Raw genomic sequence first — 56,797 nt, 5'->3', positions numbered from 1 at the left:
AGATTGGATTCAGAGATATTGCTCTCTTCGCAGCCTTTTACGCCGGTGAGGCACCAGCGCAGGTAGTCGTGCGCCATCATCACGCAGCCAATCTGCTGATAGCGCTGTGGCTCATTCTCTTTGACCCAGCGCAGAAGAGAGGCCGGATGCCCGGTCCAGAGCGTCTGTCGCGTGCGCGGATAGAGCTTTTCGGGAATACCGTCCTGCTGCCAGCGCTGCACGATGTCCAGTGCCCGACGGTCTGAGGAGAGCATTGCATTGCCCAGGGGACGATCCTGTTTATCGAGAAGAAACAGCCCCTTGCCCTGGGCGGAGATGCCCACACCTTTGATCTGCTCGCCGCTAACCCGGGCGTTGTTGAGCAGAAGAGCGACGGTGGTGTGACACTGCTGCCACAGCTGGTTCATGTCCCGCTCCGCATAGCCTGCTCGCGGGCTGAGCGTGGCAACCGTGCGGCGTTCAATACAGACCTCTTTGCCCTCGCGGGTGTATAAACCGGCTTTCAGATAAGTACCGCCACAATCGATACCCAGCCAGAAGGGTTCTTTTTCACTCATCTTTGACTCTCTCGTCTTTCTCCCTCTCCCCGTGGGAGAGGGCTGGGGTTCTCGTCTTGCTCCCTCTCCCTGTGGAAGAGGGCTGGGGTGAGGGCATCAGGCCGCACGCTTATGCGGGTTCACCGTAGGATTAGGCTCCGCACCGGCATCGCACTTCGCCGGTAGCAGCAGGGCCAGCAGCGAGGCCAGCGCCAGCGACACCGCCAGGCAGTAAACCCCCGCATCTTTGCTGTATAAGGTGATCAGCACGCCGACCGCATAAGGGCCACAGAACCCGCCGAGGTTACCCAGGGCGTTAATTACACCCCGCGCACCGCCTGCCATCTCCGCGCTGAACAGGCGTGCCGGAATGGTCCAGAACACGCCCGCCGCCGACTGCAGGAAGAACCCACACCCCACCAGCGCGGCGTAGGCCAGCCAGGTATGCTCTTTCAGCGCCACGGAGAGGAACATGCAGAGCGCAAAACCAATCAGCGGCAGGGAGACAAACAGCTTGCGCTTACCGGTACGGTCAGAGAGCGAAGAGAAGAGGAACATACCCGCAATGGCCCCGATATAAGGCAGGATCGCGAGCACGCCTACCTGGCCGATGCTGGTGTGCGTGAGCTCTTTGAGAATGGTGGGTAGCCAGAGGGTGTAACCGTAAATGCCGGTCTGGTAGAAGAAGTTCAGGGCAATCAGCTGCCACATGGTTTTGTCGGACAGCACCGCGCTCAGCGAGGCGTTTTTCACCGCTTTACCGGCAATGGCCTGCTGTTCTGCGGCCAGGGTTTTAACCAGATAGTTTTTTTCCGCTTCAGAAATCCAGCGTGCTTCCTGCGGGCGGTCGTACACCGTGAAGGCCCACAGCACCAGTACAACGATGGACATCAGCCCTTCAATGATGAACAGCCAGCGCCAGTCGAGTGCGGTAATAATCCAGCCCGACAGGGGGGCGGTGATGATCCCGGCAATGGGGACGAACATAATTACAATCGCATTGGCGCGACCGCGTTCGGCGTCAGGGAACCAGTTACTGATCATCGTCAGCACAACCGGCAGCATCCCGCCTTCCGCTACCCCGAGTAAGAAACGCAGCACCAACAGTTGATACTGGCTGGTGACGAGTCCGGTCAGGACCGAAATCACCGCCCAGGCGACCAGCGACCAGCCGATAAATTTCTTCCCGCTGCCATGAACGGCAATCTTGCCGCCAGGCACCTGCAAAAACAGATAGCCAATAAAGAAGATCCCACCCGCCAGGCCTGCCATGGTGGCAGAAATACCTAACTCTTCATCCATACCACCGGGCATGGCAAAAGCAATATTCACACGGTCCATATAAGAAATAATGCAGGCGATAAGAATTGGGGGAATAATTCTTAGCCAGCGCTGGCGCGGAATGTCCGCATGTAGAGCTTGAGTAGACGTATTCATATTTAATATCTCAGTGTAGGTAACCGGAATAAGATTTTTTTATTGTTATTGCGTTGCTTTTTTCATTTGGCTAATGCCGTCGCGCAAAATAGCGATGCGATGGCTGATATCAGCATTAGCATTTATTTCCAGTAATTTAATACCGGAAAATTTCAATGTTGCGGCGCTCGCCGCAGTAAAGAGTGCTTTTGCATGTTCAGTGGTCATCAAACTGTCGGCACAGTACGATGAAAACGGCGCGTGCAGATCCTGCCATTCACCGTACGCTCCGCGAGTGGTGGTGCCGGAGAACATCAGCGCGGCCAGTTTTCCGGCCTGAAGGGCGGTCTGAACGTGCTCAAGCGGAAGCGTGGTGTTGCGCCCTTCAATGACTGAGCGCGCCCAGTTGATACAGACGCTGATATCCGTCTCTTTTATCACCTCCAGCACCTGCTCTAAGGGTAAAAATCCCTTACGCGGTGCGGGACCGGTCATGGCATCGCAGTGTTCAAGCACCAGATCGCAGTCCCACTCCCAGCGCGTGATGTCGCGGATGGAGCGCGCGAATGCCTCCGTGGCTTGTTCGACAGAACCTTTGCCCGCCTGCGGTGCTGCCTGCATTTCCAGAGCGATCACCTTTCCCGGAAAACGGGCGTTAACCGCAGCAATCTTTTGCTGCAGATGGCGGTAATATTCCACACACGCTTTACGCTGTTCTTCGTCAGCAGACGCCAGCCCAAATGCGCCGTTGGTACCACGGCGACGCATGGTTTCCATCACGGCCGTAACGACGATTTGCCAGTCTCCAGGCGTATGGCGGAACAGCCATTCATCACCAAACGGATGCAGGTTTTCCAGGCACGGTTGTTCCAGCCCACGGATGTGAGGCGTGTCGGAAAGCTCCCGCCAGAAGGCCTGTTCTTCTTGTTCCCCTTTCTGGTGAAACGAGGGTGCGCAGGGGTACGCACCAATAATAAACCCGGTGTTGGTCATTTCGCGTTCCTGTATTTATCAGAAAATTAATCTAATTCGCTGATTGCCACTTTCACCACAATTTTACGAATTGCAGCTTCCTTGTTTTTAATACAGGCAGGACGGTGTACATCCTGCGGGAAAAATATGGCATAACTGCCAGGTACCATTTCAATAAACGATTCATTTTCACTGTTGTGATAAAAAATAATATCCCGTTGTTCCAGTAATGATTCGCTGATTTTGTTATTTCCGGTATCGATAGCAATACCGATTTTTTCTTCACCCCACGCCAGAAATTGAATATCGAGATAGCGGCGATGAACTTCGGGGCGATTCTCATGCTGCTCTTTGGTGGTCAGGTCGATGACCTGGGCAAAGAGGTTCCGTCCGTCAATCTCCACCACGCCCGGCTCCAGGGCGGTGAAATCCGTGGTGCGCAGAAAATCGAGTGCTTTTTCAATCGCCTGCGGCAGGCGGCACGGATTGGGCTGCGAAATATGTCCGAATATCATGGCCCACTCCTTACAGCGCCTGGATTTTCGCCCACACGCTGTCGTCAATGGTGATGCCGTTGCGGCGGTTCTCTTCAAGCAGTCGCGTAAATTCATGCCCCGGCAGACGGACAGCGACGTTTTCGTCAGACCGCTCGGCGGTGGTGATGAAGTCCATGATGCGCTGCAGTTTGGCATCGCGGGTTGGGCCGTCGATCAGGCGGTCGACCTCGATGGCGATAAAAATCTGCGACACGCCATACTCGTCGCTGTTGTCCTGGGTGACTTCCGCCACGGAGGCGCCGTTAGAGAGCAGGGTGGCGATCATGTCGAGCACAATCGATAAGCCGGAACCTTTCCAGTAGCCCATCGGCAGAATGCGGCGGTTTTTCTCAATCACGCCAGGCTCTTTGGTCAGATTACCCTCGTCGTCGAATCCGCCGTCGACCGGTAACGTGCGTCCGGCCAGTCGGTTCACTTCCAGCATGCCGTAGGAGAACATCGACATCGACATATCGACCATGGTGATTGGGGAGGAGGGGATCGCCACGATCAGCGGGTTGGTGCCGATGCAACATTCTTTTGAGCCCCACGCGGGCATCACCGCAATAGAGTTGGTCCAGCAGATCCCGATGTAGCCCTTCTCTGCGGCTTGCCAGCCGTAGCTGCCCCCGCGCATCCAGTGGTTAGCGTTACGCAGCGCAACCAGACCGATACCGTGATCGGAGGCCAGTTCGGTGGCGCGATCCATCATTTTTTTCGCCGTCAGGTTACCGATGGCGCGTTGGGCATCCCACTGTTCGATGGCCCCTAAGGTGGTCACCCGTTTTGGCTGGGCATCAGGAAGGATGTCGCCCGCGTCCAGTTGCTGAATAAAACGCGGGAAGCGGTTCACACCGTGGGAATAGACGCCAGATTCCGTGGTGCGGGCAAACATCTCCGCGCAGGCGTCCGCCGTGTCTGCTTTTACACCGCGATCAAGCAGAACCCGATTGAACGCTGCTTTCAACTCTTCGAATGTCACTTTCATCCCTGTTCTCCTGTTCTTCGTAGGGGCAAGTGCGAGTGCTTTTTTATCGCTAAATTTCACTATGCGAAATCTGATTTCAAATATAGCGATCAAATTTTGCCAGATCAACGACATTCATGTTTTTCAAAATCGATTAAAATCAACTGGTTGTGTTTTTTCTGTTGAGATCGTGAACTGAACCACACTTTGCGCTACCATCAGGGCGCGATAAAAAGGAGCCATGGGATGAGCATGAAAGAGAGCGACATGACGCAAGAAAAAGAGAGGCCAGCTGGTAGCCAGAGCTTGTTTCGCGGTCTGATGCTGATTGAGATCCTCAGTAACTATCCGAACGGCTGTCCTCTGGCCCATTTATCGGAACTGGCCGGGCTGAATAAAAGCACCGTGCACCGGTTACTGCAGGGATTGCAGTCGTGCGGGTACGTCACCCCGGCACCGGCGGCGGGCAGCTATCGCCTGACCACCAAATTTATCGCCGTCGGGCAAAAGGCGCTGTCGTCGCTGAACATCATCCACGTGGCTGCTCCGCATCTTGAGTCGCTGAATATCGCCACCGGCGAGACGGTGAACTTCTCCAGCCGCGAAGACGATCACGCGATCCTGATCTACAAGCTTGAGCCGACCACCGGTATGCTGCGCACGCGCGCCTATATCGGCCAGCATATGCCGCTTTACTGCTCGGCAATGGGTAAGATCTACATGGCATTCGGTCACCAGGATTATGTGGCGAGCTACTGGGAAAGCCACCAGGATCAGATCCAGCCGCTGACCCGCAACACCATCACCGAACTGAGCGCGATGTATGACGAGCTGGCGGAAATCCGTGAGCACAGCATGGCGATGGACAAAGAAGAGAACGAACTGGGGGTCTCCTGTATTGCGGTGCCGGTGTTTGATATTCATGGCCGCGTGCCGTATGCGATCTCAATTTCGCTGTCGACCTCCCGCATGAAGCAGATTGGCGAAAAAAATCTGCTCACACCGCTGCGTGAAACGGCGGACGCGATCTCCAGAGAGCTGGGTTTTACCGTGCGCGAGGGATAACAGATGAACCGGTTCATCATGGCGGATTCGGCAAAATGCATTGGCTGTCGCACCTGCGAAGTGGCGTGTGTCGTGTCGCATCAGGACGCCATCTCAGCAGACGCCTTTACGCCCCGCATTCGGGTAATCAAAGGGGACGCTTTCACCACGGCGGTGGGTTGCCATCAGTGTGAAGATGCCCCTTGCGCGAATGTCTGTCCGACGCAGGCGATTCGCCGTGGCGAGGGGGCCTGGCAGGTTGAACAGGCGCGCTGTATTGGGTGTAAACGCTGTATGGTGGCGTGCCCGTTTGGGGCGATGCAGGTGCAGTGGGCAGGAAATACGCTTCAGGCGCTGAAATGCGATTTATGCGCGCATCGCGCGGAGGGACCGGCCTGTGTGGAAGCCTGTCCGACCCACGCGCTGAGCTGTGTCGATCCCGCCAGATTACGCACCGAACGGTTGCGTCATCTGGCGTAGGTTCTTACTGGGCGTCTTCGCGCCAGGCGAACTCAATCTCTTCGGCGAGAATTTTTACCCCGGCTTCGATTTTTTCCGGATCGGGCACGTAGTTCATGCGCATACATTGATGCGTATGCGGCCACGGCTTGTCCAGCCCCGGGAAGAAGTAATCACCCGGCACCATCAATACGCCTCGCTTCTTCAGGCGCTGGTAAAGCAGCTCGGTGGTGATCGGCAGATCTTTAAACCACAACCACAGGAAAATCGCCCCTTCAGGTTTGTGGATCAGGCAGCGTTCTTCCGGTAAATAGCGGCGAAGAATGGCAATCGTCTCCTGAACGCGCTGATAGTAGAACGGCTTAATCACGTCATTAGACAGGCGCAGCAGATCGTTGCGTTTAATCATTTCGCACATCATCGCCGGGCCAATACCGCCAGGAGAAAGGCTGATAATGCCGTTCATGTTGGTAATGGCGGTGATGATTTTTTCATTGGCGACGATGATCCCGCAGCGGCTGCCCGGCAGGCCGAGCTTGGAAAGGCTCATACACAGGACGATGTTCGGGTTCCACAGCGGACGTGCTTCGCTAAAGATAATACCCGGGAACGGCACGCCATAGGCGTTATCGATCACCAGCGGGATGCCATGCTGATTTGCCAGCGCATCCAGCTTCATCAGCTCATCGTCGGTGATGACGTTGCCCGTTGGGTTGGTGGGACGTGATACGCAGATCATGCCCGTCTCTTCACCAATGTGCAGATGTTCAAAATCGACGTGGTATTTGAACTGGCCTTCCGGCAGCAGCTCAATATTCGGGCGCGCGGAGACGAACAGATCCTCTTCCAGACCCGAATCGGCGTAGCCGATATACTCCGGGGCCAGCGGGAACAGCACTTTTTTGGTGGTGCCGTCGGCGCGACGTCCTGCGAACAGGTTAAACAAGTAGAAAAACGCGCTCTGGCTGCCGTTTGTTAGTGCAATATTCTGCGGTTCGATATCCCAACCCAGCTCTTCACGCAGCATATCGGCGAGGAGTTTCAGCAGTTCGGTTTTACCCTGTGGGCCGTCGTAATTGCAAAGCGCATCGGTTGCTTTGCCGTTTTCCAGCATCTGAGCGAGCAGCGTCTGGAAATAGGTATTCATCTCCGGGATTTGAGCCGGGTTTCCGCCGCCGAGCATGATCGCGCCCGGTGTGCGCAGCCCGTCGTTGAGGTCCTCCATCAGGCGGGTAATGCCTGAATGGCGGGTAAATTTGTCGCCGAAAAGTGAAAACGTCATAGCAGGTGATCTGTCGAGCTTGTTTTGAAAGTGGGTAACCATAACGCTAGCACCGTGCTGGTGCAAATCGGCTGGTGTGGTCGGATTTGTGGTTTTATGTGGCGGGTGTGGATTTTTGTAGTGAATAGTTCTGTTGAGTTCCCCTCTCCCCTTGGGGCTGAGGGTTCCCCACAAAATAATGCCTGCACGGAGAACTCCCTCTCCCTTGAGGGAGAGGGCTGGGGTGAGGGGGAACATATGGCTGTAGAGGTCATTCCGTTCACTTTATGTTCCTTGCTACTCTGTAACGGCATGACTTGTGAACGTGCCAGGGCGGCTCAATCGCCACCGCCCTGGCGACCCGGGCTCCCGGCGGTAAATCGCCGCTTCGCGGTGCCCTCGGCTTATTCCTTCCGGCTTATCGGGGACGGGCGGAGGTAACGTCCCTGTAAAGCCGCCCTCTCGGCGCATCCATGCGCCTCGCCCCGGCCTGCAGGAAACGCCTCAGCGATTTACAGCCGGACCAGGGCGTCGCTGTAAATCATTCATTTTCCTGAAATAACATTCGTCGCTTTTGGTAAAAAATTACTGGGGATCCCTCAGCCCCTTGGGGAGAGGGTTAGGGTGAGGGGCTATTGATTCCCCGCCCAGACGACCATCACCTTATCACCATCATGTTCCCGTAAGAATCCATACCCCTCTTTCAGCGAAAGCGTGGTTTGCTTGCCTTCACCTATCGCCGGATGGCGGGCGCGGAACTGACCCAGCGTTTGCCAGTGGGCGACGGTTAACGCCTGTTTGCCCGTCACATCCTGCCAGTTCATATCCGAGCGTGTTCCCTGCAGAGGATCGGAACCCGTCGGCCCAAACGGACGCTCTGATTCATCCCCATAATAGATTTGTACGCTGCCTGGCGCTAACAGCAGCAGTTCTGCCGCGCGCTGGCCCCCTTCGCGGAACAGGCGGGTGTCATGCGAAGAGAGATAGCTCAGGACGTTAAAGGTTTGCAGTTTTTCCGCCATCTGCTGCCAGGTCAGATCGATATCGGCCAGGCAGTTCACCGCTTTTGCCGCCTGCTCCTGATAATCGAAGTTAATCATCGCATCGAAGCCGTGGCGGTAATAATCGCTCTGCATGACCCCGTGGCCCCAGGATTCACCCGTCATCCAGAACGGCGCATTGTCGAGTTTTTTGTCCGGGTGAGCACCTTTCCAGGCCGCCAGCGCCTGGCTTGCCTGGTCCTTCAACTGCTGCCAGGCCGCCAGCTCAACGTGTTTTGCCGTATCAACACGGAAACCGTCAATACCATACTCGCGTACCCACTGGCTCAGCCAGTGCGTCAGGTAATCTCGCGGGGTGTATCCCGGGATAGCTTTGGCATGGGTATCGGCCTTGTGTTGATAGAAGTTCGGCAAACCGGATGGCGTGGTGGATTCCGTTTTCAGGTCGGGTAAAAACGCCAGCGACATGGTCAGGTCGTCAAAGCCTGGGTTGTCGTAATCACCAATATCGGTGCGGATCCATTTTTTACCCCACCATTTTTCCCATGCGGCTTTATCGCTGAAGTTAATGTAATCATTAAAGCTGTGCCAGCTTTGACCTGTGCCCGGCTTCCAGTCCGTCCAGCGTTCACCCAGCGTTTTCTTCAGCTCATCACCCTGCAGATAGAGCGCGCCAAACTGGTACTCCTGCATGTCGGCAAGCGTCGCGTAACCCGCGTGGTTCATGACGATATCGAACAGAATGCGGATGCCGCGCTTGTGCGCTTCATCGACGAGATGACGTAAATCATCTTCGGTGCCCATGTTGGCATCAAGCTTTGTCCAGTCCTGCGTGTAGTAGCCGTGGTAAGCATAGTGGGGGAAATCCCCTTTGGTGCCACCGCCGACCCAGCCGTGGATCTGCTCAAGCGGGGAACTTATCCAGAGTGCGTTTACCCCCAGTTGTTGCAGATAATCAAGCTTGCTCGCAAGCCCTTTCAGATCGCCGCCGTGGAAGGTACCAATCTCCTGCATCCCATCTTTATGGCGACCATAGCTGTTGTCGTTGGTGGGGTCGCCATTCACAAAGCGGTCGGTTAGTACGAAATAGACGGTAGCGTTTTGCCAGCTAAACGGCGCGGGTTTGTCGGTTTCGGCGCGCTCAAGCAGCAGCAGGCCGTTGCTGTTGGCGGCAGGCTGAAGGGTAATTTTTCCCTGTTGTACCGTCGCGGTTTGTTTGCTGTAGAAATCTCGCACCACGGAGCCTTCCGGGAACGTATTCCCCACCTCCAGCGTCAGCGGTTTTCCGTCCCATTTTGGACACTGGCGGATAACGTCTGCCACCGGCTGTTCTGCTGTGCTCTTGATGGTCAGCATCAGGGTTGGCGTGCCGGATCGGGTATCAACACGCATCTGGTACTCTCCGTCGCGGAACAGACGCCACTGCGGCGGCGTGCCGTCACACGGTTTGAGCGACAGCATCTCGTTGAGTTTTATCGCTTCTGTTGGCTGCCAGCACGTGTTGTCAAAACTCACTGTCAAAGGGCGCGTACCCTTCGCAAGCTTTGCCTGGCTGGTGAACACGCCGGTGCCTTCGGCGCTAAAGGCGCTAAATCCCGGTGATGACCAGTCGGCATGTGCCAGTGCGGGTAACATCAGAAAAGCCAGTGCGGTGCGTTTCATTCCATTTTCCTGTCGCGGCATTTTTGACCAGTGTGCCATCAGGTGTTGGGTAAAAACTCATCCCCCGGCGCTTTCTGCAAGGATGACGTAAGAGGATGAGTGATCCCGCGCAAAATTAGGCAGTTATCTGCGAGAACGCACACAAATTTTCAGAATTGATGTTTAAATGAGCACGTTTCAGGTGACATAGTTTCGGAATTGGACTATTTCTATACGTGCTCTTGAAGTCTATTTTTGATATGATTTGAGATTCCGCTCTCAAATTTGTGAAAAAAATAAGGTGTTGGAATGTTTATATCCGACCAGGAGACCTAATGATATCGACTCCCATTCGACGATATGGGGCCGCGATACTCATGTTACTCACCACGACATTTTCGGGTGGGGTGCTTGCGAAGACGCACACGGATACAACGAGTAAGAAAGCCCACGTAATAAAGACGACAAGTAGTAAGGTTAGCAGTAAACAAGAGTATTCTCGCAATAGTGCAAAGAGTAGTTCACTTCCTGATTTGCGAAAATACCCTTCCGGAACACCAAGGAAAAAAGCGTTTCTCCGGACGGTAATGCCTTACATCACAAGTCAAAACGCCGCGATTACGGCAGATCGTAACTGGTTGATCGCCAAACAGTACGATAGCCGCTGGACGCCGTCCGAGCGCGCGCGCCTGAAAGATATCGCAAAGCGCTACAAGGTGAGCTGGAACGGTAACACCCGTCGTGTGCCGTGGAACTCGCTCCTTGAGCGTGTCGACATCATTCCGGGCAGCATGGTTGCTACAATGGCTGCAGCCGAAAGTGGCTGGGGCACCTCGAAGCTGGCGCGCAACAACAATAACCTCTTCGGCATGAAGTGTGTGAAGGGGCGTTGTAAAAATGCGCCGGGTAAGGTGAAGGGCTACTCGCAGTTTGAATCGGTGAAGGATTCAGTGAACGCCTATGTGGTAAACCTGAACACGCATCCGGCCTACTCGTCGTTCCGTAAGTCGCGTGCTCAGCTGCGTAAAGCGGATCAGGAAGTGACGGCCAGTACGATGATCCACAAGCTGAAAGGTTATTCCACCCAGGGTCAGCGCTATAACAACTACCTGTTTGCGATGTACCAGGATAACCAGCGACTTATCGCCGCCCATATGTAATCCCAATAACGCCTTCCACTGGAAGGCGTTTTCTTTTCTACATCATGACTTCGCTGTGGCGTTCCCGATACTCTTTCGGCGTGTTGTCATACTCTTTACGGAACACCGAATAAAAATACTGCAGCGACGGATAGCCGCACATCTGCGAGATTTCGTTGATCGACAGCGACGTGGAAATGAGCAAACTGCGCGCTTTCTCCAGCTTCTCAGCGTGAATGACCGCATGGATGGTTTCGCCCACTTCCTCTTTAAAACGCTTCTCCAGATTTGAACGGGAAATACCCACGGAATCCAGCACCTGATCGACCTTGATACCTTTGCAGGCGTGGTTGCGGATGAAGTGCATCGCCTGGATGACCGCCGGGTCGTTCAGGGAGCGGTAATCCGTTGAGCGACGTTCTACCACGCGGACCGGGGGAACCAGCAGGCGCTGAAGCGGCAGGGATTCGTTATCCAGCAGACGATGCAGTAATTTTGCGGCCTGGTACCCCATCTGTCGGGTGCCCTGCGCCACTGAAGAGAGAGCCACGCGAGAAAGGTAACGGGTCAGCTCCTCGTTATCGATGCCAATCACGCACAGCTTTTCCGGCACCGGAATGTGCAAATGTTCGCAGACCTGCAATACGTGGCGCGCACGGGCGTCCGTCACGGCAATAATGCCGGTTTGCGGCGGCAGCGTCTGCAGCCAGTCAGCCAGACGGTTTTGCGCGTGCTGCCAGTTTTCCGGCGCGGTTTCCAGCCCCTGATAGACCACGCCGCGGTATTTCTCCTGGGCGACAAGCTGACAAAAGGCGTGTTCGCGCTCAACGGCCCAGCGTTTGCCGCTGGAGGCCGGTAAACCATAGAACGCAAAGCGATGGACGCCTTTCTCTTTTAAATGCAGAAACGCGCTTTCGACCAGCGCATGGTTATCGGTGGCGATATAGTGGACGGGAGGATAGTGCTCGGGCGAATGGTAAGAGCCGCCGACGCCCACAATCGGGACGTCGACGTCAGTCAGTAATTGCTCAATGACCGGGTCATCATAGTCAGCGATGACGCCATCGCCCAGCCAGTCTTTGATGTTCTCGAGACGGGTGCGGAAATCTTCTTCAATAAAGATATCCCACTCGGATTGCGACGCCTGCAAATATTCACCAACGCCCTCTACCACCTGCCGGTCGTAAGCTTTGTTGGCATTGAATAACAACGTAATGCGGTGACGCTTTTCAAACATGGCTCGCTTCCCAAATAAGTCACAATACGGTTATCAGGCACGCCGCTTGGTGGCAGAGTCCATCCAGACTGCCAGCAAAAGAATGGCCCCCTTGACGATATACTGCCAAAACGTCGGGACGTCCATCATACTCATCCCGTTATCCAACGAAGCCATGATAAATGCCCCCATCACCGCACCCGCCACGCTGCCGACACCGCCCGCGAGGCTGGTACCGCCAATGACGCAGGCGGCGATCGCATCCAGCTCGGCAATGTTCCCGGCTGACGGGGAACCCGCCCCGAGACGCGAGCTGAGGATCAACCCGGCGATAGCCACCATCAGTCCGTTAATGGCGAACACCGCCAGTTTAGTGCGCTCTACGTTAATGCCTGACAGACGGGCGGCCTCAAGGTTGCCGCCGATGGCGTAAATACGGCGGCCAAACGCGGTGCGCGTGGCCATAAACATGCCGCCCAGCAGCAAGAGGGCCAGCAGGAGAACTGGCGTAGGCACGCCGCGATAGTCATTCAGAAGCCAAATCGCGCCGAGCACGATCACCGCAGTCAGCGCCTGACGTCCCACCACGGATGTTGATGGGGAGGAGGCCAGACCCAGCGACTGACGGCGCATACGTCCACGCCACTGCCAGGCCACGAACGCCAGCAGCCCGACCACGCCGAGGGTAAAGCCCACACTATCGGAGAGGTAGCTCTGACCTATCTGTGACATGGCCGCGCTGGTGGGGGAGACGGTGGTGCCGTTGGTGATACCAATCAAAACGCCGCGGAAGGCCAGCATTCCTGCCAGAGTAACAATGAACGACGGGACTTTCCGGTAGGCAACCCACCAGCCATTCCAGGCGCCAAGCACCAGACCCAACACCAGCGTCACCGCCACGGTCAGCGGCAGCGGCCAGCCAAGCCAGACGTCAAAAATGGCCGCGACGCCGCCGAGCAGGCCCATCATCGACCCGACCGACAGATCGATCTCCGCCGAGATAATGACGAAGACCATGCCCACGGCAAGAATGCCGGTGATGGCAGTCTGGCGCAGCAGGTTAGAGACGTTACGCGCGCTCAGGTAGGAGCCATCGGTCATCCACGTAAAGAACAACATAATGGCGATAATCGCCGCGATCATCACGAATACCTGCAAATTCAGCGCTTTTAACCCCGCGAATGCGCCGGGCGTCTGAACAGCGACTTTGATATCAGACGGATTGCTTTTCGACATGACGTTCGCTCCTTAAAGCGGCTTCCATCACCTGCTCCTGCGTCAGGTTCTGGTTAATCAGATTGGCTTTCAGTTTGCCCTCGTGCATGACCAGCACACGGTCGCTCAGGCCGAGCACTTCGGGTAATTCAGAGGAGATGACAATGACGGCAATCCCTTGCTGTACAAGCTGATTAATCAGTTTGTAGATTTCGTACTTCGCACCGATATCAATGCCACGCGTCGGCTCATCCAGGATCAAGATGCGTGGATTGAGGAGCAGGCAGCGCGCCAGAATGGCTTTTTGCTGGTTGCCTCCGCTCAGGCGTCCAATGGCTAACTCCGGGGAGGATGTTTTCACTTTGAGCCGGGCGAGAGACTGCAGAATGCACTGTTGCTCAGCGGCATCATCAAGGCTGCTCAGCGCGCCGGAGAACTGATCGAGTGCCGCGAGCGTGATGTTTTTACCCACCGCCATTACCGGCACGATGCCGTCTTTTTTGCGGTCTTCCGGCACCATGGCAATTCCGTGGGCAATCGCCTGCTGGCAGTTGTCGATTTTTACCGGCTTACCATCGATATAAACCTTACCTTCCCAGCGCCCTGGCCAGACGCCGAACAGGCACTGTACGGCTTCAGTCCGCCCGGCACCGACGAGCCCGGCAACACCGAGAATTTCACCCCGGTGCAGGGAAAAGGAGATGTTGTTAACGCGTTTGATATGGCGGTTAACCGGGTGCCACGCGGTCAGGTTCTCCACGCGTAATACTTCATCACCCGTTGTGTGAGGTTCATTCGGGTAAAGGGCCGTCAGCTCGCGCCCCACCATCATGGTGATGATGTCATCCTCGCTCATGCCTTCGGCTTCTCGTGTGCCAATGTGTTGGCCATCGCGGATCACGCAGATGGTGTCAGAAATGGCTTTGACCTCGTTGAGCTTGTGCGAAATGTAGATGCAGGCGATACCGTGGTTTTGCAGATCGCGGATGATATCCAGCAGGACGGCCGTTTCCTGTTCGGTGAGAGAGGCCGTGGGTTCGTCGAGGATCAGCAGCCTGACCTGTTTGTTCAGCGCCTTAGCGATTTCAACCAGCTGTTGCTGCCCCAGACCCAGGTCTCCCACGCGGGTATCTGGCGAAATGGCCAGACTGACCTGCGCCAGCAGTTTTTCACAGCGTAGCGTCATGGTGTCGTAATCCAGCACGCCGCGTCGCGAAATTTCGGCCCCGAGGAAAATATTCTCCAGCACGGTGAGATGCTTCACCAGCGCCAGCTCCTGGTGGATGATGGCGATACCCTTACGTTCAGTATCGCGAATGTGGGTGGCCTGAATGACCTCACCGGCAAAGACAATTTCACCTTCGTAGCTGCCATGCGGATAGATCCCGCACAACACTTTCATCAGCGTCGACTTACCCGAACCGTTTTCGCCGCAGAGCGAAACCACTTCACCAGGATTTAGCCGCAGGCTCACGTTATCGACCGCTTTCACCGCGCCAAAACGCTTGGTGATGCTCTTCATTTCAAGTAAATAAGGCATAACTGCTCCACATGACCCGAGGTAAAAACAGTACAAGTCGATGCGCCCCCGCAGGGCAGGGGCTGCGCTGGATTACAGTTCACTCTTCTTGTGGAAACCGTCTTTGATGACGGTGGCGTCAATGTTCTCTTTATTGACTTCAATTGGCGTGAGCAGGCGAGCCGGCACATCTTTCAGACCGTTGTTCAGCGTCGCGTCGGCTTTCGGTTGTTTACCGTTCCCCAGCTCTACGGCGATCTCTGCAGCCGTGTTGGCCAGTTCAGTGATGGGCTTATACACCGTCATGGTCTGGGTGCCCGCGATGATGCGTTTGACACCGGCGAGATCCGCATCCTGACCTGAAATGGCCACTTTCCCGGCCAGCCCTTGGGCGCTCAGCGCCTGAATGGCACCCCCGGCTGTGGCGTCGTTGGAGGCGACGACGGCATCAATTTTGTTGTTATTCGCGGTTAGCGCGTTTTCCATAATTTTCAGCGCATTTTCAGGCAACCAGCCGTCCGCCCACTGATCGCCAACCACTTTAATCTTGCCGCTGTCGATATACGGCTTGAGGACTTTCATCTGGCCTTCGCGGAACAGTTTGGCGTTGTTATCCACCGGCGAGCCGCCCATCAGGAAATAATTGCCCTGCGGCACTTTATCAACCAGACTTTTGGCTTGCAGTTCACCCACTTTTTCATTGTCGAACGAAATATAATAATCAATGTCCGCATTATTAATCATGCGGTCATAGGCCAGGACTTTTATCCCTTCTTGTTTCGCTTCTTTCACGACGTTGCTTAATACCTGGCCGTTATAAGGGATAATGACCAGTACATCAACGCCACGGTTAATCATATTCTCAATTTGCGACATCTGCGTTTCTTCGTTGCCATTTGCAGACTGCACAAACACACTTGCGCCAAGTGATTCCGCTTTTTTAACAAAAATATCGCGATCTTTTTGCCAGCGTTCCAGACGCAGGTCATCAATCGCCATGCCAATTTTGACCTCTTTGGCATGTCCTGCAAAGCTTGCAAGGAGGAGAGTAGTGCAGAGCGTTAGGGTCAGGTTCTTTATCTTCATAATTATTAGGCCTTTTGTAGGGGTATGTGTTGCTGAGATAAAAGAAACATTCACTGCTGAGACGCAGCAAATTTTTAACGCGGAAAGGCGGGCTGGCAATTACAGATTTTTATCTTCTCATTACGATATTTGGTTTATTTCTGAATTTATGACCGCGATCGGATTTTAAAATACGTAAGGCCTTAATTACATTTGATTATGGAATCTGCGCCGAAAAATAGTTTGCTTGCGCATTATTTTGCGAGCCAGCGCACAGTTGCGCATTCTCTCAATAGCAGTGTGAAATAACGTAATTGAGCAACCCAAAATGTCTATTCACTATTACTCCTGTATCAACGACTCGCCGCATACCCTGATTATGGAGCTCAATATGCAAGCTTATTTCGACCAACTCGATCGTGTTCGTTACGAAGGCCCGAAAACGACCAATCCTTTAGCATTTCGTCACTACAACCCGGATGAGCTGGTGCTGGGTAAGCGCATGGAAGATCATCTGCGCTTTGCCGCCTGTTACTGGCATACCTTCTGCTGGAACGGCGCCGATATGTTCGGTGTGGGTTCCTTTGACCGTCCGTGGCAACAGCCGGGAGAGGCTATCGAGCTGGCGAAACGCAAAGCGGATGTGGCATTTGAATTCTTCCACAAGCTGAACGTGCCGTATTACTGCTTCCATGACGTGGATGTGTCGCCGGAAGGCGCATCGCTGAAAGAGTACCTGAACAACTTTGCGCAGATGGTGGATGTGCTGGCGGCGAAGCAGCAGCAAAGTGGCGTGAAGCTGCTTTGGGGCACGGCTAACTGCTTCACGAACCCTCGCTATGGTGCCGGGGCAGCAACTAACCCGGATCCGGAAGTGTTTAGCTGGGCGGCAACTCAGGTCGTGACCGCAATGAACGCCACGCATCAGTTGGGCGGCGAGAACTATGTTCTGTGGGGCGGCCGTGAGGGTTACGAAACCCTGCTGAATACCGACCTGCGTCAGGAGCGCGAGCAGATTGGCCGCTTCATGCAGATGGTGGTTGAACATAAGCATAAAATCGGTTTCCGCGGCACGCTGCTGATTGAACCGAAGCCACAGGAACCAACCAAGCACCAGTACGATTACGACGTCGCGACCGTGTACGGCTTCCTGAAGCAGTTCGGCCTGGAAAAAGAGATTAAAGTTAACATTGAAGCCAACCATGCCACCCTGGCGGGTCACTCTTTCCATCACGAAATTGCGTCTGCCATTGCGCTGGGCATCTTCGGCTCGGTCGATGCTAACCGTGGTGATGCGCAGCTGGGCTGGGATACCGACCAGTTCCCGAACAGCGTGGAAGAGAATGCGCTGGTGATGTATGAAATCATCAAAGCGGGTGGTTTCACTACCGGCGGCCTGAACTTTGACGCCAAAGTGCGTCGTCAGAGCACCGATAAATACGATCTGTTCTATGGCCACATTGGCGCGATGGATACCATGGCGCTGGCACTGAAAGTCGCTGCGCGCATGATTGAAGACGGTGAGCTGGATAAACGTGTCGCGAAGCGTTATAGCGGCTGGAACAGTGAACTGGGCCAGCAAATTTTGAAAGGCCAGTTATCGCTGGCGGAAATCGCGAAGTACGCTGAACAACATCAGCTGGCGCCGCAGCACCAGAGCGGACACCAGGAACTGCTGGAAAATCTGGTCAATCACTACCTGTTCGACAAGTAAAAACGTAGGCCCGGTAAGCGGAAGCGCCACCGGGCATTTCTGTCAAAGGAGCCACCACAATGTATATCGGGATTGATCTTGGCACATCGGGTGTGAAAGCCATCCTCTTAAGCGAGCAGGGTGACGTGTTAGCAACGCAGACTGAAAAACTGCAGGTTTCGCGTCCGCATCCGTTATGGTCGGAACAGGACCCGGAGCAGTGGTGGCTGGCGACGGATCGCGCAATCAAGGCCTTAGGTGAACAGCACAGTCTGCGTGAGGTCACCGCGCTGGGTATCGCCGGACAGATGCACGGCGCTACGCTGCTGGACAGCCAGCATCGCGTGCTGCGCCCTGCGATCCTCTGGAATGATGGCCGCTGTGCGGAAGAGTGCGTACTCCTTGAAGAGCGAGTGCCTGCGTCCCGTGACATCACCGGCAACCTGATGATGCCCGGCTTCACCGCGCCGAAGCTCCTCTGGGTGCAACGCCATGAGCCGGCGATTTTCCGTCAGGTGGCGAAGGTCTTACTGCCAAAAGATTATCTGCGTTTTCGCATGACGGGGGATTTTGCCAGCGACATGTCCGACGCCGCCGGCACCATGTGGCTCGACGTGGCGAAACGCGACTGGAGCGAGGCGATGCTGGATGCCTGTCATCTCACCCGTGAGCATATGCCCGCACTCTTTGAAGGCAGCGAAATTACCGGCACCTTACAGTCCGCCGTTGCGGAACGCTGGAATATGCCTGCTGTGCCGGTGGTGGCCGGCGGTGGGGATAACGCGGCGGGCGCCGTGGGTGTCGGGATGGTTGATGCGGGGCAAGCCATGCTGTCTCTCGGCACCTCTGGCGTCTATTTTGCCGTCAGCGACGGGTATCGCAGCAACCCGGAAAGTGCGGTGCACAGTTTCTGCCATGCGCTGCCAGGAAAATGGCATTTGATGTCAGTGATGCTCAGTGCAGCGTCTTGCCTGGACTGGGCGGCGAAGCTGACCGGGATGGCCGATGTTCCGGCATTGATTACCGCAGCACAGCAGGCGGATGAAAATGCCGGTACCGTCTGGTTTTTACCGTATCTCTCCGGTGAGCGTACGCCGCACAACAACCCGGAAGCGAAAGGGGTGTTTTTTGGTTTAACCCATCAGCACGGTCCTGCGGAACTGGCGCGTGCGGTTCTGGAAGGCGTGGGCTATGCGCTGGCGGACGGAATGGACGTGGTCCATGACTGCGGCCTGAAACCAGCAAGCATCACCCTGATCGGCGGTGGCGCACGTAGCAGCTACTGGCGCCAGATGCTTTCTGATATCAGTGGATTGCAGCTGGACTATCGTACCGGGGGCGATGTAGGCCCGGCGCTGGGTGCCGCGCGGCTGGCGCAGATAGCCATGAACCCGGAAAAACCGCTTTCGCAACTGTTGCCACAGCTCACGCTGGAACAGGCTCATCTGCCCGACGCAACTCGCCACGCGCGATATGCTGAAAGGCGCGATGTGTTCCGCAAAATCTATCAGCAGTTGCTGCCGCTGATGTCATAAGCGTGATTGTCTGTCAGAGGCACGAGGATGTCCTTTTTTGGTCTGTCCGTGTGCCTGTTTCCTCGCCAGTATGTACGCATACCCACTGGCGAGGAGATTCATCATGTCACGTATTGCATTAATCAACATCGATACCCAACAGTCTTTTCATCACCGCGATTACTGGCAGGAGCAAGATATGCCGGCCTTTCAGCAGGCAATGCTGGGGCTGATAGAAGGCTGTCAATCACGCGGCATTCCCGTCGTCGATATTTTCCATGTGGATGAAAACGGCCCTTTCTCACTGCAAAGCGGCTACGTCAAACCGATGGCCTTTTTACGTCATCAACCGGATGTGGTTTTCCAGAAACACGTCCATAATGCCTTCACGGACACGGGCCTGGATCGCTGGCTGCGCGAGCGTGATATCAACCAGCTGATCGTGTGCGGCATTCGCACTGAACAGTGCTGCGAAACCACCGCACGGGTGGCATCCGATCTGGGTTATGCTGTGACCTTTGTTAGCGAGGCAACGCTGACGTTTCCCATGACGTACAAGGGAATTACCCTTAGCGCAGCGGAAATTCGTCATCGTACCGAAACGGTACTGTCTGGGCGTTTTGCCGGAATTAAAACGGTAGCGGAGACGCTGGAGTCACTGTAATGCGCATCGACGTTTGGTTCGTTATGTTGCCCGGGGTGTTGTCATTAGACATGACCGGCCCGGCAGAAACCTTTGTCCTGGCAGGCGATGCCTTTCGTTTGCATTACATTGGCCCGCAACCTGAGGTTCAAACGTCGATTGGTTTGATGATGAGCGGTATCACGCCATTGCCGGAAAGGCTTCCGGAAGGGAGCCTGCTGGTTCTGCCCGGTGTAAGCGACTCCCGCGTTCAGTTTTCTACGCCGCAGGCGATGCAGATCCAGCACTGGCTGATGCGCCTGCAGCCGGCTATTCAGCGCCAGGATATCACCGTGATGTGCGTCTGTTCAGGGGCATTGCTGGCAGCAAAATCAGGGCTGCTGAACAACCGGCAGTGCACAACGCATCATGAAGTTATCGGGCGTTTACGTGCAGCCGCCCCCACGGCGACGATCAAAGAGAACCGGATATTCGTGCAGGATGAGAATGTCTGGACCAGCGCAGGGATCACCTCGGGTATCGACCTGGCGCTGCATATGATTAACCGCCTGTGCGGCCCAGAAAGGGCCCTGGCTGTGGCGCGCGAGATGGTGGTCTGGTTCCGCCGGTCCGGGGACGATCCGCAGCTATCGCCATGGTTACGCTACCGCAATCATCTTCATCCGGCTATCCATCGTGCTCAGGATGCGCTGACCGCAGACCCACAAAAAGCCTGGAACGTGCCGGATATTGCCGCGCTGGCGCATGTCAGCCCGCGCCATTTAACCCGCCTGTTCCAGACGCATTTGGGGATAAGCGTTCGTGATTACCTGGAACAGCTGCGTCTGGCGGTGGCGGAGCAGTGGTTATTGCAGGGGCGTGGCGTGGAGCAGGCCTCCCTGGCGGCAGGGTTTTCCTCCCCGCGCCAGTTTCATCGGGCCCGACAGCGCGTCGTCAACTGACGAAGCGGCGGGTGTCTACCTTCTGTAGCAGCATCGACAGCAGCAGGCTTAAGACCAGTGTGACGGAGAAAATCCAGACGATATCCACCACTGGCCAGCTTTTGAGTTCAACGCCTCTCGTGCGTAGCGCATGGATCACCAGCGCGTGAAAGCCGTAAATGCCCAGCGAGTGCCGCGAGATAAAACCCAGCACGGGAAGAGGGCGCGCGTTCAGGGTGTTTTTAACGAGCGTCAGCAGGGAAACGGCACAGATGAAGACCATCGGCCCGCAGTACAGATACCAGGTATCAGCAAAATTGCCGCGCCATTGCAGCTCATGCAACGTCCCGCGTGAAATGACAATCACGCCGATGATAAACAACGCCCCACATAGCCAGTTGATACCGCGCTTTTGAGTATCCATCATGCCGATAGCACGTCCCAGCATGCCGTAAATTACGTAGTAAAAGGTATCGCCATTGATGTAAAGGTTTACCGGCAGCCACTCAAAACCGTCAATTTTTTGTGAGACGGTATTCGGGTTGGCGATGATGCCAATCACCACCATCAGCGCCAGAAGCATCTTTCCGCTGACGTTTTTTACCTGAATCAACGGTGATACCAGGTAGATAACGATAATGGCGAAGAAAAACCACAGGTGATAAAACACCGGCTTTTGCAGCAGATATTTGAGTGACAGGCCGGGGTTAATTGAGGTGAATAGCGTGATGTAAATCAGCGCGACGGCGCTATAAAACCCCAGGCATGCGGCGATGCGGATGAAGTGTCGCGGTTGCGCGCTACGCTCGCCAAAAAAGAGAAAACCGGAAATCATAAAGAACAGCGGCACGCTCACGCGCGACGCGGAGTTGAGAATATTCGCGATATCCCAGTCAACGGGGCTGATACTGTGTGCGTTTGTGACATACCATGTCGTCGCGTGGATCATAACCACCATCAGACACGCTATTCCTCGCAGATTATCAATCCAGTTAATTTTTGACTGCATCAGTTCCTCTTTTCCCTGTAAATAGAGTGTGACTGCTATTGTGTAAAAGTCTTTCCTTGGAAAAATCTGAGTTTTAATACGCGGACTTGTATGGCAAACGCGAGATTCGCAGAATGCCAGACCGTAATCTATAAAAGCTTTGCTACTAAAAATAACAGCCACTGACCAGGGCGGTAATAAAAATGATGATGAAGCGTGTGGGGTCACTCTTTCTGCTGGTGGTACTGGCCGGATGTAGTGCGCCTCAGGAAGCACCGGTGCAAAAAGCGCAGCAGGGCAAGATCAGCCCGGAACGCTCCCTGAATATGGAACAGCTGTGTAAAGATCAGGCGGCTCATCGCTATAACCTGGACGCGCAGAAAATTGATGTCATCGGCTTTGAGCGCTTTCAGGGCAGCTATGAGCTGCGGGGCCATACTTCTCGTAAAGAGGGCTTTGTCTGCTCGTTTGATGCGGACGGCCAGTTTTTGCATCTCTCCATGCGCTAACCTGCTCGCATAATCGACAGCCAGACGCCCGCCGCGTTCTGGCTCGTACGCTTATTTCCCAATTTTCCCTAAACAACCCCGTTTCGTACTGTATATCTTGCAGCCAGCGGGTATACTGGTCCCTTCCATTTAAAACCACACGTATCCAGCACGAAATACTATGCAAAAGTTTGATACCAAGACCTTCCAGGGCCTGATCCTGACCTTACAGGATTACTGGGCTCGCCAGGGCTGCACCATTGTTCAACCTTTGGACATGGAAGTCGGCGCAGGCACCTCACACCCGATGACCAGCTTACGCGCGTTGGGGCCAGAGCCAATGGCGACTGCTTATGTGCAGCCTTCCCGTCGTCCGACCGATGGCCGTTACGGCGAAAACCCAAACCGTCTGCAGCACTACTATCAGTTCCAGGTGGTGATTAAGCCATCGCCAGACAATATTCAGGAACTGTACCTTGGGTCACTGAAAGAGCTGGGTATGGATCCAACCATTCACGACATTCGTTTCGTGGAAGATAACTGGGAAAACCCAACGCTGGGTGCCTGGGGTCTGGGTTGGGAAGTGTGGCTGAACGGCATGGAAGTGACGCAGTTCACCTACTTCCAGCAGGTTGGCGGTCTGGAATGTAAACCGATTACGGGTGAAATCACCTACGGTCTGGAACGTCTGGCCATGTACATTCAGGGCGTAGACAGCGTTTACGACCTGGTCTGGAGCGACGGCCCGCTGGGTAAAACCACTTACGGCGACGTGTTCCATCAGAACGAAGTGGAGCAATCCACCTATAACTTCGAATACGCGGACGTGGACTTCCTGTTCACCTGCTTCGAGCAGTACGAGAAAGAAGCGCAGCAGCTTCTGGCGCTGGAGACTCCGCTGCCGCTGCCTGCCTACGAGCGTATTCTGAAGGCCGCCCACAGCTTCAACCTGCTGGACGCCCGCAAAGCGATCTCCGTGACTGAACGTCAGCGCTACATTCTGCGTATTCGCACCCTGACCAAAGCCGTTGCAGAAGCGTACTATGCGTCCCGTGAAGCCCTTGGCTTCCCGATGTGCAACCGAAACAAATAAGAGGCGGCCATGTCTGAGAAAACTTTCCTGGTGGAAATTGGCACTGAAGAGCTGCCACCAAAAGCCCTGCGCAGCCTGGCTGAATCTTTTGCTGCGAACGTGACTGCCGAGCTGGATAACGCTGGCCTGGCGCACGGTAAAATTGAATGGTTTGCTGCTCCGCGTCGTCTGGCGCTGAAAGTGGCTAACCTGGCGGCGTCACAGCCGGATCGTGAAGTGGAAAAACGTGGCCCGGCGATTGCCCAGGCGTTCGACGCGGAAGGCAAACCAAGCAAAGCCGCAGAAGGCTGGGCGCGTGGTTGCGGCATCACCGTTGACCAGGCCGAGCGTCTGACCACGGATAAAGGCGAATGGCTGCTGTATCGCGCTCACGTAAAAGGTGAACGCGCCGAAGCGCTGCTGCCAGACATGATCGCCACTTCGCTGGCTAAGCTGCCCATTCCTAAGCTGATGCGCTGGGGCGCGTCCGACGTACACTTCGTGCGTCCGGTACACACCGTGACCCTGCTGCTGGGCGACACCGTTATTCCGGCGACCATTCTGGGCGTGGCATCCGATCGCGTGATTCGCGGACACCGCTTCATGGGCGAGCCAGAGTTCACCATCGACAATGCCGACCAGTATCCGCAGATCCTGCTGGAGCGCGGTAAAGTCATTGCTGACTACGAACAGCGTAAAGCCAAAATCAAAGCCGATGCAGAAGAGGCGGCGCGCAAGATTGGCGGTAACGCTGACCTGAGCGACAGCCTGCTGGAAGAGGTCACCTCGCTGGTGGAATGGCCGGTTGTGCTGACCGCGAAGTTTGAAGAGAAATTCCTCGCGGTTCCGGCAGAAGCGCTGGTGTACACCATGAAGGGTGACCAGAAATACTTCCCGGTTTATGCCAACGACGGCAAGCTGCTGCCAAACTTTATCTTCGTGGCGAACATCGAATCGAAAGATCCGCAGCAGATTATCTCCGGTAACGAGAAAGTGGTACGTCCACGTCTGGCGGATGCGGAGTTCTTCTTCAATACCGACCGTAAAAAGCGTCTGGAAGATAACCTGCCGCGCCTGCAGACCGTGCTGTTCCAGCAGCAGCTGGGTACGCTGCGCGACAAGACCGACCGTATCGCGGAGCTGTCCGGCTGGATCGCCCGTGAAATTGGCGCGGACGTTAACCATGCCACCCGTGCGGGCCTGCTCTCCAAGTGTGACCTGATGACCAACATGGTGTTCGAATTTACCGACACCCAGGGCGTCATGGGCATGCACTACGCGCGTCACGATGGCGAAGCGGAAGATGTGGCGGTAGCCCTGAACGAGCAGTATCAGCCGCGCTTTGCAGGTGATGAACTGCCGTCTAACCCGGTAGCTTGTGCGGTCGCGATTGCTGATAAGATGGACACCCTGGCGGGTATCTTCGGTATCGGTCAGCACCCGAAAGGGGATAAAGACCCGTTCGCGCTGCGTCGTGCGGCGCTGGGCGTGCTGCGTATCATCGTTGAGAAGAACCTGAACCTCGATCTGCAGACTCTGACCGAAGAAGCGGTGCGTCTGTACGGTGACAAGCTGACCAATGCCAACGTGGTGGATGACGTGATCGACTTTATGCTCGGTCGCTTCCGCGCGTGGTATCAGGACGAAGGTTACACCGTGGATACCATTCAGGCGGTGCTGGCGCGTCGTCCAACGCGTCCGGCTGACTTCGATGCGCGTATGAAGGCGGTTTCTCACTTCCGTACGCTGGAAGCGGCATCTGCTCTGGCGGCGGCGAACAAGCGTGTCTCCAACATTCTGGCGAAATCTGACGAAACGCTGAACGAGCGTGTGAACGCCGCGACGTTGAAAGAGCCGGAAGAGATCGCCCTGGCGATGCAGGTTGTGGTGCTGCGTGACAAGCTGGAGCCATACTTCGCAGAAGGCCGTTACCAGGAAGCGTTGGTAGAGCTGGCGGAGCTGCGTGACGTTATCGACGCCTTCTTCGAGAAAGTGATGGTTAACGTGGAAGATAAAGATCTGCGTATTAACCGTCTCTCTATGCTCGAAAAACTGCGTGAGCTGTTCCTGCGCGTGGCGGATATTTCGCTGCTGCAGTAATGTGCTTGTTGTTATAAATGCTAAAAACCCGCTTCGGCGGGTTTTTTTATGGCGTGCCGGTGAAAATTTAATCTTGAAATGGTCAACACATTACCGCTATCCTTACCGGCGTTAACTTTCTCCCTCAGGAGCGCATTCCGAAAATGAACAAACACGACTGATGAATTTCGATCCTTGCTAAACGCGACCGCGTCGGCAGGGGATGTTTTGATTTCATTCAGGAGTGCTTATGGCTCATTTTGCGCAGTCCCCTTCTTTTATTTTGCATCAGGTCACCTGTCAGTTTGCGACGGGCGATACCCTTTTTGGTCCACTGAATCTCTCTCTGGCTCCGTCCCTGTGCGCGCTGGTTGGGCGTAACGGCAGCGGAAAAACGCGTCTGCTGCGTATGCTGGCGGGGCTGGATGAACCTGCCAGCGGTCATATTGAGCGTTTTGTCTCACATGTCTATGTGGCACAGCAGCAGGATATCTCCCCGCAGACAACGCTTGCTGAACTGCTCGGTTACGACGTGATTTTTGCCGCGCGTAAGCGCATCGATCGCGGTGATTACCAGCCTGACGATCTGGAGACGCTCGACGGCTACTGGGATTTAGCCGAACGCCTGAGCGAGGCGTTTGTCCATGCGAAACTGCCATCGTTTGACCCCAATAAACCTGCCGCCGAATTCAGCGGTGGCGAGCGGATCCGCGCGCTGCTGTGTGGTGCCTTTACGGCTGAAGCGGATTTCCTGCTGCTGGACGAGCCCACCAACCATCTGGATCGACAAGGCCGGGCGTGGTTTTACGACCAGCTGAGTCGTTATCAGGGCGGTGCGCTGGTTGCCTCCCACGATCGTGAGTTGCTGGCGCAGATGCCGCGTATTCTTGAACTGAGCGCCTCCGGGCTGCGCAGCTATGGTGGCAATTACGCAGACTATAAACAGCAACGTGATGCCGAACAGCAGGCTGCCCGCGCGGCGCTGGAGCATGCGGCAACGGAGCGCAAACGCACCCGCGCACGAATGCAGAAAGAGCATGACGACAGCCAGCGGCGCTCGGCGAAGACTTTGCGTACGGTCGATACCCTGAATATCGCGTCGTTTGAGCGGGTCAAATACAAAGGCGCGGCAAAGGAACGTATTGGCACATGGAAAAAGCAGCACAGCGAACAAAACGATGCGCTGAATGCCGCGGTCAACAAGGCGCGGGAACGGGTGGAAGAAGATGCCCCGGTCATGTTTACCCTGCCGGGAAGCCAGATTGTCGAGGGGAAACAGGTGCTGGTGCTGGAGAAACTGCAATTGCCGCATGTCTCACTTCCGCCAATGCACTGGCGGATGGACGGCCCGATGCGCGTGGCGCTCAGGGGGCCCAATGGCTGCGGGAAATCAACGCTGTTGAAAGTGATCCTCGGTGAAACCGCACCCCGTGCAGGCAGCTGCAAGGTCTCGGTAACGTGTGCGTATCTCGATCAACACCTGTCGCAGCTGGATCTGACGCAGTCGGTGATGGCGCATCTCAATCTGAGCAATACGCCGCTGGAAGAGGGGGCGTTGCGTACCCGTCTGGCACAGCTTCAGCTGGGGGCGGATAAAGTCTCACTCCCACTGGCAGCGCTGAGCGGAGGTGAACGTCTGAAAGCCGCTCTGGCCTGCGTATTGTGGCGCGAGAACGCCGCGCAGCTGTTGCTGCTTGATGAACCGACCAACCATCTGGATCTGGCATCGGTCCAGGCGATTGAAGCGGCCCTGGCCGGTTTCCCGGGGGCACTGCTGGTGGTGTCACACGATGAAGGCTTTCTGCAAGGGTTAGCGTTAACACATCAACTGGTGTGGGGGGAGGCGGGTTGGCGTTGTGAAAGCCTTTAAAACACAAGCCCCCGCAAAGGCGGGGGCGGTAACTCACTTTACTGCATCATGCTATCTGTTTGCTGAGTGCAGGGTTGGCCTGAATCAGGCGCATCAGCTTTAACTCGGTTGGCGTGGGTTTCTCTCGTTTCGACTCCCACTCCAGCACCATCGCCACGCTGACACCCATCGCTCTGGCGAATTCATCCGTTTTTAGTCCTGTCCCTTTGCGCAATTGCTCATATTCTGTAAAGGGATTGGATTTTTGTTGCAGGGTAACGGTCTGCGGCACATCTTTAAAAATAATCTGTTCCAGGCTGCTCAGCAGCTCAAACTCAGGATCTTTATATTCCATTGAGAACTCCTCTTAAATCACACACCGGGATCAAGAACATCAGAGAGCCCATTAAGAATAGTCCCTAATACAGACGAGGGATCGTTGTGGTTGTGATTAATCGTGCGGGTGCTGTCGCTTTACGCGTTTCAGCCATATGGATAGTTATGCTAATTACCTGATTAACCATATGTCGGCTTCGCCAGGTATTTTTTTGTAAAGGCTAAGAAATAAAACGGCAATAGCCGTTTTGCATGAAAAGAGTATCTTGCGACGCTGACCTGGACTATCCTTGTCAGCGTTGGGCACGCGTGTGCCGGTGTGCGCTTTTTTGGGTGAAAGGAGTAATGAAATGGCGACAGGAAAGTCCTGCTCTCGCTGGTTTGCGCCTATTGCGGCGTTGTTAATGGTTGTTAGCCTGAGTGGGTGTTTTGATAAAGAAGGCGATCAGCGCAAGGCGTTTATCGATTTTCTGCAGAATACAGTGATGCGCAGCGGCGAGCGTTTGCCGACGCTGACTGCGGATCAGAAAAAACAGTTTGGCCCCTTCGTGTCTGATTACGCCATTCTCTATGGTTATTCACAGCAGGTGAGCCAGGCGATGGACTCCGGTATTCGTCCGGTTGTGGATAGCGTTAACGCCATTCGTGTCCCGCAGGATTATGTGACCCAGCGTGAACCGCTGCGCCAGTCTAACGGTGCGCTCGGTGTGCTGAGCCAGCAGTTGCAGAATGCAAAAATGCAGGCTGATGCGTCACGTTCCGCGCTGAAACAGGGCGACGATCTCAAACCGGTCTTCGACAAAGTGTATGAGAAAGTGGTGACCAAACCGTCTGACGCCATGCAACCGCTGATCCCGGCCGCGCAGATCTTCACGCAGCAGCTGGTTCAGGTGGGGGATTTTATCTCCCAGCAAGGGACTCAGGTGAGTTTTGTTGCCAACGGTATTCAGTTCCCGACCTCACAGCAGGCAAGTCAGTACAATACGCTGATTGGGCCGCTGGCCTCCCAGCACCAGGCCTTTAGCCAGGCGTGGAGTGCGGCCGTCGCTGCCACAGAATAAACCGAAAAAACCCCGCTTCAGGCGGGGTTTTTTTACTGATGTCGAAAATAACGCTTGTCATTCCTCTACCACATCGGTATAACTGTTCGCGTCGGTTTGTTACACAGACCTAAAGCAGTTTAGTAAAGCAGTCCAGATTGTTATCCATAGATACCCTTCGTTGTGACCCTTCCTTCATCGCTTAAAAATCTGTAACGCAATCCATCAAGCCGGAAGGCTCAATATATTTGTTAATTAAGGTAATTCTATGTCTGCTAAAATGACTGGTCTGGTAAAATGGTTCAACGCTGATAAAGGTTTCGGCTTCATCACTCCTGACGATGGCTCTAAAGACGTGTTCGTACACTTCTCTGCTATCCAGAACGATGGCTACAAATCTCTGGACGAAGGTCAGAAAGTTTCCTTCACCATCGAAAGCGGCGCTAAAGGCCCAGCAGCTGGTAACGTTGTAAGCCTGTAAGCTTCCAACCCAGTAGCAAAGAATTTAAAAACCCGCCTTCTGGCGGGTTTTTTCGTTTCTACTGTTGGACCTGTGGATTGACGCAGTTTTTCTCCACGTTTCCACCCAGCGCGGCGATCAGATTATCCACCGCGGTGGCCGCCATGTTGTAACGCGTCTCATGCGTGGCAGAGCCGATGTGCGGCAGCGCGACCACATTCGGTAGCGACAGCAGCGGGGAATCTACCGGCAGAGGCTCCTGTTCAAACACGTCCAGACCGGCCGCGTGGATCTCGCCGTTTTGCAGCGCCGCAATTAATGCCTTCTCATCCACGACCGGACCACGACCCGCGTTGATGAAAATGGCCGATTTCTTCATCTTTTCAAACGCTGCTTTGCCAATCAGATGACGGGTTTCGTCCGTCAGAGGCAGGATCAGACAGACAAAATCCGCTTCCTGCAACAGCGTATCTAACTCGCAATAACGGGCGTTGAAGCGTTCTTCGGCTTCACTGTGATGGCGACGCGCGTTATACAGAATCGGCATGTTAAAGCCGAAATGTGCACGCTGTGCCAGGGCCAGACCGATCCGGCCCATGCCCACAATCCCCAGCGTTTTGCCATGAACATCCACCCCGAACCAGTCCGGGCCGATGCTTTTTGTCCATTCGCCCGCTTTGACGCGCCCGGCCACTTCCACCACACGGCGGGCAGTACTGAGTATGAGCGCCATCAGCGTGTCGGCCACGGTCTCCGTCAGGGCATGAGGGGTATGCATCAGCAGGATCTTGCGGGCGTTGAGGGCGTCCACGTCAAAATTGTCGTAACCCACGGAAACGGTTGAGGTAGCACGAAGCTTCGGCATTTTTTCCAGCAACGCCACATCCACTTTTTCGCTTGAACCCAGCAGGCCTTCGGCACGGGCGAACGCATCGGCGTGTTGTGCCACGGTCTCCGGACTTAGGTTCTTCACCTGCGTGACGGTGAAGTGTTCTTCCAGGCGTTTTTGCAGATCATCAGGCAGTGCTTTATACAAAATGACGGACGGCTTCATGCTTATCTCCGTTGATTTTTAAAGATTCAGGCGTGGCGTGCGCCGACGGGAAGTTGTTGATTATTAGCAGGCTTAACAATCAGAGTAAGCCACACAGAGGCGAAAAGTGCCACCCCCATAAAAATGTATGAGGCTGACGGGCTGCCGGTTGCACCGTTCAGGTAACCGACAAACCACGAGCCGCAGAACGACCCCAGCGCACCCATACTGTTAATCAGTGCCATGGCACCGCCTGCCACGTTACGCGGCAGCATCTCCGGGATGATCGCAAAGAAGGGACCATACGGGGCGTACATCGCCGCACCGGCAATCACCAGCAGCGTATACGAGGCCCAGAAGTGGTTAGTGCCCACGGCCCAGGAGCCAATGAAGGCAAAGGCAGCGATCAGCAGCAGTGGCCAGACAAACAGTTTACGATTTTGCAGTTTGTCCGATGCCCAGGACGCAATGATCATCGCTATGGTCGCCGCCAGATACGGGACAGATGACAGCCAGCCCACCTCGACCATGCCGAGGTTTTCACCGCCGCTGCGGATAATGGACGGCAACCACAGCACGAAACCATACACGCCGATGCTCCAGGTAAAATACTGCGCACACAGCAGGATTACGTTGCGGGAACGGAAGGCTTCGCCATAGTTACGCACCGCCTTCAGCCCTTGCTGTTCTTTATCCAGCTGCGCCTGCAGTGCGGCTTTTTCATCTTCGGAGAGCCATTTCGCCTGAGCAGGCTTATCTTTTACCAGCACCCACCAGCAGAAGGCCCAAATGATTGCCGGCACCCCTTCGATGATAAACATCTCGCGCCAGCCGAAAGACTGGATCAGGTAGCCGGACACCACTGACATCCACAGCACGGTGACCGGGTTACCGAGGATCAGGAAGGTATTCGCACGGGAGCGTTCAGATTTGGTAAACCAGTTGCTGATGTAGATCAGCATGGCCGGCATAACCGCCGCCTCAACTACCCCAAGGATAAAGCGAATAGCGGCCAGGGCAGGGATATTATTGACCACGCCGGTCAGTGACGCGCAGGCACCCCACAGGATCAGACAGATGAAGATCAGCTTACGCACGCTGCGGCGTTCGGCATAGATTGCGCCGGGGATCTGGAAGAAGAAGTAGCCCAGGAAGAAGAGGGCGCCCAGCAGAGACGAAATACCTTTGGTGATCCCGAGGTCTTCGGTGATCCCCGCGGCGGATGCGAAACTGAAGTTGGCACGATCAAGGTACGCCAGGCTGTACGTGATAAACACGATTGGCATGATGTACCACCAGCGTTTTACTGCATTGGTCGAACTGTTCATAGGCTTGCCTCTGTTGTTGAGGTTGTTACCGCCGTTGTCTGTAGGGTACACGGTGGTTTAATTATATGTGCGGGTCGTTGCCCTCACCCTGGCCCTCTCCCACGGGAGAGGGGATTTACTCGTTGAGCTGTGCGCGCGTCGGCAATCCTTCACTGTCGCCCTGCACCTGAATGGCCAGCGAGCCGATCCAGTTGCCCCGGGCGATAGCCTGCGGCAGCGGTTTGCCTTCCAGCAGGGCGCTTATGACCCCGACGGCAAAGCCATCACCCGCACCGACGGTATCGACCACGTTCTCAACCTTCACGGCTGCGACGGCGCCTTGCTCGCCATCCGCGGTTTTAAACCATGCGCCATCGGCACCGGTTTTCAGTACCACCGCTTTTACCCCTTTATTCAGGTAAAAATCGGCAATCCCTTCCGGTGTGTTTTCACCGGTGAGGATTATTCCTTCTTTCACGCCCGGAAGAACCCAGTCAGCCTGGAACGCCAGACGGTTCAGCTTCTCGACCATCTCCGCCTCGCTTTTCCACAACACCGGGCGCAGGTTAGGATCAAAAGAGATCGTCTTACCCTGGGTCTTCATGGTGGTCGCGGCATGATCGAGCAGCTCATATGAGCTGGCTGACAGCGCGGCTGCCACGCCGCTCAGGTGCAGATGGCGTGCACTCGCAAAGTAGTCGGCGTGATAATCTTCCACCGAGAGATGGCTTGCCGCCGACCCTTTGCGAAAGTATTCCACGATGGGATCGGTTCCATTTTCGACTTTCGATTTCAGCTGAAAGCCGGTCGGGAAGCGTCCATCGAGCGTCACGCCTGCGGCATCAATCCCCTCTTTTTTCAGCGAATCGAGAACGAAGTGACCAAAGCTGTCATCACCCACGCGGCTGACCCAGCCTGTTTTCAGGCCAAGGCGTGCCAGCCCCGTCGCCACGTTCAGCTCTGCGCCTGCCACGCGTTTGATAAAGTGCTCTACCGTGCTCAGCTCACCGGTTTCGGTGGCAACAAACATCGCCATGGCTTCACCGATAGTGATGACATCCAGCGTCTTGTGCATGGTTTACTCCTCGCGCAGCAGGTTAACGTAATGGCGGGTGACGGCGGTTAAGTCCGCCCCTTCCAGCGGGAACTCGATCCCGCGTGGGGCATCGGCAGGCAGCTGACTGAGCAGAGCCAGCCAGCGCGCATCGGCGCGATCCGGCGCGACAGCGCGGAACTGCGCTTTATGCGGTACGGCAGCTTTCACGTGGATATAGCTGACCGCCGGAGCCAGATGGTGTGCCGCTTCTTCCGGCGAGTCGCCAACCCACAGCCAGTTTCCCATGTCGAACGTCAGCGTAACGGGGAGCGCCATTTCCCGGCAGGCGGTCTGGAAGCGCTGCATCGGCGCAAGCTGGCCGCAGTCCGTCTGGTCGTTTTCGACCACCAGCGCCATGCCGCTCTCATTGAGCAGGGTACGCAGAGCTTCTGGCGGTTGCGTGTCGCTGAAATGTCCCAGAGAAACCTTCAGCCACAGGGCGTTCAGCGTGCTGGCTTCGGAGAGATAGCGGGGAAGATCGGGATTGAGGGTACCGTCGGGCATAAACAGCGCAGCGGGCGCGGAATAACACGCCAGTAGACCCAGCAGCTCGATAGATTCACCCAGCGCAGGTAGCGCCAGTAACTCTTCGTTGCTGAACAACTCCCGACGGATCTCTACGCCGTCGGCCCCCGCGCCCGCAATCACGGGCAGCATTGCCCGTTGACCACCCGCCTGTCGCACCTGTTCCGCGCCATACGCGGCGGTAACCACCATTATTTTCCTGCCCATCTTTGGACTCCATCCAACGCACATCGATACTATTACGCTAGATGGAACCGGTTCCAAAGAAAAGTTCAGGATGTTGAATTTATGATCGACATCACAAGGGGAAATTAACGGGCTGTGGAGCCGCGAACAATCAGCTCGCCGGAAAACACCTGCTCGCGCACGGCATCGCTGATCCCTTCAATGCGACGAACCACTTGTTCAACAGCGGCATAGCCGATTTGCCAGGTGGGTTGTTTCAGCGTGGTAATGCCTACGCCGGCCAGTTCAGCCCACTCCAGTTCATCGAAGCCCAGCAGACCGATATCGCTGCCCCAGTGCAGACCAATGCGTTTGAGTGAGCGGGCGACCTGGAGGGTCAGCGCCCCGTTGGCGGAGATGACGGCTTTGCGCATTCCGCGGTGGCGGGTGTGGAACTGGCGCAGGGTATTGTCGAGCTGGTCGGCTTCATGAAGCGGGGTTTCGGCATTTTCGGCGATCACGCCAGGATAGCGCTCAAGCGTGGCGCGAAATGCGCTCAGTCGCTCGCGACGGGTATTCACCATGCCCAGCGGTTCGCTCAGGAACAGGATTGCTTCGAAGCCCTGTTCGATCAGATGTTCGGTGGCAGTCGTGGCTGCCTGGGTGTTATCCAGCCCGACGACGTCGCAGGCGAACTCCGGGATTTTACGGTCGATAAGTACCATCGGCAGGGAAGATTGCTGTAGCCGGTTTAACCCTTCCTCCCGCATCCCCACGGCATTGACCACGATACCTTCCACCTGGTAGCTGCGCAGCAGATCGAGATAATGCAGCTCCTGATCCACCTCGTTGTTGGTGTTACAGACCAGCGGGGTAAAACCTTTCTCGCGACAGGCGGCTTCGATACCGCTCAGCACGTTTACCGAGTAGGGGTTGGTGATATCGGCGATGATAAGTCCGATAAGACGGGTACGGCCACGTTTAAGCCCGCGCGCCATGATGCTGGGGCGGTAGTCGAGATCGGCAATGGCCTGTTCAATTCGTGCCAGCAGCGCATCGGAAAGCAGGTGTTTCTCGCCGTTGAGATAGCGTGAAATACTGGTTTTACCGGTTCTGGCGGCTTTCGCCACGTCGCTGATGGTGGCCCGCGTTGGTTTGCTCATCACTGAATTCCCTGACTTTAGTGAGAATACCTTAGCGGGAAAATCAACGATGGCAAGGGGTTCATGCCGGGGTGTGCGGTCTGATGCCCTCACCCCCTCTCCCACGGGGAGAGGGGGAAATGCGATTACTGAATTGGACTTAACGTAATTTCAACGCGGCGGTTCTGCGCTTTGCCTTCCGCCGTGCTGTTGCTGGCGATAGGGTTTGCCGGGCCCATGCCGCTGGTGCGGATACGGGTCGCTTCAACGCCCTGGGTGATCAGCGAGCTGGCTACGGAATCAGCACGCTGCTGAGACAGACGCATGTTCAGATCCTGGCTGCCGGTGCTGTCGGTGTAGCCAATCACGTTCACGGCGGTCTTGTTGTACTCTTTCAGCACCATCGCCACGCCGGTCAGGGTGTTCGCACCGGCTGGTTTCAGCGTTGCGCTGCTGCTGTCGAAGGTCACGTTGTTAGGCATATTCAGGATGATGTTGTCACCGCTGCGCGTGACGCTCACGCCGGTGCCTTTCATTTTGTCGCGCAGTTTCGCTTCCTGTACATCCATGTAATAACCGACGCCGCCACCGAGCGCTGCGCCTGCCGCTGCGCCAATCAGCGCGCCTTTACCGCGATCCTTTTTGGAGGAGGAGAGCGCACCGACACCCGCCCCGACCAGTGAACCGATACCCGCGCCGATGCCGGATTTACCCGCTTCGCGTTCACCGGTGTATGGGTTTGTTGTGCAGCCAGAAACCGCCAGTGCACCGCTCACCAGAGCGGCAATAACGAGTACGCGTTTTTTCATCTTCTTTCCTTAATCCTTTTTATTCTTTGCCACGACGGACGTGGCAGTTGATTATGACGTCCGGATACGGAGAAAATTCCGGGGATAACTCTGAAATTTGTGACAAACCATAAACGGCCTCAATAACAAGACCGTAAACCTGCACGCAACCAGGAGCGCACGCTTTGAGCACCTCAACAAAAACCATTCTGACCGCCGCCCACTGGGGACCGATGCTGGTTGAAACTGACGGCGAAAATGTCCTGTCTTCCCGTGGGGCATTGCCAACACAACACCCCAACTCTTTACAGACCGTCGTTCGCGATCAGGTGCACAGCAAAACCCGCGTGCGCTGGCCGATGGTGCGTAAAGGATTTCTGGCTTCGCCGGACAAGCCGCAGGGCATTCGGGGACAGGATGAGTTTGTACGTGTGAGCTGGGATGACGCGCTGGCGCTGATCCACGCCCAGCACAAGCGCATCCGCGACAGCTACGGGCCTGCATCCATTTTTGCCGGCTCTTACGGCTGGCGATCCAACGGCGTGCTGCATAAAGCATCGACATTACTGCAGCGCTACATGAGCCTGGCTGGCGGCTACACGGGCCATCTGGGGGATTACTCCACTGGCGCGGCGCAGGCGATCATGCCGTACGTCGTCGGCGGTAATGAGGTTTATCAGCAGCAGACCAGCTGGCCGCTGGTACTGGAGCATACCGAGGTGGTGGTGCTGTGGAGTGCCAACCCTCTCAACACGCTGAAAATTGCCTGGAATGCTTCCGACGAGCAGGGTATTGGCTATTTTGATGCGCTGCGCAAGAGCGGTAAGCGCATCATCTGTATTGACCCCATGCGCTCTGAAACCATGGATTTCTTTGGTGACAGCGCCGAATGGCTCGCCCCGCATATGGGTACCGACGTGGCGATGATGCTGGGTATCGCCCATACGCTGGTGGAGAATGACTGGCACGACGCCGACTTCCTCGCGCGTTGTACTTCGGGCTTCGACACATTCGCCGATTATCTGACGGGGAAAACGGATGGTGTTGCCAAAACGGCAGCGTGGGCAGCCGATATTTGTGGCATTCCTGCGGACAAACTCCGCGAACTGGCAGCGTTGTTCCATGAAAACACCACGATGTTGATGTCCGGTTGGGGCATGCAGCGCCAGCAGTTTGGCGAGCAGAAACACTGGATGCTGGTGACGCTGGCCGCGATGCTCGGGCAAATTGGTACCCCGGGCGGTGGGTTTGGGCTCTCATATCACTTCGCCAATGGCGGCAACCCCACCCGCAGAGCCGCCGTGCTGGCCTCCATGCAGGGGTCGGTACAGGGGGGTGTTGATGCTGTCGATAAAATTCCGGTGGCGCGTATTGTTGAAGCCCTGGAAAACCCGGGCGGGTTTTATCAGCACAACGGCCTGGATCGTCATTTCCCGGATATTAAATTTGTCTGGTGGGCGGGCGGGTCGAATTTCACGCACCATCAGGACACCAATCGTCTGATCCGCGCCTGGCAGAAGCCGGAGCTGGTGGTCATTTCGGAATGCTTCTGGACCGCCTCGGCCAAACATGCCGATATCGTACTGCCGGCCACCACCTCGTATGAGCGTAACGATCTCACCATGACCGGTGATTACAGCAATCAGCATATGGTGCCAATGAAGCGCGTGGTGGCACCGCGTGATGAAGCGCGGGATGATTTTGACGTATTTGCGGAACTGAGCGAACGCTGGGAAGCGGGCGGTCGTGAGCGTTTCACCGAAGGGAAAACCGATCTTGAGTGGCTGGAAACGTTCTATCAGATTGCCGCTCAGCGCGGTGCAGCTCAGGGCGTGACGCTGCCGCCGTTTGCTGAATTCTGGGAAGCGAACGCGATATTTGAAATGCCGGAGAGCGAGCAGAACGCGCAGTTTGTCCGTTTCGCTGATTTCCGTCGCGACCCGGAGAACCATCCGCTGAAAACCGAGAGCGGGAAGATCGTGATCTACAGCGAGCGCATTGCCCGCTTTGGGTACGCGGATTGTCCTGCGCATCCGACATGGCTTGAGCCGGACGAGTGGCACGGCAATGCCCAGCCGGAGCAGCTCCAGGTGTTATCCGCACACCCTGCACATCGTCTGCACAGTCAGCTTAACTATACGTCACTGCGGGAGCAGTATGCAGTCGCCGGGCGGGAGCCGATCACGCTTCATACTGAAGATGCGAAAGCGCGCGGGATTGCCGATGGTGATGTGGTGCGCGTCTGGAACCACCGTGGGCAGGTATTGGCTGGGGCGGTGGTGAGCGACGGAATCAAACCTGGCGTGATTTGCATCCACCAGGGGGCGTGGCCGGATCTGGCTCTGGACGAGGGCGGTATTTGTAAAAACGGTGCCGTTAACGTGCTGACCAAAGATCTCCCCAGCTCGAAGCTGGGGAATGGCTGCGCGGGCAATACGGCGCTGGCCTGGGTCGAGAAATATCAGGGTCCTGAGCTTACCTTAACGGCGTTTGATCCGCCTGCCAGCTCATGATCCACGTCGGGTGTTGGGTATCCTCCTGCCAGGCGCTGTCTTCGATGCGAAAGCCCTGGGCATGGTAGAAATTCACCGCCCGGGCATTTTTCTGATACACCTCCAGGCTTAAGTGCGGAAAGCGCTGTTGAACGTGGTTCAGCAGCGCACGCCCGATGCCTTTCCCGATGTACGTCGGTGCGACAAACAGTGCGCCGATAAACTGAGACTGCATCACGCTGATAAATCCGTAAGGTTCGCCATCCTGTTCCCAGACCCAGGTTTCTGCTGAAGGCAGGTAAACGTCCCGCACCATGGCCTCGTTCTCTTTCCAGTAGCTCGCCTCGATAAACGGGTGCGCCTCGGTGGTGCTTTCGAGCCATAGGCTCAAAAGCGGCGCGGTATTCTCACTTTGCCATTTGCGGATCATGATGGCCTCCTGGATGACAGAAGCAGCCGGTAACATGGTCATTGACCAGGCCACAGGCCTGCATAAAGGCGTAGCAGATGGTGGAGCCGACAAACTTAAAGCCGCGTTTTTTCAGCGCTTTCGAGAGTGCGTCTGAGGCCGGAGTCGAAGCGGGAATTTCTGCGAGCGTGGTGGCCTGCGTGATTTGCGGATCGTTATTCACAAACGTCCAGACAAACTCTGCGAACGATTCACCGTTTTGTTCCATTGCCAGGTAAGCCCGTGCATTGCCGATGATGGCCTGGATCTTACCGCGATGGCGGATGATACCGGCATCCAGCACCAGTCGCTCCACGTCGTCGTCGGTCATCGCGGCGACCCGGACGGGATCGAACTGATGGAAGGCATTGCGGTAGTTTTCCCGTTTCTTCAATACCGTAATCCATGACAAACCCGCCTGCTGACCCTCCAGGCAGATCATCTCGAAAAGCTTTTTGCCGTCCGTTTCCGGCACGCCCCATTCCCGATCGTGATAGTCGATATAGAGCTGATCCTGGCTTACCCAACCGCAACGTTGCATCGGTTTTCTCCCTTATGACACGGTTATCGCTATAAATTTCATTCCGTCAGGCTTGACGTGTCTAGTATAAAGACAATAGTTAATACAGGGCCATAAGCCCTAACACTCTTTCTGAACAATGATAAAAATCGCCGAATTCGGCTCTCTCTGGAGTCGCTTTGATGATGATAAAAAAAATCAGTGGTCGCCATGCTGTTTCTGGCCTGGTGGGGATCTCAGCCTGTTTGTTTTTTTGTCACTCAGCATTTGCCTGGCAACAGGAATATATCGTTTCAGACCCGCAAAGTAATACGACGGAACGTTATACATGGGATGCGGATCACCAACCGCGTTATGACGATATCCTGACTGAACGCATTCAGTCCTCACAAAACGCACCGGGGCTCGCTCTGAATCTGCCGTCTGGCTTGACGCCAGCCGGGGCCATGAGCGTCGGCTGGAATTTTCCGCTGTCAGGCCGTATAACGACCGGCCCGGTAGTGGCGTGGCGTTATGACGGCACGACGTCGATGATGATCAATGAGTTTGGTGATAGCGTGACAACTCAGGCGTTGACCGACCCTCTCTGGCATGCCAGCGTGAGTACGCTTGGCTGGCGCGTGGATACGCACTATGGCGATCTCCGTCCCTGGGCGCAGATTAGCTATAACCAGCAGTATGGTGAAAACCAGTGGAAGTCCCAGTTTGGGATGCCGCAAACGCCCGCCCTGGCCCAAAATGGGAACTGGATGGATGTCACCGTAGGCACCGATATTCCGTTCAACACGCATATGGCGGCGTATGCCTCCTTAGCGCAGGGGGAGGGCAATACGACGGGAGAAGCGTTTCTGTACACGCTGGGCGTGAGTGCAAATTTCTGACGTTGTAACTTTTTAAAACGTAACGATAACATATTAAATACAATATCCATGGGGTTTGTAGCGATAGCAGGCACTAACAAACGTTCGCTTCATTCCCCGACAAGGTCATTCATTCCTGATTCCAGGCATTTCATTCCGTTCCTCCTGCATTTCATGCCGTTTTCCCCCAGGCGGATCAGGGTTTTGTTTATCGTTGTCCTCAGCAAATTCCCTTACTTTTTCTTGCAGGACAACTGCCATGAATACATCTTCCTACAACCGTACACGCTGGCTGACACTTTTTGGCACCATCGTCACTCAGTTTGCGCTGGGCTCGGTCTATACCTGGAGCCTGTTTAACAGTGCGCTGTCCGACAAGCTCGGCGCGCCGGTCAGCCAGGTGGCGTTCTCTTTCGGTTTACTGAGTCTTGGGCTGGCGTTGTCCTCTTCCGTCGCAGGCAAGTTGCAGGAGCGGTTCGGCGTGAAGCGCGTCACGATGGCCTCCGGGATCCTGCTGGGATTAGGCTTTTTCCTGACGGCACATTCCAACAACCTGATGATGCTCTGGCTGAGCGCCGGAGTACTGGTCGGTCTGGCGGACGGTGCCGGTTATCTGCTGACGCTGTCAAACTGCGTTAAATGGTTCCCGGAGCGTAAAGGGTTAATCTCTGCGTTTGCCATAGGCTCTTATGGTCTGGGCAGTCTTGGATTTAAATTTATCGACTCTCATCTGCTGTCTTCTGTGGGGCTCGAAAAAACCTTTATGATCTGGGGCGCTATTGTTCTGGTGATGATCCTGTTTGGCGCAACCCTGATGAAAGATGCGCCGCAGCAGGAGGTAAAAACCGTTAACGGCGTGGTAGAGAATGACTTCACGCTGGCACAATCCATGCGTAAACCCCAGTACTGGATGCTGGCGGTGATGTTCCTGACGGCCTGCATGAGTGGTCTGTATGTGATTGGTGTGGCAAAAGATATCGCGCAGGGCATGGTTAAGCTGGATGCCATGACGGCGGCAAACGCGGTGACGGTGATCTCCATTGCTAACCTGTCTGGTCGTCTGGTGCTGGGGATCCTGTCCGATAAAATTGCCCGCATCCGTGTGATTACCCTTGGACAGGTGGTGTCGCTGGTGGGAATGGCGGCGCTGCTGTTTGCGCCTCTGAATGAAGTGACCTTCTTTGCGGCGATTGCCTGCGTGGCCTTTAACTTCGGCGGTACCATTACGGTGTTCCCGTCACTGGTGAGCGAGTTCTTTGGTCTGAACAACCTGGCGAAAAATTACGGCGTCATTTACTTGGGGTTCGGTATCGGCAGTATTTGCGGTTCGTTAATTGCGTCACTGTTCGGCGGATTCTATGTCACCTTCTGCGTGATATTCGCCCTGTTGATTATTTCGCTGGCCCTGTCGACGACGATTCGACAACCGCAGCGCGAAGTGTTTAACGAAGCGCATGCATAACCTGACTGAAAGAGGCTTTAACGGCCTCTTTTATTTCTTTCCGATACGCTTCCAGACTTGTTATTTTGTAAAAATTTGCACCGATCACATTCTCTGCTGCCACTTTTCTCTCCCGCTGTGGTCTACTTACCGCGCTTGTAGACGTTTCTGATAACGCTTTCTTACGCATTTACTTACTCTGTCTGCTTTCTCACTGAGATTCGGCGGGTCTTTATACCCCTTCCCCCAGGGTTGTTTGAATGAAATACATTAGGTCTATTACCCAGCAAAGATTGTGTCTGATGCTGGCTGTCTATATCGGATTATTTCTGAATGGCGCGGTGCTGTTCAGACGAGTGGAAGGTTATTTCGAAGACCTCACCGTAAGAAATGGAATTTTTGCTGCTATTGAAGTGTTCGGCTCCGTCCTCGCTACATTTTTCCTGCTACGCTTGCTTTCACTCTTTGGCCGCCGCACGTGGCAAATTCTGGCCTCGCTGGTGGTGATTATTTCCGCCGCTGCCAGCTATTACATGACCTTTATGAACGTGGTCATTGGCTACGGTATTGTTGCGTCGGTAATGACCACCGACATTGACCTCTCTAAAGAGGTGGTAGGAAAAGGCTTTATTGTCTGGACAATTTTGACCTGTCTAATCCCACTCTTCTTTATCTGGAGTAATACCTGCCGCTATACGTTATTGCGCCAGTTGCGCACTCGCGGACAGCGGATCCGCACTGTCGCTGTGGTCCTGCTGGCCGGTTTGCTGGTATGGGCGCCTATTCGCCTGATGGAAAAGCAGCAAAAACGCATCGAAAAGGCAACGGGTGTGGATATGCCAAGCTATGGCGGAGTTGTGGCCAACTCTTATTTGCCATCAAACTGGCTGTCAGCGTTAGGCCTCTATGCCTGGGCGCAGGCGGATGAATCCAGCGATGTGAAATCGCTAATGAATCCGACTAAAAAATTCCACTACGAGGCACCCGCTGACGGGCTCGATGATACTTACGTCGTGTTTGTTATCGGTGAGACAACGCGCTGGGATCATATGGGTATTCTGGGTTATGACCGCGATACCACACCTAAACTGGCGCAGGAAAAGAACCTGGTGGCTTACCGCGGCTATTCTTGTGATACCGCCACAAAGCTCTCCTTACGCTGCATGTTTGTGCGTGAGGGGGGGGCTAGTGATAATCCACAACGTACCCTTAAAGAGCAGAACGTCTTTGCCGTACTGAAGCAGCTTGGTTTCAGCTCAGACTTGTTCGCCATGCAAAGTGAGATGTGGTTCTACACCAACACTCTGGCAGATAACATCGCCTATCGTGAGCAGATTGGTGCCGAGCCTCGTAATCGCGGTAAAAACGTGGATGACATGTTGTTGCTTCAGGAAATGTCCCAGTCACTGAAGAACCATCCCCAGGGCAAACATCTGGTTATTCTGCATACCAAAGGATCGCATTACAGCTACTACCAGCGTTACACGCGCGATTTTGCGAAGTGGCAACCTGAGTGTGTCGGTATTAATAAAGACTGCAGCAAGCAGGAACTGATCAACGCCTACGATAACTCGGTTCTCTATGTGGATACGTTCCTCAGCCGTGTGATTGATGAGTTGCGTGATAAGAAAGCGATTGTCATCTATGCGGCAGACCACGGTGAATCCATTAACGAAAAGGAACATTTGCACGGTACGCCGCGCAAACTGGCACCGCCGGAACAGTTCCGTGTACCGATGATTATGTGGATGTCAGATAAGTACCTGGAAAATCCTGACAAAGCCAAAATGTTTGCCCATCTGAAACAGCAGGCCGACATCAAGGTACCGCGTCGTCACGTTGAACTATACGACACCATTATGGGGTGCCTGGGTTATACCTCGCCGGACGGGGGGATTAACGAGAATAACAACTGGTGTAAACTGCCTGAAAGCAGCCAGAAAGCCGCGCAGTAGCTTGCCTGGCGAGTTTATCGCCAGTTGAATGGCTTTTTTAAATTAAGGGATTGACGGGGGCGCACCTCAGCAGTAAGATGCGCTCCGCATTCGGCGAGTAGCGCAGCTTGGTAGCGCAACTGGTTTGGGACCAGTGGGTCGGAGGTTCGAATCCTCTCTCGCCGACCACATTTAAAAAAGGGCTAACCGCAAGGTTAGCCCTTTTTGCATTAACGCTTTATTCATACAGATTATTCAAAACGCCCCTTAGCCCTGCTTCTCCCTGTCTGTTAGTGATTTTGTGACATAATCCATTGTATTTTTTTATATATAGATTGATCTTTTTTCGCGTTGCTTATGGATAACCTCAGCATTTTTCGCTGTGCGTTTTAACGTTCGCGGTATTTAGTGCTCAGATAATCACCGTTCTGCAAGAAAATTTACCCATTCTGAATAAAAGTTAATCACTGATTGTTGCGAAATATGAAGATAATTGTGCTGCAACATGGCGAGTAGCATAAATTTCCCTGCTGAAAACTGGCGCTCATAGTTTTTTTAATCTTTGTTTGCGGTTTCTCACACTCAGCGTAAATCCCCGTCACCTGTATTGACGTTTTCACATTCTGTTGACAGATTGTAGGGCACGAGGGGCATTTCAGGGACGATCTGCGCTGCAACTCAAACGCTCTTCTGAAAGGATTCTCCATCCCTTTAACGCCTTCGGGCATCACCGACCGGACCGGGTAAAAAATAAATAAAGGTCAGGCGGCGTAACACAACAAAGCAAAACATCACATTGGAGCAGAATAATGAGTATTTCCTTGAAGAAGTCAGGGATGCTGAAGCTTGGTCTGAGCCTGGTGGCTATGACCGTGGCAGCAAGCGTACAGGCAAAAACCCTGGTTTACTGTTCTGAAGGCTCGCCGGAAGGCTTTAACCCACAGCTCTTTACCTCTGGTACGACTTACGACGCAAGCTCTGTGCCGATCTATAACCGTCTGGTTGAATTCAAAACCGGTACCACGGAAGTTATTCCTGGCCTGGCGGAGAAGTGGGACGTCAGCGAAGACGGTAAAACCTATACCTTCCACCTGCGCCAGGGCGTGAAGTGGCAGGACAGCAAAGAATTCAAACCAACGCGCGACTTCAACGCCGATGACGTTGTGTTCTCCTTCGATCGTCAGAAAAACGCTCAGAACCCGTACCACAAAGTGTCCGGCGGTAGCTATGAATACTTCGAAGGGATGGGTCTGCCAGACCTGATCGCTGAAGTGAAAAAAGTTGACGATAAAACCGTGCAGTTCGTGCTGACTCGCCCGGAAGCGCCATTCCTGGCTGACCTGGCCATGGACTTCGCCTCTATCCTCTCTAAAGAGTACGCGGACAACATGCTGAAAGCCGGTACGCCGGAAAAAGTGGACCTGAACCCAATCGGTACCGGCCCGTTCCAGCTGCTGCAGTACCAGAAAGACTCCCGTATTCTGTACAAGGCGTTCCCGGGTTACTGGGGTACCAAGCCACAGATCGACCGTCTGGTCTTCTCCATCACGCCTGATGCGTCTGTGCGTTACGCAAAACTGCAGAAAAACGAATGCCAGGTTATGCCCTACCCGAACCCGGCTGATATCGCCCGCATGAAGCAGGACAAGAACATCAACCTGCTGGAGCAGGCTGGCCTGAACGTGGGCTATCTCTCCTTCAACACCGAGAAGAAACCGTTTGATGACGTGAAAGTGCGTCAGGCGCTGACCTATGCGGTGAACAAAGAAGCGATCATCAAGGCCGTTTACCAGGGTGCTGGCGTTGCGGCCAAAAACCTGATCCCACCAACCATGTGGGGCTATAACGACGACGTTAAAGACTACAGCTACGATCCTGAGAAAGCGAAAGCGCTGCTGAAAGAAGCTGGTCAGGACAAAGGCTTTACCGTAGAGCTGTGGGCGATGCCGGTACAGCGTCCGTACAACCCGAACGCACGCCGTATGGCTGAAATGGTTCAGGCTGACTGGGCGAAAATTGGCGTTCAGGCCAAGATTGTCACCTACGAGTGGGGTGAGTATCTGAAGCGCGCCAAAGCAGGTGAGCATCAGGCGGTGATGATGGGCTGGACCGGTGACAACGGGGATCCGGACAACTTCTTCGCTACCCTGTTCAGCTGCGCGGCGGCGAAAGACGGTTCTAACTACTCTCGCTGGTGTTACAAGCCGTTTGAAGACCTGATCCAGCCGGCGCGTGCCACCGACGATCACAACAAACGTATTGAACTCTACAAGCAGGCACAGGTTGTTATGCACGATCAGGCTCCGGCTCTGATTGTTGCTCACTCCACCGTGTACGAGCCAGTGCGCAAAGAAGTGAAAGGCTACGTGGTTGATCCGCTGGGCAAACACCACTTCGAAAACGTTTCTGTTGAATAATCAGTAGGGTGTTCTCCCTCTCCCTGTGGGAGAGGGCAGGGGTGAGGGGCGTGCCATGCTAGCCCTCACCCTAACCCTCTCCCGCGGGAGAGGGAATTTACATTTGTGAGCAATACAGACGTCACGCCACTGGTCGTGCGTCTTCAGAGAGAATCCGGGTTATGTTGCAGTTCATCCTCCGACGTCTGGGACTTGTCATCCCCACGTTTATCGGTATCACCCTTCTCACTTTTGCCTTCGTCCATATGATCCCCGGCGACCCGGTAATGATTATGGCGGGCGAGCGTGGTATTTCCCCTGAACGTCATGCGCAGCTGCTGGCTGAACTCGGCCTCGATAAGCCGATGTGGCAGCAGTACCTCCATTATATTTGGGGCGTCATGCACGGCGACTTAGGGATTTCACTGAAAAGCCGTCTTCCGGTGTGGGACGAGTTCGTGCCGCGTTTTAAAGCGACACTGGAGCTTGGCATCTGCGCCATGATTTTCGCCACTGCGGTGGGTATCCCTGTTGGGGTGCTGGCTGCCGTTAAACGTGGCTCTATTTTTGACCATACCGCCGTGGGCCTGGCGCTGACCGGTTACTCCATGCCGATCTTCTGGTGGGGCATGATGCTGATTATGCTGGTCTCGGTGCAGCTTAACCTGACGCCGGTCTCCGGACGCGTCAGCGATATGGTCTTCCTCGATGATTCCAACCCGTTGACCGGCTTTATGCTGATTGATACGGCTATCTGGGGCGAAGAGGGCAACTTTATTGATGCGGTCGCGCATATGATCCTGCCCGCAATGGTGCTCGGCACGATCCCTCTGGCGGTGATCGTGCGTATGACCCGTTCCTCCATGCTGGAAGTGCTGGGCGAGGATTATATTCGTACCGCGCGTGCCAAGGGCCTGACGCGTATGCGAGTCATCATCGTACATGCGCTGCGTAACGCCATGCTGCCGGTGGTGACCGTTATTGGTTTGCAGGTGGGTACGCTGCTGGCAGGTGCGATCCTGACCGAAACCATCTTCTCCTGGCCGGGCCTTGGCCGCTGGCTGATTGACGCACTGCAACGCCGTGACTATCCGGTCGTGCAGGGTGGTGTATTGCTGGTCGCGACGATGATTATTCTCGTCAACCTGCTGGTCGATTTGCTGTACGGCGTGGTGAACCCGCGTATTCGTCATAAGAAGTAAGGGGCCATCATGTCACACGTTTCTGAAAATAAAGTGGTTGCTGCACCGGTTCCAATGACGCCGCTGCAGGAATTCTGGCACTACTTCAAGCGCAACAAAGGCGCGGTGGTGGGGCTGGTTTATGTCTCTATCATGATCCTGATTGCGGTGTTTGCGAACGTGCTGGCACCGTATAACCCGGCCGATCAGTTCCGTGATGCTCTGCTTGCGCCACCGGCATGGCAGGACGGCGGTAGCCTTGCCCACCTTCTGGGTACCGATGATGTGGGTCGCGATGTGCTGTCACGTCTGATGTACGGCGCGCGGCTGTCGCTGCTGGTCGGCTGTCTGGTGGTGGTATTGTCGTTGATCATGGGGATCGTCCTCGGCCTGGTCGCGGGGTATTTCGGCGGTATCGTTGATAACATCATCATGCGTATTGTCGACATCATGCTGGCGCTGCCAAGCCTGCTGCTGGCCCTGGTGCTGGTGGCGATATTTGGCCCGTCGATCGGTAACGCCGCGCTTGCGCTGACCTTTGTGGCACTTCCTCACTACGTGCGTTTAACCCGTGCGGCGGTGCTGGTGGAAGTGAACCGCGATTACGTCACGGCGTCTCGCGTGGCAGGTGCCGGTGCGATGCGCCAGATGTTCGTCAATATCTTCCCGAACTGCCTTGCGCCGCTGATTGTTCAGGCGTCGCTCGGTTTCTCTAACGCCATTCTTGATATGGCCGCTCTTGGCTTCCTGGGCATGGGTGCGCAGCCGCCAACACCGGAGTGGGGCACGATGCTCTCCGACGTGTTGCAGTTCGCACAAAGCGCCTGGTGGGTTGTCACCTTCCCGGGTCTGGCAATCCTGCTGACGGTGCTGGCATTTAACCTGATGGGTGATGGCCTGCGCGATGCACTTGATCCCAAACTGAAGCAGTAAGAGGCACGAGATGGCGTTATTAAATGTAGATAAATTATCGGTGCACTTCGGCGATGAAGGCACCCCGTTTCGCGCCGTGGACCGCATCAGCTATAGCGTAAATCAGGGCGAAGTGGTTGGCATTGTTGGGGAATCCGGTTCCGGTAAGTCAGTAAGTTCGCTGGCGATTATGGGGCTGATTGATTACCCGGGCCGCGTGATGGCGGAAAACCTGCAGTTCAATGGTCAGGATCTGAAGCGCATTTCCGAGAAACAGCGCCGCCAGCTGGTGGGCGCGGAAGTGGCGATGATCTTCCAGGACCCGATGACCAGCCTGAACCCCTGCTATACCGTGGGCTTCCAGATTATGGAGGCGATCAAGGTTCATCAGGGGGGTAACAAGAAAACCCGTCGTCAGCGCGCGATCGACTTGCTGAACCAGGTGGGGATCCCTGATCCGGCATCGCGCCTTGATGTCTACCCGCATCAGCTTTCCGGCGGGATGAGTCAGCGTGTGATGATCGCGATGGCGATTGCCTGTCGGCCAAAACTGCTGATTGCCGATGAGCCGACCACAGCGCTGGACGTGACCATCCAGGCGCAAATCATCGAGCTGCTGCTGGAACTGCAGCAGAAAGAGAATATGGCGCTGGTGCTGATTACGCACGACCTGGCGCTGGTGGCCGAAGCGGCACACAAAATCATCGTGATGTATGCAGGACAGGTGGTGGAGACCGGAAGTTCGCACGATATCTTCCGCGCACCGCGTCATCCGTATACGCAGGCGCTTTTACGTGCGCTGCCGGAGTTTGCTCAGGACAAAGCGCGTCTGGCGTCGCTGCCGGGCGTTGTCCCGGGCAAATATGACCGACCGCAGGGTTGTCTGCTTAATCCGCGCTGCCCGTATGCGACCGACAAATGCCGTGCAGAAGAGCCTGAGCTGAACCAGCTGGCTGATGGTCGTCAGTCGAAATGCCACTACCCACTCGATGATGCCGGGAGGCCAACACTATGAGTACGCAACAGGCCACCACGCAACAACCGCTGTTGCAGGCTATCGACCTGAAAAAACACTACCCGGTGAAGAAGGGGATTTTTGCCCCTGAGCGCCTGGTGAAAGCGCTGGACGGCGTCTCCTTTACCCTCGAACGCGGCAAAACGCTGGCGGTGGTCGGGGAGTCCGGCTGCGGCAAATCAACCTTAGGCCGTCTGCTGACGATGATTGAAACGCCTACCGGCGGTGAACTCTATTATCAGGGACAGGATCTGCTCAAGCACGATCCGCAGGCGCAGAAGCTGCGTCGCCAGAAAATCCAGATTGTGTTCCAGAACCCGTACGGTTCATTGAACCCGCGCAAGAAAGTGGGGCAGATTCTGGAAGAGCCGCTGCTGATTAACAGTAATCTCAGCAAAGAGCAGCGTCGTGAAAAAGCGCTGGCGATGATGGCGAAAGTCGGCCTGAAAACCGAGCATTACGATCGCTACCCGCATATGTTCTCTGGTGGTCAGCGCCAGCGTATCGCCATCGCCCGTGGTCTGATGCTCGACCCGGACGTAGTGATTGCCGATGAACCGGTCTCAGCGCTCGACGTTTCCGTACGCGCACAGGTGCTGAACCTGATGATGGATCTGCAGCAGGAGCTGGGGCTGTCTTACGTGTTCATCTCCCACGACCTGTCGGTGGTAGAGCATATCGCTGATGAAGTGATGGTCATGTATCTGGGGCGCTGCGTGGAGAAGGGGACAAAAGACCAGATCTTTAATAATCCTCGTCATCCGTACACCCAGGCGCTGCTGTCTGCGACGCCGCGTCTGAATCCGGACGATCGTCGCGAGCGTATTAAGCTGACCGGTGAACTGCCAAGTCCGCTGAATCCACCGCCGGGATGTGCGTTCAACGCCCGCTGCAGCCGCCGCTTTGGCCCTTGCACCCAGCTACAGCCGCAGCTGAAAGATTATCGCGGTCAGCTGGTGGCCTGCTTTGCGGTCGATCAGGATGAAAACGGCGAAAAGCCACAGGCGTAAACAAAAAAACCGGCGTTAAGCCGGTTTTTTTATGTCCGCTTACCTATTTCCGCAAACGAATCTGATCGACAGCGTGTTTCTCACTCTTGGTGAGGATCAGGCTTGCACGCTCGCGTGTCGGGAGAATGTTCTCTTTCAGGTTTACGTAGTTGATTTCGTTCCACAGCCCGGTCGCCACCTTAACCGCCTCTTCTTCAGAAAGCTGGGCATAGTGATGGAAATAGGAGTCCGGGTCAGTAAACGCCCCTTCGCGGAACTTCAGGAAGCGGTTGATATACCAGTTTTGCAGCAAATCTTCCGGCGCATCGACATAAATAGAGAAATCGACGAAGTCAGAGACAAACACATGATGTGGATCGTGAGGGTAATCCATCCCGCTTTGCAGAACATTTAACCCTTCCAGAATCAGAATGTCTGGCTGCACCACCGTTTTGTCTCCGCCCGGGATGCGATCGTAGATCAGGTGCGAATAGACCGGCGCCGTGACGTTAGGCACGCCGGATTTCAGGTCAGAGACAAATTTCACCAGACGGTGCATATCATAAGAGAGCGGGAAGCCCTTCTTCTTCATCAGCCCGCGTTCTTTTAACACCTCATTCGGGTGCAGGAAGCCGTCGGTCGTGATCAGCTCCACGCTGCGGTGTTCTGGCCAGCGGCTCAGGAGAGCCTGCAGGACACGCGCGGTGGTGCTTTTACCCACCGCCACGCTGCCGGCAATACTGATGATATAAGGAATGCGTTGACCGTTGGTACCGAGGAACTGCTCCAGCACCGCCTGACGGCGCAGGTTGGAACTGATATAGAAGTTAAGCAAGCGAGAGAGGGGGAGATAAATTTCTGCCACCTCTTCCAGGGACAGATCTTCGTTTATCCCTTTTAACCGTGCGATTTCACCTTCCGTCAGCGTCATAGGGACGGAATCACGCAGGGCAGCCCACTGGCTGCGGTTAAAGTGAAGATAAGGCGTCATTAACGTTTGCTCTTTTTTGCTCATAAGCATGCTTCAGCGAGCCAGCACAACACTGCCGGATCATGGCTCATCACACAGTTAATTTTGGACAATGGGCAGGAGGTTAACACCAGATGACAGGAATAATAAGAAAAAAGATGGAAAGCGCTGCGTTACGCGGGAGCCATCACGCTACGGTGTATACAGTGCAAAAGCCACGTTTATGTTGAATATTTGACCGTGAATGACTACTTTTACAGCGCCTGGCGCATACTTCGCATAAAATGTGAGCGAAAGAACGTTTTATGCAAATTTTTAGTTGCATGACCGCGCAGGTATCCATAGAATGCGCGCTACTTGATGCCGACTTAGCTCAGTAGGTAGAGCAACTGACTTGTAATCAGTAGGTCACCAGTTCGATTCCGGTAGTCGGCACCATCAAGTCCGGTGGGGTTCCCGAGCGGCCAAAGGGAGCAGACTGTAAATCTGCCGTCACAGACTTCGAAGGTTCGAATCCTTCCCCCACCACCACTTTCTGGCAGCGTAAATGCCGCCGGAGCTGGTTTAAAAGCTGAATCAGCTCGAACTTAAAAAGAGAGAAATCTCTTTTTTTGTTACAGAAAGAACTGGGTAGCCGAGTTTCAGGATGCGGGCATCGTATAATGGCTATTACCTCAGCCTTCCAAGCTGATGATGCGGGTTCGATTCCCGCTGCCCGCTCCAATACGTGCTGATATGGCTCAGTTGGTAGAGCGCACCCTTGGTAAGGGTGAGGTCCCCAGTTCGACTCTGGGTATCAGCACCACTTCACTTCTCCTTCCCGTTTCTCTCTGTTTCAATTTTACTTTATTCAACAGTTCAGGCATTTCGCCTGGTTGATGTGGTGATATCACCGATTTATCCGTGTCTTAGAGGGACAATCGATGTCTAAAGAAAAGTTTGAACGTACAAAACCGCACGTTAACGTCGGTACTATCGGCCACGTTGACCATGGTAAAACAACGCTGACCGCTGCAATCACTACCGTTCTGGCAAAAACCTACGGTGGTTCTGCTCGTGCATTCGACCAGATCGATAACGCACCAGAAGAAAAAGCTCGTGGTATCACCATCAACACCTCTCACGTTGAATATGACACCCCGACTCGCCACTACGCACACGTAGACTGCCCAGGCCACGCCGACTATGTTAAAAACATGATCACCGGTGCTGCGCAGATGGACGGCGCGATCCTGGTAGTAGCTGCGACTGACGGCCCAATGCCTCAGACTCGTGAGCACATCCTGCTGGGTCGTCAGGTAGGCGTTCCTTACATCATCGTGTTCCTGAACAAATGTGACATGGTTGATGACGAAGAGCTGCTGGAACTGGTAGAGATGGAAGTTCGTGAACTGCTGTCTCAGTACGATTTCCCAGGCGACGACACTCCAATCGTTCGTGGTTCCGCGCTGAAAGCGCTGGAAGGCGACGCAGAGTGGGAAGCGAAAATCATCGAACTGGCTGGTTTCCTGGATTCTTACATCCCAGAACCAGAGCGTGCGATTGATAAGCCATTCCTGCTGCCAATCGAAGACGTATTCTCCATCTCCGGTCGTGGTACCGTTGTTACCGGTCGTGTAGAGCGCGGTATCATCAAAGTGGGTGAAGAAGTTGAAATCGTTGGTATCAAAGAGACTGCGAAGTCTACCTGTACTGGCGTTGAAATGTTCCGCAAACTGCTGGACGAAGGCCGTGCTGGTGAGAACGTTGGTGTTCTGCTGCGTGGTATCAAACGTGAAGAAATCGAACGTGGTCAGGTACTGGCGAAGCCAGGCTCAATCAAGCCACACACTAAGTTCGAATCTGAAGTGTACATCCTGTCCAAAGACGAAGGCGGCCGTCATACTCCGTTCTTCAAAGGCTACCGTCCACAGTTCTACTTCCGTACAACTGACGTGACCGGTACCATCGAACTGCCAGAAGGCGTAGAGATGGTAATGCCAGGCGACAACATCAAGATGGTTGTGACTCTGATCCACCCAATCGCGATGGACGACGGTCTGCGTTTCGCAATCCGTGAAGGTGGCCGTACCGTTGGCGCGGGCGTGGTTGCTAAAGTTCTCGGCTAATTGCTGATAACATTTGACGCAATGCGCAATAAAAGGGCATCATTTGATGCCCTTTTTGCACGCTTTCACGCCAGAACCTGGCTCATCAGTGATTATTTTTGTCATAATCATTGCTGAGACAGGCTCTGCAGAGAGCGTATAATTCGAAAAGCGAATTAGCATTTCGATTTGGTTTGCCTCGCGATCGCGGGGTGAAAATGTTTGTAGAATACTTCTGACAGGTTGGTTTATGAGTGCGAATACCGAAGCTCAAGGGAGCGGGCGCGGCCTGGAAGCGATGAAATGGGTAGTGGTAGCCGTTCTGCTGATCGTAGCGATCGTTGGCAACTATCTTTATCGTGACATTATGCTGCCGCTACGCGCGCTTGCAGTGGTAATTCTGATTGCTGCAGCGGGTGGTGTCGCGCTGTTGACGACAAAAGGCAAAGCGACTGTCGCTTTTGCACGTGAAGCGCGTACCGAAGTCCGCAAGGTAATTTGGCCGACTCGCCAGGAAACATTGCACACCACGCTGATCGTAGCGGCGGTAACCGCTGTAATGTCACTGATCCTGTGGGGACTGGATGGTATTCTGGTTCGCCTGGTATCCTTTATCACTGGCCTGAGGTTCTGAGATGTCTGAAGCCCCTAAAAAGCGCTGGTACGTCGTTCAGGCGTTTTCCGGTTTTGAAGGCCGCGTAGCAACGTCGCTGCGTGAGCATATCAAATTACACAACATGGAAGAGTTATTTGGCGAAGTTATGGTTCCGACCGAAGAAGTGGTCGAGATCCGTGGCGGCCAGCGCCGTAAAAGCGAGCGCAAATTCTTCCCGGGTTACGTGCTGGTTCAGATGGTTATGAACGACGCGAGCTGGCACCTTGTGCGCAGCGTACCGCGCGTGATGGGCTTTATCGGCGGCACGTCTGACCGTCCGGCGCCAATCAGCGACAAAGAAGTCGATGCGATTATGAACCGCCTGCAGCAGGTGGGTGATAAGCCACGTCCGAAAACGCTGTTTGAACCGGGTGAAATGGTTCGTGTTAATGACGGTCCGTTTGCTGACTTTAATGGCGTGGTCGAAGAAGTGGATTATGAGAAATCCCGCCTGAAAGTGTCTGTTTCTATCTTCGGTCGTGCGACCCCGGTAGAGCTGGACTTTGCCCAGGTAGAAAAAGCCTAAGCAGCGATCAAAAAAGCGACGATTTAATCGTTGCACAAGGCGCGAGATTGGAATACAATTTCGCGCCTTTTGTTTTTATGGGTCGCGGCCCGTAAAACGATTTTATTCACGGGGAGCCTCCCTGAGGCGCTATCACCCAATCAGAGGATTTTAGAATGGCTAAGAAAGTACAAGCCTACGTCAAGCTGCAGGTTGCAGCTGGTATGGCGAACCCAAGTCCACCAGTTGGTCCAGCTCTGGGTCAGCAGGGTGTGAACATCATGGAATTCTGTAAAGCGTTTAACGCCAAAACTGAATCCCTGGAAAAAGGTCTGCCAATCCCAGTCGTCATCACTGTTTACGCTGACCGTTCTTTCACTTTCGTTACCAAAACCCCTCCAGCAGCAGTTCTGCTGAAGAAAGCGGCTGGTATCAAGTCTGGTTCCGGTAAACCGAACAAAGACAAAGTGGGTAAAATTTCCCGCGCTCAGCTGCAGGAAATCGCGCAGACCAAAGCTGCCGACATGACTGGTGCCGACATTGAAGCGATGACTCGCTCTATCGAAGGTACTGCACGTTCCATGGGCCTGGTAGTGGAGGACTAAGAAATGGCTAAACTGACCAAGCGCATGTCCGTGATCCGTGACAAAGTTGATGCGACCAAACAGTACGACATCAACGAAGCTATCGCTCTGCTGAAAGAACTGGCTACCGCTAAGTTCGTTGAAAGCGTTGACGTTGCTGTTAACCTGGGCATCGATGCTCGTAAATCTGATCAGAACGTTCGTGGTGCAACTGTACTGCCACACGGTACTGGCCGTTCCGTTCGCGTAGCTGTATTTACGCAGGGTGCAAACGCAGAAGCTGCTAAAGCTGCTGGCGCTGAACTGGTAGGTATGGAAGATCTGGCTGACCAGATCAAAAAAGGCGAAATGAACTTTGACGTTGTTATCGCATCTCCAGATGCAATGCGCGTTGTTGGCCAGCTGGGCCAGGTTCTGGGGCCACGCGGCCTGATGCCAAACCCGAAAGTGGGTACTGTAACGCCTAACGTTGCTGAAGCGGTTAAGAACGCTAAAGCAGGTCAGGTTCGTTATCGTAACGACAAAAACGGCATCATCCACACCACCATCGGTAAAGTGGACTTCGACGCTGACAAACTGAAAGAAAACCTGGAAGCCCTGCTGGTTGCGCTGAAAAAAGCAAAACCAACTCAGGCGAAAGGCGTGTACATCAAGAAAGTTAGCATCTCCACCACCATGGGTGCAGGTGTTGCAGTTGACCAGGCTGGCCTGAGCGCTGCTGCAAACTAATGCCTTTACGTGGGCGGTGATTTTGTCTACAATCTTACCCCCACGTTTGCTAACGAAAGTTAGCGGCTAAAAGAATTGTTCGTTGGAGCCTGGCCTAATCCAGGCCTCCGTCGAAGACCGCAGGTGTTTCGCAAGAGACTTAATCCCCTGCGTAGACGGTGACAGAACGCTAAGATTATTTTTGGATATTCTGGCTTGTTTCTGCTCACCGTATTAAGACGCTCTTTCCGGTGGGAAGAGTGAAGTGAGTTCCGGAACATGAGTTCCGGCAAACATCCAGGAGCAAAAGCTAATGGCTTTAAATCTTCAAGACAAACAAGCGATTGTTGCTGAAGTCAGCGAAGTAGCCAAAGGCGCGCTGTCTGCAGTAGTTGCGGATTCCCGTGGCGTAACTGTAGATAAAATGACTGAACTGCGTAAAGCAGGTCGTGAAGCTGGCGTTTACATGCGTGTTGTTCGTAACACCCTGCTGCGCCGTGCTGTTGAAGGTACCTCTTTCGAGTGCCTGCAAGACACGTTTGTTGGTCCGACCCTGATTGCATACTCTATGGAACACCCGGGTGCTGCTGCTCGTCTGTTCAAAGAGTTCGCGAAAGCGAATGCAAAATTTGAGGTCAAAGCCGCTGCCTTTGAAGGTGAGCTGATCCCGGCGTCTCAGATCGACCGCCTGGCAACTCTGCCGACCTACGAAGAAGCAATTGCACGCCTGATGGCAACCATGAAAGAAGCTTCGGCTGGCAAACTGGTTCGTACTCTGGCTGCTGTACGCGATGCGAAAGAAGCTGCTTAATCGCAGTTATCTTTATAAAGCATCTGCTTACGTATAAACTTATTCTGATATTCAGGAACAATTTAAATGTCTATCACTAAAGATCAAATCATTGAAGCAGTATCCGCTATGTCCGTAATGGACGTTGTTGAGCTGATCTCTGCAATGGAAGAAAAATTCGGTGTTTCTGCTGCTGCTGCTGTAGCTGTTGCTGCTGGCCCAGCTGCTGACGCTGCTGAAGAGAAAACTGAATTCGACGTAATTCTGAAAGCTGCTGGCGCGAACAAAGTTGCAGTAATCAAAGCTGTTCGTGGCGCTACCGGTCTGGGTCTGAAAGAAGCTAAAGACCTGGTAGAATCTGCTCCAGCTGCGCTGAAAGAAGGCGTGAGCAAAGACGACGCAGAAGCACTGAAAAAATCTCTGGAAGAAGCTGGCGCTGAAGTTGAAGTTAAATAAGCCAACTTTTCTGGTTGCAGCCTAAGTAATTAGGCTGATGGCTGGTGACTTTTTAGTCACCAGCCTTTTTGCGCTGTAAGGCCTCGGTAGCATTTCACACTGTTTGACTATCGATGTGTCTTTCAATGCTTGTTTCTATCGACGACTTAATATACTGCGACAGGGTGCTCGCTCTGTGTAAATCGCAATGAAATGGTTTAAGCGTGATAGCAACAGGTATTGCGGAAAGTATTCAATTTTCCGGTCCACAAAATGGTGTTGCACAAACTGTCCCTTCGTCGGACAGATGGGTCGACTTGTCAGCGAGCTGAGGAACCCTATGGTTTACTCCTATACCGAGAAAAAACGTATTCGTAAGGATTTTGGTAAACGTCCACAAGTTCTGGACATTCCATATCTCCTTTCTATCCAGCTTGACTCGTTCCAGAAGTTTATCGAGCAAGATCCTGAAGGGCAGTACGGCCTGGAAGCAGCCTTCCGTTCCGTGTTCCCAATTCAGAGCTACAGCGGTAACTCCGAGCTGCAGTACGTCAGCTACCGCCTTGGCGAACCGGTGTTTGACGTTCAGGAATGTCAGATCCGTGGCGTGACCTATTCCGCACCGCTGCGCGTAAAACTGCGTCTGGTGATCTACGAGCGCGAAGCGCCGGAAGGCACTGTTAAAGACATTAAAGAACAAGAAGTCTACATGGGTGAAATTCCACTCATGACAGACAACGGTACTTTCGT

At 54.6% G+C, this 56,797-nt stretch carries 53 protein-coding genes and 5 tRNA genes (2 of these 58 running past the window's edge); 35 read left to right on the top strand and 23 right to left on the bottom strand.

The window, feature by feature from the left end:
- From NQ842_RS23255 to yiaK, 5 genes are all read right to left on the bottom strand, one after another.
- On the bottom strand, positions 1–557 hold the 5' portion of the coding sequence (locus NQ842_RS23255) for an FGGY-family carbohydrate kinase (protein WP_257256378.1). The gene continues 949 nt to the left of window position 1, outside the view; 557 of the gene's 1,506 nt are visible here — the first part of the coding sequence; it begins with the start codon at positions 555–557; its stop codon lies off the left edge, out of view.
- A gap of 96 nt (positions 558–653) precedes the next feature.
- Positions 654–1,973 (bottom strand): MFS transporter, encoded by a 1,320-nt coding sequence (locus tag NQ842_RS23250; RefSeq protein WP_014830196.1) that lies wholly within the window; start codon positions 1,971–1,973, stop codon positions 654–656.
- Between the two features lie 45 nt (positions 1,974–2,018).
- Positions 2,019–2,945: a DUF4862 family protein gene (locus tag NQ842_RS23245; protein WP_257256377.1), complete on the bottom strand. Its 927-nt coding sequence runs from the start codon at positions 2,943–2,945 to the stop codon at positions 2,019–2,021.
- 26 nt (positions 2,946–2,971) lie between these two features.
- Positions 2,972–3,439, bottom strand: a complete 468-nt coding sequence (locus NQ842_RS23240) for a YhcH/YjgK/YiaL family protein (protein ID WP_014830198.1) — start codon at positions 3,437–3,439, stop codon at positions 2,972–2,974.
- 10 nt (positions 3,440–3,449) lie between these two features.
- The gene (gene yiaK / locus NQ842_RS23235; protein WP_014830199.1) at positions 3,450–4,448 is read right to left on the bottom strand and encodes a 3-dehydro-L-gulonate 2-dehydrogenase; all 999 of its coding nucleotides are present in this window, start codon (positions 4,446–4,448) and stop codon (positions 3,450–3,452) included.
- A gap of 225 nt (positions 4,449–4,673) precedes the next feature.
- On the opposite strand from yiaK, the gene yiaJ reads away from it, so the two are divergent.
- Positions 4,674–5,492, top strand: a complete 819-nt coding sequence (gene yiaJ, locus NQ842_RS23230; RefSeq protein ID WP_020686532.1) for an IclR family transcriptional regulator YiaJ — start codon at positions 4,674–4,676, stop codon at positions 5,490–5,492.
- Positions 5,493–5,495: 3 nt separating this feature from the next.
- Positions 5,496–5,951, top strand: coding sequence for a 4Fe-4S dicluster domain-containing protein (locus NQ842_RS23225; protein WP_014830201.1), 456 nt, complete (start codon positions 5,496–5,498; stop codon positions 5,949–5,951).
- A 4-nt stretch (positions 5,952–5,955) separates the two neighbouring features.
- Here the strand turns inward: NQ842_RS23225 and avtA are convergent, their stop codons facing one another.
- Complete coding sequence (gene avtA, locus NQ842_RS23220; RefSeq protein WP_020686533.1) at positions 5,956–7,212, bottom strand: valine--pyruvate transaminase; 1,257 nt, start codon at positions 7,210–7,212, stop codon at positions 5,956–5,958.
- Between the two features lie 611 nt (positions 7,213–7,823).
- Positions 7,824–9,854: an alpha-amylase gene (locus tag NQ842_RS23215; protein WP_257256376.1), complete on the bottom strand. Its 2,031-nt coding sequence runs from the start codon at positions 9,852–9,854 to the stop codon at positions 7,824–7,826.
- 314 nt (positions 9,855–10,168) lie between these two features.
- On the opposite strand from NQ842_RS23215, the gene NQ842_RS23210 reads away from it, so the two are divergent.
- Complete coding sequence (locus tag NQ842_RS23210; protein WP_014830204.1) at positions 10,169–10,993, top strand: protein bax; 825 nt, start codon at positions 10,169–10,171, stop codon at positions 10,991–10,993.
- A 37-nt stretch (positions 10,994–11,030) separates the two neighbouring features.
- Here NQ842_RS23210 and xylR read toward each other — a convergent pair whose 3' ends face one another.
- The 4 genes from xylR to xylF all read right to left on the bottom strand — a co-directional run bounded on the left by xylR (position 11,031) and on the right by xylF (position 16,008).
- Entirely contained in the window at positions 11,031–12,209 is a 1,179-nt protein-coding gene (xylR, locus tag NQ842_RS23205; RefSeq protein WP_014830205.1) for a D-xylose utilization transcriptional activator XylR, read from the bottom strand.
- A 33-nt stretch (positions 12,210–12,242) separates the two neighbouring features.
- On the bottom strand, positions 12,243–13,424 hold the full coding sequence (gene xylH / locus NQ842_RS23200) for a xylose ABC transporter permease XylH (protein WP_014830206.1): 1,182 nt from the start codon (positions 13,422–13,424) through the stop codon (positions 12,243–12,245).
- Positions 13,402–14,943: a xylose ABC transporter ATP-binding protein gene (locus NQ842_RS23195; protein WP_046889065.1), complete on the bottom strand. Its 1,542-nt coding sequence runs from the start codon at positions 14,941–14,943 to the stop codon at positions 13,402–13,404. Before NQ842_RS23195 ends, xylH begins: the two co-directional genes overlap by 23 nt.
- A 72-nt stretch (positions 14,944–15,015) precedes the next feature.
- Complete coding sequence (xylF, locus tag NQ842_RS23190) at positions 15,016–16,008, bottom strand: D-xylose ABC transporter substrate-binding protein (protein WP_013094963.1); 993 nt, start codon at positions 16,006–16,008, stop codon at positions 15,016–15,018.
- Positions 16,009–16,378: 370 nt separating this feature from the next.
- Here xylF and xylA point away from each other — a divergent pair, with 370 nt between their 5' ends.
- The 4 genes from xylA to NQ842_RS23170 all read left to right on the top strand — a co-directional run bounded on the left by xylA (position 16,379) and on the right by NQ842_RS23170 (position 20,778).
- Positions 16,379–17,701, top strand: a complete 1,323-nt coding sequence (gene xylA, locus NQ842_RS23185) for a xylose isomerase (RefSeq protein ID WP_014830210.1) — start codon at positions 16,379–16,381, stop codon at positions 17,699–17,701.
- Positions 17,702–17,760: 59 nt separating this feature from the next.
- Positions 17,761–19,215, top strand: a complete 1,455-nt coding sequence (gene xylB, locus NQ842_RS23180) for a xylulokinase (RefSeq protein WP_047360598.1) — start codon at positions 17,761–17,763, stop codon at positions 19,213–19,215.
- Between the two features lie 103 nt (positions 19,216–19,318).
- Positions 19,319–19,858, top strand: coding sequence for an isochorismatase family protein (locus tag NQ842_RS23175; protein ID WP_142966650.1), 540 nt, complete (start codon positions 19,319–19,321; stop codon positions 19,856–19,858).
- On the top strand, positions 19,858–20,778 hold the full coding sequence (locus NQ842_RS23170; protein WP_014830213.1) for a GlxA family transcriptional regulator: 921 nt from the start codon (positions 19,858–19,860) through the stop codon (positions 20,776–20,778). The genes NQ842_RS23175 and NQ842_RS23170 overlap by 1 nt, the downstream gene beginning before the upstream one ends.
- Here the strand turns inward: NQ842_RS23170 and NQ842_RS23165 are convergent.
- Positions 20,771–21,766, bottom strand: a complete 996-nt coding sequence (locus NQ842_RS23165; RefSeq protein WP_257256375.1) for an acyltransferase — start codon at positions 21,764–21,766, stop codon at positions 20,771–20,773. The two genes, NQ842_RS23170 and NQ842_RS23165, sit on opposite strands and share 8 nt — an antisense overlap.
- A gap of 182 nt (positions 21,767–21,948) precedes the next feature.
- Between NQ842_RS23165 and NQ842_RS23160 the strand changes: the two genes are divergently transcribed.
- The 4 genes from NQ842_RS23160 (at position 21,949) to NQ842_RS23145 (ending at position 27,254) form a co-directional block, all read left to right on the top strand.
- Positions 21,949–22,254, top strand: coding sequence for a YsaB family lipoprotein (locus NQ842_RS23160; RefSeq protein ID WP_014830215.1), 306 nt, complete (start codon positions 21,949–21,951; stop codon positions 22,252–22,254).
- A 160-nt stretch (positions 22,255–22,414) separates the two neighbouring features.
- Positions 22,415–23,326: a glycine--tRNA ligase subunit alpha gene (glyQ, locus tag NQ842_RS23155; protein WP_003860141.1), complete on the top strand. Its 912-nt coding sequence runs from the start codon at positions 22,415–22,417 to the stop codon at positions 23,324–23,326.
- Between the two features lie 9 nt (positions 23,327–23,335).
- Positions 23,336–25,405, top strand: coding sequence for a glycine--tRNA ligase subunit beta (glyS, locus tag NQ842_RS23150; RefSeq protein WP_047360601.1), 2,070 nt, complete (start codon positions 23,336–23,338; stop codon positions 25,403–25,405).
- A gap of 229 nt (positions 25,406–25,634) precedes the next feature.
- The gene (locus NQ842_RS23145) at positions 25,635–27,254 is read left to right on the top strand and encodes an ABC-F family ATP-binding cassette domain-containing protein (protein WP_257256374.1); all 1,620 of its coding nucleotides are present in this window, start codon (positions 25,635–25,637) and stop codon (positions 27,252–27,254) included.
- Between the two features lie 46 nt (positions 27,255–27,300).
- Here the strand turns inward: NQ842_RS23145 and NQ842_RS23140 are convergent, their stop codons facing one another.
- Positions 27,301–27,588: an HTH-type transcriptional regulator gene (locus NQ842_RS23140; RefSeq protein WP_013094972.1), complete on the bottom strand. Its 288-nt coding sequence runs from the start codon at positions 27,586–27,588 to the stop codon at positions 27,301–27,303.
- 331 nt (positions 27,589–27,919) lie between these two features.
- On the opposite strand from NQ842_RS23140, the gene NQ842_RS23135 reads away from it, so the two are divergent.
- Both NQ842_RS23135 and cspA read left to right on the top strand, forming a co-directional pair.
- Positions 27,920–28,630: a DUF3053 domain-containing protein gene (locus NQ842_RS23135; RefSeq protein WP_014830218.1), complete on the top strand. Its 711-nt coding sequence runs from the start codon at positions 27,920–27,922 to the stop codon at positions 28,628–28,630.
- Positions 28,631–28,877: 247 nt separating this feature from the next.
- The gene (cspA, locus tag NQ842_RS23130; protein ID WP_003860775.1) at positions 28,878–29,090 is read left to right on the top strand and encodes an RNA chaperone/antiterminator CspA; all 213 of its coding nucleotides are present in this window, start codon (positions 28,878–28,880) and stop codon (positions 29,088–29,090) included.
- Positions 29,091–29,148: 58 nt separating this feature from the next.
- On the opposite strand, the gene ghrB is transcribed toward cspA, so the two are convergent.
- The 6 genes from ghrB to NQ842_RS23100 all read right to left on the bottom strand — a co-directional run bounded on the left by ghrB (position 29,149) and on the right by NQ842_RS23100 (position 35,146).
- Positions 29,149–30,123, bottom strand: a complete 975-nt coding sequence (gene ghrB / locus NQ842_RS23125) for a glyoxylate/hydroxypyruvate reductase GhrB (protein ID WP_046889072.1) — start codon at positions 30,121–30,123, stop codon at positions 29,149–29,151.
- 26 nt (positions 30,124–30,149) lie between these two features.
- Positions 30,150–31,430: an MFS transporter gene (locus NQ842_RS23120; protein WP_257256373.1), complete on the bottom strand. Its 1,281-nt coding sequence runs from the start codon at positions 31,428–31,430 to the stop codon at positions 30,150–30,152.
- A gap of 115 nt (positions 31,431–31,545) precedes the next feature.
- Positions 31,546–32,484, bottom strand: a complete 939-nt coding sequence (locus NQ842_RS23115) for a sugar kinase (protein WP_014830221.1) — start codon at positions 32,482–32,484, stop codon at positions 31,546–31,548.
- A gap of 3 nt (positions 32,485–32,487) precedes the next feature.
- Positions 32,488–33,237 (bottom strand): sugar phosphate isomerase/epimerase, encoded by a 750-nt coding sequence (locus NQ842_RS23110; RefSeq protein ID WP_047360604.1) that lies wholly within the window; start codon positions 33,235–33,237, stop codon positions 32,488–32,490.
- A gap of 104 nt (positions 33,238–33,341) precedes the next feature.
- Complete coding sequence (locus tag NQ842_RS23105; protein WP_014830223.1) at positions 33,342–34,358, bottom strand: LacI family DNA-binding transcriptional regulator; 1,017 nt, start codon at positions 34,356–34,358, stop codon at positions 33,342–33,344.
- A gap of 125 nt (positions 34,359–34,483) precedes the next feature.
- Positions 34,484–35,146, bottom strand: coding sequence for an OmpA family lipoprotein (locus NQ842_RS23100; RefSeq protein WP_014830224.1), 663 nt, complete (start codon positions 35,144–35,146; stop codon positions 34,484–34,486).
- A 212-nt stretch (positions 35,147–35,358) separates the two neighbouring features.
- Here NQ842_RS23100 and NQ842_RS23095 point away from each other — a divergent pair, with 212 nt between their 5' ends.
- Positions 35,359–37,638, top strand: coding sequence for a molybdopterin guanine dinucleotide-containing S/N-oxide reductase (locus NQ842_RS23095; protein WP_257256948.1), 2,280 nt, complete (start codon positions 35,359–35,361; stop codon positions 37,636–37,638).
- Here NQ842_RS23095 and NQ842_RS23090 read toward each other — a convergent pair.
- Both NQ842_RS23090 and tag read right to left on the bottom strand, forming a co-directional pair.
- On the bottom strand, positions 37,601–38,047 hold the full coding sequence (locus NQ842_RS23090; protein ID WP_257256372.1) for an N-acetyltransferase: 447 nt from the start codon (positions 38,045–38,047) through the stop codon (positions 37,601–37,603). The two genes, NQ842_RS23095 and NQ842_RS23090, sit on opposite strands and share 38 nt — an antisense overlap.
- Entirely contained in the window at positions 38,025–38,606 is a 582-nt protein-coding gene (gene tag / locus NQ842_RS23085) for a DNA-3-methyladenine glycosylase I (protein ID WP_063412516.1), read from the bottom strand. Before tag ends, NQ842_RS23090 begins: the two co-directional genes overlap by 23 nt.
- 161 nt (positions 38,607–38,767) lie before the next feature.
- Here tag and NQ842_RS23080 point away from each other — a divergent pair, with 161 nt between their 5' ends.
- Complete coding sequence (locus NQ842_RS23080) at positions 38,768–39,466, top strand: autotransporter domain-containing protein (protein ID WP_096928329.1); 699 nt, start codon at positions 38,768–38,770, stop codon at positions 39,464–39,466.
- A 105-nt stretch (positions 39,467–39,571) separates the two neighbouring features.
- On the opposite strand, the gene NQ842_RS23075 is transcribed toward NQ842_RS23080, so the two are convergent.
- Entirely contained in the window at positions 39,572–39,706 is a 135-nt protein-coding gene (locus NQ842_RS23075; protein WP_257256371.1) for a hypothetical protein, read from the bottom strand.
- Here NQ842_RS23075 and NQ842_RS23070 point away from each other — a divergent pair.
- From NQ842_RS23070 to dppF, 8 genes are all read left to right on the top strand, one after another.
- On the top strand, positions 39,705–40,907 hold the full coding sequence (locus NQ842_RS23070; protein ID WP_014830229.1) for an MFS transporter: 1,203 nt from the start codon (positions 39,705–39,707) through the stop codon (positions 40,905–40,907). The two genes, NQ842_RS23075 and NQ842_RS23070, sit on opposite strands and share 2 nt — an antisense overlap.
- A gap of 239 nt (positions 40,908–41,146) precedes the next feature.
- Positions 41,147–42,841 carry a kdo(2)-lipid A phosphoethanolamine 7''-transferase gene (eptB, locus tag NQ842_RS23065; RefSeq protein ID WP_063427605.1) on the top strand — a complete coding sequence of 565 codons (1,695 nt, stop codon included), beginning with the start codon at positions 41,147–41,149 and terminating at the stop codon, positions 42,839–42,841.
- A gap of 91 nt (positions 42,842–42,932) precedes the next feature.
- Positions 42,933–43,009 (top strand) — tRNA-Pro (locus NQ842_RS23060).
- 620 nt (positions 43,010–43,629) lie between these two features.
- A complete protein-coding gene (dppA, locus tag NQ842_RS23055) occupies positions 43,630–45,237 on the top strand; it encodes a dipeptide ABC transporter periplasmic-binding protein DppA (protein ID WP_014830231.1) in 1,608 nt (535 codons plus the stop codon).
- Positions 45,238–45,398: 161 nt separating this feature from the next.
- Complete coding sequence (dppB, locus tag NQ842_RS23050; protein ID WP_014830232.1) at positions 45,399–46,418, top strand: dipeptide ABC transporter permease DppB; 1,020 nt, start codon at positions 45,399–45,401, stop codon at positions 46,416–46,418.
- A 9-nt stretch (positions 46,419–46,427) separates the two neighbouring features.
- Complete coding sequence (gene dppC, locus NQ842_RS23045; RefSeq protein ID WP_028018276.1) at positions 46,428–47,330, top strand: dipeptide ABC transporter permease DppC; 903 nt, start codon at positions 46,428–46,430, stop codon at positions 47,328–47,330.
- Between the two features lie 10 nt (positions 47,331–47,340).
- Positions 47,341–48,324 (top strand): dipeptide ABC transporter ATP-binding protein, encoded by a 984-nt coding sequence (dppD, locus tag NQ842_RS23040; RefSeq protein WP_013094994.1) that lies wholly within the window; start codon positions 47,341–47,343, stop codon positions 48,322–48,324.
- Complete coding sequence (gene dppF, locus NQ842_RS23035; protein WP_014830234.1) at positions 48,321–49,334, top strand: dipeptide ABC transporter ATP-binding subunit DppF; 1,014 nt, start codon at positions 48,321–48,323, stop codon at positions 49,332–49,334. The genes dppD and dppF overlap by 4 nt, the downstream gene beginning before the upstream one ends.
- Before the next feature lie 43 nt (positions 49,335–49,377).
- Here dppF and coaA read toward each other — a convergent pair whose 3' ends face one another.
- Positions 49,378–50,328, bottom strand: a complete 951-nt coding sequence (coaA, locus tag NQ842_RS23030) for a type I pantothenate kinase (RefSeq protein ID WP_014830235.1) — start codon at positions 50,326–50,328, stop codon at positions 49,378–49,380.
- A 317-nt stretch (positions 50,329–50,645) separates the two neighbouring features.
- Here coaA and NQ842_RS23025 point away from each other — a divergent pair.
- From NQ842_RS23025 to rpoB, 12 genes are all read left to right on the top strand, one after another.
- A tRNA-Thr gene (locus NQ842_RS23025) sits at positions 50,646–50,721 on the top strand.
- 8 nt (positions 50,722–50,729) lie between these two features.
- Positions 50,730–50,814, top strand: a tRNA-Tyr gene (locus NQ842_RS23020).
- 117 nt (positions 50,815–50,931) lie between these two features.
- Positions 50,932–51,006, top strand: a tRNA-Gly gene (locus tag NQ842_RS23015).
- 6 nt (positions 51,007–51,012) lie between these two features.
- Positions 51,013–51,088: transfer RNA gene (locus NQ842_RS23010), tRNA-Thr, on the top strand.
- A gap of 118 nt (positions 51,089–51,206) precedes the next feature.
- A complete protein-coding gene (tuf, locus tag NQ842_RS23005) occupies positions 51,207–52,391 on the top strand; it encodes an elongation factor Tu (protein WP_014830236.1) in 1,185 nt (394 codons plus the stop codon).
- Positions 52,392–52,620: 229 nt separating this feature from the next.
- Positions 52,621–53,004: a preprotein translocase subunit SecE gene (gene secE, locus NQ842_RS23000; protein ID WP_013094999.1), complete on the top strand. Its 384-nt coding sequence runs from the start codon at positions 52,621–52,623 to the stop codon at positions 53,002–53,004.
- A 1-nt stretch (position 53,005) separates the two neighbouring features.
- On the top strand, positions 53,006–53,551 hold the full coding sequence (gene nusG / locus NQ842_RS22995; protein ID WP_003862341.1) for a transcription termination/antitermination protein NusG: 546 nt from the start codon (positions 53,006–53,008) through the stop codon (positions 53,549–53,551).
- Positions 53,552–53,706: 155 nt separating this feature from the next.
- Entirely contained in the window at positions 53,707–54,135 is a 429-nt protein-coding gene (rplK, locus tag NQ842_RS22990) for a 50S ribosomal protein L11 (RefSeq protein ID WP_008503452.1), read from the top strand.
- Positions 54,136–54,138: 3 nt separating this feature from the next.
- A complete protein-coding gene (rplA, locus tag NQ842_RS22985) occupies positions 54,139–54,843 on the top strand; it encodes a 50S ribosomal protein L1 (RefSeq protein WP_013095000.1) in 705 nt (234 codons plus the stop codon).
- A 292-nt stretch (positions 54,844–55,135) separates the two neighbouring features.
- Complete coding sequence (gene rplJ / locus NQ842_RS22980; protein WP_014830237.1) at positions 55,136–55,633, top strand: 50S ribosomal protein L10; 498 nt, start codon at positions 55,136–55,138, stop codon at positions 55,631–55,633.
- A gap of 66 nt (positions 55,634–55,699) precedes the next feature.
- On the top strand, positions 55,700–56,068 hold the full coding sequence (gene rplL / locus NQ842_RS22975) for a 50S ribosomal protein L7/L12 (protein ID WP_013095002.1): 369 nt from the start codon (positions 55,700–55,702) through the stop codon (positions 56,066–56,068).
- 319 nt (positions 56,069–56,387) lie between these two features.
- A protein-coding gene (gene rpoB / locus NQ842_RS22970; protein WP_014830238.1) for a DNA-directed RNA polymerase subunit beta crosses the window boundary here: on the top strand, positions 56,388–56,797 show its 5' end (the start). 3,619 nt of this gene lie beyond the right edge of the window; 410 of the gene's 4,029 nt are visible here — the first part of the coding sequence; its start codon is at positions 56,388–56,390; its stop codon lies off the right edge, out of view.

The sequence above is a fragment of the Enterobacter cloacae complex sp. R_G8 genome (genome assembly GCF_024599795.1).
Classification (GTDB): domain Bacteria; phylum Pseudomonadota; class Gammaproteobacteria; order Enterobacterales; family Enterobacteriaceae; genus Enterobacter; species Enterobacter dissolvens.
The sequence above is the reverse complement of the archived record's forward strand: the minus strand, read 5'-3'. Positions and strand labels throughout refer to the sequence as shown.

Bases quoted from the DNA above. Each gene is read 5' to 3' on its own strand.
- eptB (WP_063427605.1), top strand. From the start codon at position 41,147: ATGAAATACATTAGGTCTATTACCCAGCAAAGATTGTGTCTGATGCTG.
- NQ842_RS23105 (WP_014830223.1), bottom strand. From the start codon at position 34,358: ATGAGCAAACCAACGCGGGCCACCATCAGCGACGTGGCGAAAGCCGCC.
- xylA (WP_014830210.1), top strand. From the start codon at position 16,379: ATGCAAGCTTATTTCGACCAACTCGATCGTGTTCGTTACGAAGGCCCG.
- NQ842_RS23115 (WP_014830221.1), bottom strand. From the start codon at position 32,484: ATGCACAAGACGCTGGATGTCATCACTATCGGTGAAGCCATGGCGATG.
- NQ842_RS23120 (WP_257256373.1), bottom strand. From the start codon at position 31,430: ATGAACAGTTCGACCAATGCAGTAAAACGCTGGTGGTACATCATGCCA.
- yiaK (WP_014830199.1), bottom strand. From the start codon at position 4,448: ATGAAAGTGACATTCGAAGAGTTGAAAGCAGCGTTCAATCGGGTTCTG.
- rplJ (WP_014830237.1), top strand. From the start codon at position 55,136: ATGGCTTTAAATCTTCAAGACAAACAAGCGATTGTTGCTGAAGTCAGC.
- NQ842_RS23210 (WP_014830204.1), top strand. From the start codon at position 10,169: ATGATATCGACTCCCATTCGACGATATGGGGCCGCGATACTCATGTTA.
- NQ842_RS23100 (WP_014830224.1), bottom strand. From the start codon at position 35,146: ATGAAAAAACGCGTACTCGTTATTGCCGCTCTGGTGAGCGGTGCACTG.
- glyQ (WP_003860141.1), top strand. From the start codon at position 22,415: ATGCAAAAGTTTGATACCAAGACCTTCCAGGGCCTGATCCTGACCTTA.
- NQ842_RS23080 (WP_096928329.1), top strand. From the start codon at position 38,768: ATGATGATAAAAAAAATCAGTGGTCGCCATGCTGTTTCTGGCCTGGTG.
- NQ842_RS23245 (WP_257256377.1), bottom strand. From the start codon at position 2,945: ATGACCAACACCGGGTTTATTATTGGTGCGTACCCCTGCGCACCCTCG.
- NQ842_RS23075 (WP_257256371.1), bottom strand. From the start codon at position 39,706: ATGGCAGTTGTCCTGCAAGAAAAAGTAAGGGAATTTGCTGAGGACAAC.
- tuf (WP_014830236.1), top strand. From the start codon at position 51,207: ATGTCTAAAGAAAAGTTTGAACGTACAAAACCGCACGTTAACGTCGGT.
- rplK (WP_008503452.1), top strand. From the start codon at position 53,707: ATGGCTAAGAAAGTACAAGCCTACGTCAAGCTGCAGGTTGCAGCTGGT.
- xylR (WP_014830205.1), bottom strand. From the start codon at position 12,209: ATGTTTGAAAAGCGTCACCGCATTACGTTGTTATTCAATGCCAACAAA.
- NQ842_RS23090 (WP_257256372.1), bottom strand. From the start codon at position 38,047: ATGATCCGCAAATGGCAAAGTGAGAATACCGCGCCGCTTTTGAGCCTA.
- NQ842_RS23135 (WP_014830218.1), top strand. From the start codon at position 27,920: ATGGCGACAGGAAAGTCCTGCTCTCGCTGGTTTGCGCCTATTGCGGCG.
- nusG (WP_003862341.1), top strand. From the start codon at position 53,006: ATGTCTGAAGCCCCTAAAAAGCGCTGGTACGTCGTTCAGGCGTTTTCC.
- NQ842_RS23250 (WP_014830196.1), bottom strand. From the start codon at position 1,973: ATGAATACGTCTACTCAAGCTCTACATGCGGACATTCCGCGCCAGCGC.
- tag (WP_063412516.1), bottom strand. From the start codon at position 38,606: ATGCAACGTTGCGGTTGGGTAAGCCAGGATCAGCTCTATATCGACTAT.
- NQ842_RS23170 (WP_014830213.1), top strand. From the start codon at position 19,858: ATGCGCATCGACGTTTGGTTCGTTATGTTGCCCGGGGTGTTGTCATTA.
- NQ842_RS23195 (WP_046889065.1), bottom strand. From the start codon at position 14,943: ATGCCTTATTTACTTGAAATGAAGAGCATCACCAAGCGTTTTGGCGCG.
- NQ842_RS23095 (WP_257256948.1), top strand. From the start codon at position 35,359: ATGCTGGTTGAAACTGACGGCGAAAATGTCCTGTCTTCCCGTGGGGCA.
- dppB (WP_014830232.1), top strand. From the start codon at position 45,399: ATGTTGCAGTTCATCCTCCGACGTCTGGGACTTGTCATCCCCACGTTT.
- avtA (WP_020686533.1), bottom strand. From the start codon at position 7,212: ATGACGTTTTCACTTTTCGGCGACAAATTTACCCGCCATTCAGGCATT.
- dppC (WP_028018276.1), top strand. From the start codon at position 46,428: ATGTCACACGTTTCTGAAAATAAAGTGGTTGCTGCACCGGTTCCAATG.
- rplL (WP_013095002.1), top strand. From the start codon at position 55,700: ATGTCTATCACTAAAGATCAAATCATTGAAGCAGTATCCGCTATGTCC.
- dppA (WP_014830231.1), top strand. From the start codon at position 43,630: ATGAGTATTTCCTTGAAGAAGTCAGGGATGCTGAAGCTTGGTCTGAGC.
- NQ842_RS23145 (WP_257256374.1), top strand. From the start codon at position 25,635: ATGGCTCATTTTGCGCAGTCCCCTTCTTTTATTTTGCATCAGGTCACC.
- ghrB (WP_046889072.1), bottom strand. From the start codon at position 30,123: ATGAAGCCGTCCGTCATTTTGTATAAAGCACTGCCTGATGATCTGCAA.
- dppF (WP_014830234.1), top strand. From the start codon at position 48,321: ATGAGTACGCAACAGGCCACCACGCAACAACCGCTGTTGCAGGCTATC.
- glyS (WP_047360601.1), top strand. From the start codon at position 23,336: ATGTCTGAGAAAACTTTCCTGGTGGAAATTGGCACTGAAGAGCTGCCA.
- NQ842_RS23175 (WP_142966650.1), top strand. From the start codon at position 19,319: ATGTCACGTATTGCATTAATCAACATCGATACCCAACAGTCTTTTCAT.
- NQ842_RS23110 (WP_047360604.1), bottom strand. From the start codon at position 33,237: ATGGGCAGGAAAATAATGGTGGTTACCGCCGCGTATGGCGCGGAACAG.
- cspA (WP_003860775.1), top strand. From the start codon at position 28,878: ATGTCTGCTAAAATGACTGGTCTGGTAAAATGGTTCAACGCTGATAAA.
- NQ842_RS23240 (WP_014830198.1), bottom strand. From the start codon at position 3,439: ATGATATTCGGACATATTTCGCAGCCCAATCCGTGCCGCCTGCCGCAG.
- secE (WP_013094999.1), top strand. From the start codon at position 52,621: ATGAGTGCGAATACCGAAGCTCAAGGGAGCGGGCGCGGCCTGGAAGCG.
- dppD (WP_013094994.1), top strand. From the start codon at position 47,341: ATGGCGTTATTAAATGTAGATAAATTATCGGTGCACTTCGGCGATGAA.
- NQ842_RS23165 (WP_257256375.1), bottom strand. From the start codon at position 21,766: ATGCAGTCAAAAATTAACTGGATTGATAATCTGCGAGGAATAGCGTGT.
- NQ842_RS23160 (WP_014830215.1), top strand. From the start codon at position 21,949: ATGATGATGAAGCGTGTGGGGTCACTCTTTCTGCTGGTGGTACTGGCC.
- coaA (WP_014830235.1), bottom strand. From the start codon at position 50,328: ATGAGCAAAAAAGAGCAAACGTTAATGACGCCTTATCTTCACTTTAAC.
- xylF (WP_013094963.1), bottom strand. From the start codon at position 16,008: ATGAAGATAAAGAACCTGACCCTAACGCTCTGCACTACTCTCCTCCTT.
- NQ842_RS23140 (WP_013094972.1), bottom strand. From the start codon at position 27,588: ATGGAATATAAAGATCCTGAGTTTGAGCTGCTGAGCAGCCTGGAACAG.
- xylH (WP_014830206.1), bottom strand. From the start codon at position 13,424: ATGTCGAAAAGCAATCCGTCTGATATCAAAGTCGCTGTTCAGACGCCC.
- rplA (WP_013095000.1), top strand. From the start codon at position 54,139: ATGGCTAAACTGACCAAGCGCATGTCCGTGATCCGTGACAAAGTTGAT.
- xylB (WP_047360598.1), top strand. From the start codon at position 17,761: ATGTATATCGGGATTGATCTTGGCACATCGGGTGTGAAAGCCATCCTC.
- NQ842_RS23225 (WP_014830201.1), top strand. From the start codon at position 5,496: ATGAACCGGTTCATCATGGCGGATTCGGCAAAATGCATTGGCTGTCGC.
- yiaJ (WP_020686532.1), top strand. From the start codon at position 4,674: ATGAGCATGAAAGAGAGCGACATGACGCAAGAAAAAGAGAGGCCAGCT.
- NQ842_RS23070 (WP_014830229.1), top strand. From the start codon at position 39,705: ATGAATACATCTTCCTACAACCGTACACGCTGGCTGACACTTTTTGGC.
- NQ842_RS23215 (WP_257256376.1), bottom strand. From the start codon at position 9,854: ATGAAACGCACCGCACTGGCTTTTCTGATGTTACCCGCACTGGCACAT.